Annotated in this window: 54 protein-coding genes (2 of these 54 cut by a window edge); 43 read left to right on the top strand and 11 right to left on the bottom strand. The window is 73.3% G+C overall.

Annotated elements, in window-relative coordinates; all coding sequences use genetic code 11:
• The 4 genes from GGG17_RS09230 to GGG17_RS09215 form a co-directional block, all read right to left on the bottom strand.
• Positions 1-734, bottom strand: partial view of a metallophosphoesterase family protein gene (locus GGG17_RS09230; RefSeq protein ID WP_154593427.1) — the 5' portion only. It extends 340 nt beyond the left edge of the window; only the first 734 of its 1,074 coding nucleotides appear in the window; it begins with the start codon at positions 732-734; its stop codon lies off the left edge, out of view.
• 122 nt (positions 735-856) lie between these two features.
• A complete protein-coding gene (locus GGG17_RS09225; RefSeq protein WP_154593426.1) occupies positions 857-1,825 on the bottom strand; it encodes a cation diffusion facilitator family transporter in 969 nt (322 codons plus the stop codon).
• A gap of 21 nt (positions 1,826-1,846) precedes the next feature.
• Entirely contained in the window at positions 1,847-2,320 is a 474-nt protein-coding gene (locus GGG17_RS09220) for a DUF3515 family protein (protein ID WP_288798267.1), read from the bottom strand.
• Between the two features lie 10 nt (positions 2,321-2,330).
• Positions 2,331-2,564 carry an Lrp/AsnC family transcriptional regulator gene (locus GGG17_RS09215; RefSeq protein ID WP_154593425.1) on the bottom strand — a complete coding sequence of 78 codons (234 nt, stop codon included), beginning with the start codon at positions 2,562-2,564 and terminating at the stop codon, positions 2,331-2,333.
• A 120-nt stretch (positions 2,565-2,684) separates the two neighbouring features.
• Between GGG17_RS09215 and thiL the strand changes: the two genes are divergently transcribed.
• On the top strand, positions 2,685-3,701 hold the full coding sequence (gene thiL, locus GGG17_RS09210; RefSeq protein ID WP_154593424.1) for a thiamine-phosphate kinase: 1,017 nt from the start codon (positions 2,685-2,687) through the stop codon (positions 3,699-3,701).
• Here the strand turns inward: thiL and GGG17_RS09205 are convergent.
• Together GGG17_RS09205 and rpmB are read right to left on the bottom strand one after the other, a co-directional pair.
• Positions 3,646-4,797 carry a DUF418 domain-containing protein gene (locus GGG17_RS09205; RefSeq protein ID WP_154593423.1) on the bottom strand — a complete coding sequence of 384 codons (1,152 nt, stop codon included), beginning with the start codon at positions 4,795-4,797 and terminating at the stop codon, positions 3,646-3,648. The genes thiL and GGG17_RS09205 overlap by 56 nt on opposite strands.
• An 88-nt stretch (positions 4,798-4,885) precedes the next feature.
• Entirely contained in the window at positions 4,886-5,080 is a 195-nt protein-coding gene (gene rpmB, locus GGG17_RS09200; protein WP_019287942.1) for a 50S ribosomal protein L28, read from the bottom strand.
• Between the two features lie 270 nt (positions 5,081-5,350).
• Here rpmB and GGG17_RS09195 point away from each other — a divergent pair, with 270 nt between their 5' ends.
• From GGG17_RS09195 to ffh, 20 genes are all read left to right on the top strand, one after another.
• A complete protein-coding gene (locus tag GGG17_RS09195) occupies positions 5,351-7,072 on the top strand; it encodes a fatty acid kinase ATP-binding subunit FakA (RefSeq protein ID WP_154593422.1) in 1,722 nt (573 codons plus the stop codon).
• Complete coding sequence (locus GGG17_RS09190) at positions 7,073-9,385, top strand: ATP-dependent DNA helicase RecG (RefSeq protein ID WP_311966557.1); 2,313 nt, start codon at positions 7,073-7,075, stop codon at positions 9,383-9,385.
• A 15-nt stretch (positions 9,386-9,400) separates the two neighbouring features.
• Positions 9,401-9,976 carry a 16S rRNA (guanine(966)-N(2))-methyltransferase RsmD gene (rsmD, locus tag GGG17_RS09185; protein ID WP_311966556.1) on the top strand — a complete coding sequence of 192 codons (576 nt, stop codon included), beginning with the start codon at positions 9,401-9,403 and terminating at the stop codon, positions 9,974-9,976.
• The gene (coaD, locus tag GGG17_RS09180; RefSeq protein ID WP_154593421.1) at positions 9,973-10,464 is read left to right on the top strand and encodes a pantetheine-phosphate adenylyltransferase; all 492 of its coding nucleotides are present in this window, start codon (positions 9,973-9,975) and stop codon (positions 10,462-10,464) included. The genes rsmD and coaD overlap by 4 nt, the downstream gene beginning before the upstream one ends.
• 189 nt (positions 10,465-10,653) lie before the next feature.
• Positions 10,654-11,223: a YceD family protein gene (locus tag GGG17_RS09175; protein WP_154593420.1), complete on the top strand. Its 570-nt coding sequence runs from the start codon at positions 10,654-10,656 to the stop codon at positions 11,221-11,223.
• 1 nt (position 11,224) lies between these two features.
• The gene (gene rpmF / locus GGG17_RS09170) at positions 11,225-11,419 is read left to right on the top strand and encodes a 50S ribosomal protein L32 (RefSeq protein WP_288798879.1); all 195 of its coding nucleotides are present in this window, start codon (positions 11,225-11,227) and stop codon (positions 11,417-11,419) included.
• A 17-nt stretch (positions 11,420-11,436) separates the two neighbouring features.
• Entirely contained in the window at positions 11,437-12,252 is an 816-nt protein-coding gene (rnc, locus tag GGG17_RS09165; protein WP_154593419.1) for a ribonuclease III, read from the top strand.
• A gap of 9 nt (positions 12,253-12,261) precedes the next feature.
• On the top strand, positions 12,262-13,140 hold the full coding sequence (gene mutM / locus GGG17_RS09160) for a bifunctional DNA-formamidopyrimidine glycosylase/DNA-(apurinic or apyrimidinic site) lyase (protein ID WP_154593418.1): 879 nt from the start codon (positions 12,262-12,264) through the stop codon (positions 13,138-13,140).
• A gap of 98 nt (positions 13,141-13,238) precedes the next feature.
• Positions 13,239-13,415 carry a hypothetical protein gene (locus GGG17_RS09155; RefSeq protein WP_230082849.1) on the top strand — a complete coding sequence of 59 codons (177 nt, stop codon included), beginning with the start codon at positions 13,239-13,241 and terminating at the stop codon, positions 13,413-13,415.
• A gap of 199 nt (positions 13,416-13,614) precedes the next feature.
• Positions 13,615-15,348, top strand: coding sequence for a PHP domain-containing protein (locus GGG17_RS09150; RefSeq protein WP_154593417.1), 1,734 nt, complete (start codon positions 13,615-13,617; stop codon positions 15,346-15,348).
• Positions 15,345-16,055: a hypothetical protein gene (locus GGG17_RS09145; RefSeq protein ID WP_154593416.1), complete on the top strand. Its 711-nt coding sequence runs from the start codon at positions 15,345-15,347 to the stop codon at positions 16,053-16,055. The genes GGG17_RS09150 and GGG17_RS09145 overlap by 4 nt, the downstream gene beginning before the upstream one ends.
• A 380-nt stretch (positions 16,056-16,435) precedes the next feature.
• Positions 16,436-16,738: an acylphosphatase gene (locus GGG17_RS09140; protein WP_154593415.1), complete on the top strand. Its 303-nt coding sequence runs from the start codon at positions 16,436-16,438 to the stop codon at positions 16,736-16,738.
• 113 nt (positions 16,739-16,851) lie between these two features.
• Positions 16,852-20,523, top strand: a complete 3,672-nt coding sequence (smc, locus tag GGG17_RS09135; RefSeq protein WP_311966555.1) for a chromosome segregation protein SMC — start codon at positions 16,852-16,854, stop codon at positions 20,521-20,523.
• A 67-nt stretch (positions 20,524-20,590) separates the two neighbouring features.
• Positions 20,591-20,761, top strand: a complete 171-nt coding sequence (locus GGG17_RS09130) for a hypothetical protein (protein ID WP_154593414.1) — start codon at positions 20,591-20,593, stop codon at positions 20,759-20,761.
• A 124-nt stretch (positions 20,762-20,885) separates the two neighbouring features.
• Positions 20,886-22,283 (top strand): signal recognition particle-docking protein FtsY, encoded by a 1,398-nt coding sequence (gene ftsY / locus GGG17_RS09125; RefSeq protein ID WP_311966554.1) that lies wholly within the window; start codon positions 20,886-20,888, stop codon positions 22,281-22,283.
• Positions 22,283-22,957 (top strand): mismatch-specific DNA-glycosylase, encoded by a 675-nt coding sequence (locus GGG17_RS09120; RefSeq protein WP_311966553.1) that lies wholly within the window; start codon positions 22,283-22,285, stop codon positions 22,955-22,957. Before ftsY ends, GGG17_RS09120 begins: the two co-directional genes overlap by 1 nt.
• A gap of 78 nt (positions 22,958-23,035) precedes the next feature.
• The gene (locus tag GGG17_RS09115) at positions 23,036-24,400 is read left to right on the top strand and encodes an ammonium transporter (RefSeq protein ID WP_154593413.1); all 1,365 of its coding nucleotides are present in this window, start codon (positions 23,036-23,038) and stop codon (positions 24,398-24,400) included.
• The gene (locus tag GGG17_RS09110) at positions 24,397-24,735 is read left to right on the top strand and encodes a P-II family nitrogen regulator (protein ID WP_154593412.1); all 339 of its coding nucleotides are present in this window, start codon (positions 24,397-24,399) and stop codon (positions 24,733-24,735) included. Before GGG17_RS09115 ends, GGG17_RS09110 begins: the two co-directional genes overlap by 4 nt.
• A gap of 77 nt (positions 24,736-24,812) precedes the next feature.
• Positions 24,813-27,233 (top strand): [protein-PII] uridylyltransferase, encoded by a 2,421-nt coding sequence (locus tag GGG17_RS09105; protein ID WP_154593411.1) that lies wholly within the window; start codon positions 24,813-24,815, stop codon positions 27,231-27,233.
• A 92-nt stretch (positions 27,234-27,325) separates the two neighbouring features.
• On the top strand, positions 27,326-28,927 hold the full coding sequence (gene ffh / locus GGG17_RS09100; protein WP_311966552.1) for a signal recognition particle protein: 1,602 nt from the start codon (positions 27,326-27,328) through the stop codon (positions 28,925-28,927).
• Positions 28,928-28,963: 36 nt separating this feature from the next.
• Here the strand turns inward: ffh and GGG17_RS09095 are convergent, their stop codons facing one another.
• The 3 genes from GGG17_RS09095 to GGG17_RS09085 all read right to left on the bottom strand — a co-directional run bounded on the left by GGG17_RS09095 (position 28,964) and on the right by GGG17_RS09085 (position 31,517).
• On the bottom strand, positions 28,964-30,043 hold the full coding sequence (locus GGG17_RS09095; RefSeq protein WP_195849181.1) for a glycoside hydrolase family 26 protein: 1,080 nt from the start codon (positions 30,041-30,043) through the stop codon (positions 28,964-28,966).
• Between the two features lie 61 nt (positions 30,044-30,104).
• Positions 30,105-30,302, bottom strand: coding sequence for a hypothetical protein (locus GGG17_RS09090; RefSeq protein ID WP_154593408.1), 198 nt, complete (start codon positions 30,300-30,302; stop codon positions 30,105-30,107).
• Positions 30,303-30,305: 3 nt separating this feature from the next.
• Complete coding sequence (locus GGG17_RS09085) at positions 30,306-31,517, bottom strand: glycosyltransferase family 2 protein (RefSeq protein WP_154593407.1); 1,212 nt, start codon at positions 31,515-31,517, stop codon at positions 30,306-30,308.
• Positions 31,518-31,774: 257 nt separating this feature from the next.
• Between GGG17_RS09085 and GGG17_RS09080 the strand changes: the two genes are divergently transcribed.
• The 19 genes from GGG17_RS09080 to GGG17_RS08990 all read left to right on the top strand — a co-directional run bounded on the left by GGG17_RS09080 (position 31,775) and on the right by GGG17_RS08990 (position 51,510).
• Positions 31,775-32,872: an amidohydrolase family protein gene (locus GGG17_RS09080; RefSeq protein ID WP_154593406.1), complete on the top strand. Its 1,098-nt coding sequence runs from the start codon at positions 31,775-31,777 to the stop codon at positions 32,870-32,872.
• Positions 32,873-32,963: 91 nt separating this feature from the next.
• Positions 32,964-34,157, top strand: a complete 1,194-nt coding sequence (locus GGG17_RS09075) for an ROK family transcriptional regulator (RefSeq protein WP_154593405.1) — start codon at positions 32,964-32,966, stop codon at positions 34,155-34,157.
• Between the two features lie 114 nt (positions 34,158-34,271).
• Entirely contained in the window at positions 34,272-35,834 is a 1,563-nt protein-coding gene (gene mmsA, locus GGG17_RS09070) for a multiple monosaccharide ABC transporter ATP-binding protein (RefSeq protein ID WP_154593404.1), read from the top strand.
• Between the two features lie 15 nt (positions 35,835-35,849).
• The gene (mmsB, locus tag GGG17_RS09065; protein WP_154593403.1) at positions 35,850-37,115 is read left to right on the top strand and encodes a multiple monosaccharide ABC transporter permease; all 1,266 of its coding nucleotides are present in this window, start codon (positions 35,850-35,852) and stop codon (positions 37,113-37,115) included.
• A 45-nt stretch (positions 37,116-37,160) separates the two neighbouring features.
• Positions 37,161-38,264 (top strand): substrate-binding domain-containing protein, encoded by a 1,104-nt coding sequence (locus GGG17_RS09060; protein WP_154593402.1) that lies wholly within the window; start codon positions 37,161-37,163, stop codon positions 38,262-38,264.
• A gap of 238 nt (positions 38,265-38,502) precedes the next feature.
• Entirely contained in the window at positions 38,503-41,076 is a 2,574-nt protein-coding gene (locus tag GGG17_RS17165; RefSeq protein WP_154593401.1) for a bifunctional diguanylate cyclase/phosphodiesterase, read from the top strand.
• Between the two features lie 168 nt (positions 41,077-41,244).
• The gene (gene rpsP / locus GGG17_RS09050) at positions 41,245-41,781 is read left to right on the top strand and encodes a 30S ribosomal protein S16 (protein ID WP_311966551.1); all 537 of its coding nucleotides are present in this window, start codon (positions 41,245-41,247) and stop codon (positions 41,779-41,781) included.
• 2 nt (positions 41,782-41,783) lie between these two features.
• The gene (locus GGG17_RS09045; protein ID WP_019287908.1) at positions 41,784-42,026 is read left to right on the top strand and encodes an RNA-binding protein; all 243 of its coding nucleotides are present in this window, start codon (positions 41,784-41,786) and stop codon (positions 42,024-42,026) included.
• A gap of 116 nt (positions 42,027-42,142) precedes the next feature.
• Complete coding sequence (rimM, locus tag GGG17_RS16460) at positions 42,143-42,679, top strand: ribosome maturation factor RimM (RefSeq protein ID WP_154593398.1); 537 nt, start codon at positions 42,143-42,145, stop codon at positions 42,677-42,679.
• Positions 42,680-42,681: 2 nt separating this feature from the next.
• Positions 42,682-43,905, top strand: coding sequence for a tRNA (guanosine(37)-N1)-methyltransferase TrmD (gene trmD, locus GGG17_RS09035; protein WP_311966550.1), 1,224 nt, complete (start codon positions 42,682-42,684; stop codon positions 43,903-43,905).
• A 239-nt stretch (positions 43,906-44,144) separates the two neighbouring features.
• The gene (gene rplS, locus GGG17_RS09030; protein WP_154593397.1) at positions 44,145-44,504 is read left to right on the top strand and encodes a 50S ribosomal protein L19; all 360 of its coding nucleotides are present in this window, start codon (positions 44,145-44,147) and stop codon (positions 44,502-44,504) included.
• 57 nt (positions 44,505-44,561) lie between these two features.
• Complete coding sequence (lepB, locus tag GGG17_RS09025; protein WP_311966549.1) at positions 44,562-45,242, top strand: signal peptidase I; 681 nt, start codon at positions 44,562-44,564, stop codon at positions 45,240-45,242.
• Entirely contained in the window at positions 45,239-46,078 is an 840-nt protein-coding gene (gene lepB / locus GGG17_RS09020; RefSeq protein WP_154593396.1) for a signal peptidase I, read from the top strand. Before lepB (GGG17_RS09025) ends, lepB (GGG17_RS09020) begins: the two co-directional genes overlap by 4 nt.
• Positions 46,075-46,854, top strand: coding sequence for a ribonuclease HII (gene rnhB / locus GGG17_RS09015; protein WP_154593395.1), 780 nt, complete (start codon positions 46,075-46,077; stop codon positions 46,852-46,854). The genes lepB (GGG17_RS09020) and rnhB overlap by 4 nt, the downstream gene beginning before the upstream one ends.
• Positions 46,851-47,174, top strand: a complete 324-nt coding sequence (locus tag GGG17_RS09010; protein ID WP_154593394.1) for a DUF2469 domain-containing protein — start codon at positions 46,851-46,853, stop codon at positions 47,172-47,174. The genes rnhB and GGG17_RS09010 overlap by 4 nt, the downstream gene beginning before the upstream one ends.
• A gap of 159 nt (positions 47,175-47,333) precedes the next feature.
• Positions 47,334-47,723 carry a YraN family protein gene (locus GGG17_RS09005; RefSeq protein WP_154593393.1) on the top strand — a complete coding sequence of 130 codons (390 nt, stop codon included), beginning with the start codon at positions 47,334-47,336 and terminating at the stop codon, positions 47,721-47,723.
• On the top strand, positions 47,720-49,243 hold the full coding sequence (locus GGG17_RS09000) for a YifB family Mg chelatase-like AAA ATPase (protein WP_311966548.1): 1,524 nt from the start codon (positions 47,720-47,722) through the stop codon (positions 49,241-49,243). The genes GGG17_RS09005 and GGG17_RS09000 overlap by 4 nt, the downstream gene beginning before the upstream one ends.
• Entirely contained in the window at positions 49,240-50,379 is a 1,140-nt protein-coding gene (gene dprA / locus GGG17_RS08995) for a DNA-processing protein DprA (protein WP_154593392.1), read from the top strand. The genes GGG17_RS09000 and dprA overlap by 4 nt, the downstream gene beginning before the upstream one ends.
• Before the next feature lie 102 nt (positions 50,380-50,481).
• Positions 50,482-51,510 (top strand): tyrosine recombinase XerC, encoded by a 1,029-nt coding sequence (locus GGG17_RS08990; protein WP_311966547.1) that lies wholly within the window; start codon positions 50,482-50,484, stop codon positions 51,508-51,510.
• A gap of 163 nt (positions 51,511-51,673) precedes the next feature.
• Here GGG17_RS08990 and GGG17_RS08985 read toward each other — a convergent pair whose 3' ends face one another.
• Complete coding sequence (locus GGG17_RS08985) at positions 51,674-52,372, bottom strand: murein hydrolase activator EnvC family protein (RefSeq protein ID WP_230082848.1); 699 nt, start codon at positions 52,370-52,372, stop codon at positions 51,674-51,676.
• Between the two features lie 158 nt (positions 52,373-52,530).
• The gene (locus GGG17_RS08980; protein WP_154593391.1) at positions 52,531-53,688 is read right to left on the bottom strand and encodes a pyridoxal phosphate-dependent aminotransferase; all 1,158 of its coding nucleotides are present in this window, start codon (positions 53,686-53,688) and stop codon (positions 52,531-52,533) included.
• A 325-nt stretch (positions 53,689-54,013) separates the two neighbouring features.
• Here GGG17_RS08980 and rpsB point away from each other — a divergent pair, with 325 nt between their 5' ends.
• From rpsB to pyrH, 3 genes are all read left to right on the top strand, one after another.
• The gene (gene rpsB, locus GGG17_RS08975; protein ID WP_154593390.1) at positions 54,014-54,943 is read left to right on the top strand and encodes a 30S ribosomal protein S2; all 930 of its coding nucleotides are present in this window, start codon (positions 54,014-54,016) and stop codon (positions 54,941-54,943) included.
• A 63-nt stretch (positions 54,944-55,006) separates the two neighbouring features.
• Entirely contained in the window at positions 55,007-55,834 is an 828-nt protein-coding gene (gene tsf / locus GGG17_RS08970; RefSeq protein WP_154593389.1) for a translation elongation factor Ts, read from the top strand.
• Between the two features lie 203 nt (positions 55,835-56,037).
• A protein-coding gene (gene pyrH / locus GGG17_RS08965; RefSeq protein ID WP_154593388.1) for a UMP kinase crosses the window boundary here: on the top strand, positions 56,038-56,645 show its 5' portion. 121 nt of this gene lie beyond the right edge of the window; the window shows 608 of its 729 coding nt (coding positions 1-608); its start codon is at positions 56,038-56,040; its stop codon lies beyond the right edge, outside the window.

Genomic DNA, 56,645 nt, shown 5'->3' with positions numbered 1-56,645 from the left:
ATGGCGATGACGACGGCCTTGGCGCGGGTGCGGCGCGCCTCGGCGTAGGCCTCGCGGATCTGGGTCACCGCGGCGGCGGTGCGGTCCACGGCCTCCGCCAGCTGCTGCGGGGTGGCCGCGGTCTTGCCGGTCCAGGGGGCGAAGCCGTTGTTGGAGCCGACCACGTGGGCAGTGGCGAACTCCACGCCCGCGCGAGACCACGAGACGTTCTCGGGGAAGCCGATCTCGGTCTGCGGGTTGACGACGAGGGGGTGCTTGCCCAACGTGCGGCCGGGCTGGGGGTAGAAGGTGGCGCGCACGGCGGCGAGCCGCTCGAGCGGGTCGTAGGCGCCGTTGTTGGGGCGGTGGCAGTCGGTCCACTCGTTGTCGCCGGGGGTGTAGACGAGGGGGTCCTCGAACCGGTCGAGCTGGCCGCGGACGAAGTGGAAGTACTCGTCGGAGCAGACGGTCGAGCCGTTCTTGATGTCACCGACGTGGATCACCAGCCGGACGTCGGGGTCGGCGTTGATCGTGTCCACGTCGTGTGGGAAGCGCGCGATCTTGGCTGCGCCGTAAGGGGTGTCGCCGATGACGGCGAAGGTGTAGGCCTTGTCGCTGCCCTGGCCCCTGCCCCTGCCGGGGCCGTCGTGGCCCGGGCCGCGGCCGTCGGTGCCCTGCCCGGCGAGGGCGGGGGCGCTCGCGGACAGGCACAGGGCGAGGGCGCCGAGACCGGCGAGGGCGTGACGGGTGCGCATGGCGGACCTCCGGGGGAGTCGGGTCGAGACCCCGCATGCTCCTCCCCTCAAATGACGGTCGGGCGTCCCGGGGACGACCGCCAGGCCAACACGGGGAGGCGTCGGTCCAACAGGGGGAGGCGTCAGTCCAGCACGATCGAGGGCCGGTCCGGCGTGGCGAGGGTGAGGACGGCCTCCTCGACCATCTCGTGGGTCCGCAGCTCGTCGCCCAGCCGGTCCAGGGTCACGGCGAGGTCGTGCTCGGGGGCATCGCCCGTGAGGTCGACCGCCGCCACCATGAAGACCTTGTCCGGGCCCACCCACTCGAGGTGGAGATAGGTCACCCGCTCGATCTCGGCGTGGCCCAGCAGCGCGGCGAGCGCCTTGCGACGGAGGTCCGGCGACACCGCCTGGCCGGTGAGGAAGTCGCGGTTGCGGTCGATCAGGAAGCAGGCGACGATCCCGAGCAGGATGCCGACGAGGATCGAGCCGACCGCGTCCCACACGGGGTCGCCGGTGAGCTCGTGCAGCACGATCCCGAGCGTGGCCAGCACGATGCCGATCAGCGCGGCGCTGTCCTCCGCCACCACGGCCCGCAGCGTCGGGTTGGACGTGCGCCATACGTAGCGCGCCGGCGACAGGCCGCGTTCGCGGGCCTCGCGCCGCGTCTGGCGCATGGCCTGCAGCCAGGAGATGCCCTCCAGCACGAAGGCGACGGCCAGCACGGCATACGCGAGGAGGTAGTCGGTCTCGGCCTCCTCGGAGGTCAGGGACGTGATGCCGTGCCAGATGGAGACGATCGAGCCGGCGGTGAACAGGCCGAACGCCGCGAACATCGACCAGACGTAGGCCTCGCGGCCGTAGCCGAGCGGGTGCGAGCGGTCCCGGGGGCGTCCCGACTTGCGCTCGGCGAGCAGGAGGAAGATCTCGTTGCCCGCGTCGGCCCACGAGTGCGCGGCCTCGGCCACCATCGACGCCGACCCGGTGATCACGGCGACGACGGTCTTGGCGACGGCGATCAGCGCGTTGGCGCCCAGGGCGACGAGGACGGTGAGCAGGCTCTCGCCGCCCTTGTGCTCTGCCGGAGCGGCGGTGCCTGGAGAGTCGGTCATGCGACCCAGTGTGCCCCTGGTTCAGGTGCAGCGTCGGCCGGTCGAGGGGAGAGATCTCACGGCGTCGGCGAAGGCGCCGACCCGCAGGGGCGCGGGGGCGTAGCGCTCGGGCACGAGCACCTCGATGGCGGGGTCGGTGCCGTATGACGTCAGCCGCGTCCCGTCCGTCAGCCGCTGCACGACCCAGTCGGTCCCGCTGACGTCGATGCACTGGTCGGTGCTGGGCGGCTGGGGCGCCAGGCCGCAGCGCGCGATGATCGCCGGGGACCCCCAGGCCGCCGCGCTCTCGGCGCCGACCAGGTCGTCCCGTCGCGGCTCGCCCGCGACGGAGGTGGGCCAGTGCGCCCTTGCCGCCACGCAGGCGCTCGAGGTGTCGGCGGGGCCGGCGGCCACCTCGACCGGACGCGGACGGAGCAGGAGCAGCGTCACGGCCACCGCCGCGAGTGCGCAGACGGTGGCCGTGACGAGGATGCGCCGGTCGAGCAGACCCTGCACGGTCTCCTGCTCAGCCGTGGACGACGGTGCAGGTCAGCGTGCGGGTGATGCCCTGGATGTCCTGGATCTTGGCGATGACGAGCTGGCCCAGCTCGTTGACGTTGTCCGCCTCCACGCGGGCGATCACGTCGTAGGGTCCGGTGACCTCCTCGGCCTTGACGACCCCGTCGATCGCACCGACGGACTCGGACACCTGGGACGACTTGCCGACCTCGGACTGGATCAGGATGTAGGCCTGGACCATCGAATCCTCCACTCGTTCTGGGCTGCCGCCGCGTCGCTGCGGCGGGTGCGGGACCAAGGGCGGTGCCGCGTCGCGACCACGGTAGCGTGTCGCTCCCGAAGGCTCGCACTGGAGGTCCGCATGTCACAAGCCCACGCCGGGGACGGGCCGCGCCTGCGGGACCTGTCGGAGGAGGAGCTGCTCGCGCGGATCTTCCCGCACTTCGCCCAGGGCGAGGACGTGCTGGTCCCGCCCGGGGACGACGCGGCCGTGGTGCGGGCCGCGTCGGGGTCGGTGGTGGCGACGACGGACACGATGGTGCTGGGCCACGACTGGCGCGACGAGTGGTCCGCACCGGCCGAGGTCGGCGCCAAGCTCGTGACGCAGAACGTCGCCGACCTCGCCGCCATGGGCGCCCGCCCCACCGGTCTGCTGGTCACGCTCGCGGCGCACCGCGACCTGCCCGAGTCGTGGGCGGTCGAGTTCGCCCGGGGGGTCGGCTCCCAGGCCGAGCGGTATGCCGTGAGCGTCGTCGGTGGTGACCTCTCGGGCGCGCCCGACGGCGTGGTGATGGTCTCGATCACGGCGCTCGGCGACCTGGAGGGCCGTGACCCCGTGCTGAGGTCGGGCGCCCGGGTCGGCGACGTGCTGGCCGTCCACGGCAGCCTCGGACGCTCCGGAGCGGGGTGGTGGCTGCTCGAGCAGGGGGAGGGCCTTGAGCCGGGGACCGGGGCGTCGAGGCTCGTCCGGGACCACCTCGTGCCCACGACCGACGTCGGGGCCGGGCGCGACGCCGCCGCTGCCGGGGCCACGGCCATGATGGACGTCTCCGACGGGCTGGTGCGCGACGCCGGGCGGATCGCGCGCGCCTCAGGGGTGCGCATCGACCTGGGCCGCGCCGGGCTGCTCGACGTGGTCGCGGGCCTCGCGGCGAGCATCCCGCTCGACGTGGCGTGGCAGCAGGTCCTCACCGGGGGGGAGGAACACTCGTTGATCGCGACCTTCCCGCCCGGCGCGGCCGCCGTGTCGCCCGACGAGGCGGGGCCGGTGCGGTGGCGGCCGATCGGGCGGGTCGTCGAGGCGGACGATGCCCTGCCGCGGGTCACGCTGGACGGCGTGGCGGTCCAGGGGCAGGGCTTCGACCACTTCGCGGGGTGACGGCGGCGACCGCCCGTCGGGTGGCCCACTCCAGCGGCCCGGACGACAGGGGGCTCGGCAGGGTGCGCCGCCAGGTGAGCAGCACGACCGCGATGATCGTCACGTGCGCCGCCCACAGCCACCACGGTCCCAGCCCCGGGTGGGCCTCCAGCACGCGCTCGGTGCCGGGCAGCAGCAGGACGTGCAGGGTGTAGGCCGACAGGGTCATGGATCCGAGGTCCGCGGCACCGCGCACAAGGGCCGACTCCCGGACCCGGGGCCGCCGGCACAGGGCGATGACGCCGGCGAGCACCAGGAGCGCGAGGCCACCGCTGACGAGCAGGCTGGGTGTCGACGGCAGATAGGCCCCGACGAGGGTGAGCCGGTCGACGTCGTCGGGCAGGCTCGACGCCTCGACCGCGGCCCGCCGCTCCGCCTCCAGCAGGGCCGTGCGACGGGTCAGGACGAGAGCGAGGATGCTGCCGACCCGTCCGACGAGCACCAGGCTGAGCCCGGCCAGGGCCAGCGCGGCGGGCCGTGCCGGGCGATTGCCGTCGGGCAGGCTGGCCCGTGCGGCGAGGACGCCGAGCAAGCCATAGGCCGTCCAGAGCACCGCGGGGTAGGACGTCGCGAACGCCGCGGTGGACAGGGCGTGCGAGGGGTCGAGCAGGTCGCTCCACCCCACGTCGGGGAGCCACCGACCGGCCAGGCCCCGGCGCCCGAGGTGGGCGACGAGGGGTGCCAGCAGAGCGACGGAGGCCGTCACGCCGAGCAGGACGCGGGTGGTGCGCCGAACGGCCCAGGTGACGACGACGGTGACGACCGCGAGGGGCACCAGCACGATCGCGGCCCGGGTCCCGAGGTCGGCGAGGGTCAGCCCCACGACGGCGAGGGCGCCCGCGCGCACGAGACCGGCCCGAGCCGTCGACCCGCGCCGGTGCGCGGACCACCCGAGCTGAGCCCCGACCCCGACGAGCACCGCGAACAGCACGGCGTGCACGTCCCACAGGACGGCGCTCGCGAGCCCGCCGACCAGGTGGTTCACCAGGATCCCCAGCAGGGCCAGGCAGCGGGCCACGTCGACCGCCGCGACCCGGGAGGGGGAGGCGGACGTCATACGGCCTCCTGCCCGGTGGACGGCCCCGACGACACCGAGGGCGGCCCTCCCGTGGAGAGCCGCCCTCGGCGGTGTTGCGGTGCTGGTGTCAGCGCTTGACCTTGCCCGCCTTGAGGCAGGAGGTGCAGACGTTGAGACGCTTGGGGGTCACACCCGCGTCGCCGACCAGAGCCTTGACACGCTGGATGTTGGGGGTCCAGGTGCGCTTGGTGCGACGGTGCGAGTGCGAGATGCTGTGACCGAAGGACGGTCCCTTGCCGCAGACATCGCAGTTGGCAGCCACGGTGATCTCCTACATTCGTTGACAGTCGGGGTGCGCCCCGACGAGCACGCCGACGGCGCGGAGGTGGTGGGGCAACCGCTCTAGCGTAGCCGACGGGGGCAGTGGGATCCAAACCTGGCGTAGCTGACCTCGGCCGAGCAGCTCTCGCAGCTCTCGCAGCTCGCGGGTCTGGCAGCCCTCACGGGTCTGGCAGGTGTGTCGGTGCCCTCGCGTAGGCTCGACGCGAGCCGAGCGTGAGTCGAGCCGGAGTCGAGCCGGAGGGAGGCGCGGATGGGTGAGCAGCAGCGCGGTGAGCCAGGTGCTCCGCGTGGCCCGCGTGGCCCGCTGAGCGTGCTCGACCGCCACGCCCTGCGGCTGTGGGCCGTCCGGTCGCGAGCGGCGCTGGCCGAGCGGCGCGAGGAGATCGACGCGCTCAACGTCTTTCCCGTCCCCGACGGGGACACCGGCACCAACATGTTCCTGACGCTGGACTCCGCCGTCGAGCGGTCGGTCGCGGCCGAGCCCGAGGAAGAGCTCACGGCCTTCGCCCGCGCAGCCGTCCTCGGCGCGCGCGGCAACTCCGGCGTCATCGTCAGCCAGCTCGTCCGGGGCCTGCTCGACGTCGTCGAGCGCCCCGCGCATGACGGCGGCGCCGACGCCGGCATCGTGGCCCAGGCCTTCCGCCGGGCCTCGGACCTGGCCTACGCCTGCGTCGGGGACCCCGCCGAGGGCACGATCCTGACCGTCGCCCGCAGCGCCGCCGAGGCGGCCGAGGCGCGGGCCCGTCAGGCGCAGGCCAGCCTCAGCGCCGTGGTCGACGCGGCCGTGGCCGCGGCGCGGGCGGCGCTGGACCGCACCCCCACCCAGCTCGCCGCCCTGAGGACCGCCGGGGTCGTCGACGCCGGCGCCTCCGGCCTCGTCACGGTCCTCGACGCGCTCAAGCGGGTGGTCGACGGCGGTGGGAGCGACGTGGACGACCCGCGCGACGGCGACCAGGCAGACCCCGCGGCGGAGGCGGACCGGCTGGCCGCGCTCGCCCGCGAGGCCCACGACGGGCCCGAGGTGGGGGAGGACTACCGCGGTCCCCAGCACGAGGTGATGCTGGTGCTCCACCTGTCCACGACCGCGGCCGTGGACCACCTGCGCTCCGCGCTCGGTGCCCTCGGCGACAGCGTCGTGGTGGCGGTCGACGGCGACCTGGCGCGCGTGCACGTGCACGCCGACGACCCCGACGCCGTGCTGCGGGCCGCAGACCAGGCGGGTGCCGTCTCGGGGGTCACCGTGACCGACCTGCACGCCCAGGCCGCGACCGTGCGAGAGAGCCGGGAGGCCACCGGTGCCCTGGCCGCCCAGGACGGCCCCCTCGTCGTGGTCTGCACCGACGGGCGCGGGTTGCGCGAGCTCTTCGTCGACGAGGGCGCGCTCGTCGTGCCGAGCAGCCCCGGCGCTCGGGCCAGCGTCGGCGCCATCGTGGACGTGGTCGAGCACCACCCCGACCGTCCCGTGCTGCTGCTGCCCAACGACCCCGACGTCCTGCTCACCGCCACGAGCGCGGCCGACGAGCTGACCACCGCCGGTCGCGAGGTGCACGTCGTGCCCTCCCGGTCCGACGTCGCCGGCCTCGCGTGCCTGGCGGTCCTCGACCGGGGGGCGCCCGCGCACGAGGCGGCCGAGGCGATGCGGACCGCCGTGGAGGAGGTCCGCAGCGGAGCGATCGCCCGCGCGGCCCGGGACGCGTCGACGGCGGCAGGACCCTGTCGGACCGGGGACCTGCTCGGCATCGTCGAGGGTGACATCGTCCTGGTGGGGCAGTCCGCGGCGGCGGTCGGGACCGAGCTGCTGGACCGTCTGCTGGAGCAGGGTGGAGAGCTGGTCACCCTCGTGACCGCGGGGCTGCCCGACGCGGACGTCGCGGCCGTGCGCGAGCACCTCACGCGCCGGTGGCCCGACGTGGAGGTGGGCGTCCACAGGGGCGGGCAGGCGGCATACCTGCTGATGGTGGGGGTCGAGTAGGTGCCGGGGGAGACGACCTGGGTGGACCGGGAGGGCGCGGACCGCGCCGGGCCGGGCAGTTCCCTGCGCTCCCTGCTGGGCAAGCGCACCGCTGACGTGCTGGCCAAGGCCGGTCTGGTCACGGCCGGTGACCTGCTGGAGTGGTACCCCCGGGACTATCTCGAGGCCCGGCTCTCGACTGCTCGGCTGCGCGAGGGGGAGCACCTCGTCGTGGTGGCCGAGGTGCTCAAGGCCGTCGTCGCGCCGGTCCGCTCCAACCCGCGCAAGAAGCTGCTGCGGGCCACGGTGACGGACGGTACGACCGAGATCGACCTCACCTTCTTCAGCCACTGGGGACCGGCCAAGGACCTCACCCCCGGCACGCTCGCGGTGTTCTCCGGGCGAGCCGGCACCTTCAACGGACGCTGGCAGCTGTCGCACCCCGACTACCAGGTCATCCAGGACTCGGTGCGCCACCAGCAGATCCTGCCCGTCTACCGGAGCGTCGACCGGCTGACCTCTTGGCAGATCGGGACGGCGATGGGCATCGTGCTCGACGCGGTCGGCGAGCTCGAGGACCCCGTCCCGGACGAGCTGGTCCGCCGCCACGGGCTCTGCGACCGGACGACGGCGGTGCGCCTGATCCACCAGCCCCGCGCCTGGGGCGACCTCACGACCGCCCGCTCCCGGCTGCGCTACGACGAGGCCCTGGTGCTGCAGACGGCCCTCGTCCAGCGGCGCCTCACGGCAGCCCGGGACGAGGGCACCGCCCGTCCCGGCCGGCGCGGTGGCCTGCTCGACGCGTTCGACGCGGCCCTGCCTTTCCCCCTCACCGAGGGGCAGCGGGTCGTCGGCGAGGAGCTCGCCCACGACCTGGCCTCGCCCGTCCCCATGCACCGCCTCCTGCAGGGAGACGTGGGCTCCGGCAAGACGGTCGTGGCGCTGCGCGCCATGCTGCAGGTCGTCGACTCCGGCGGCCAGGCCGCCCTGCTCGCCCCGACCGAGGTGCTCGCCGCCCAGCACGAGCGCTCGGTCCGCGCGATCATGGGCCCGCTCGCCGAGGGTGGCCTGCTCGGCGGGGCGGACGAGGCGACCCGGGTGGTGCTGCTCACCGGGTCGATGAGCGCCGACGCGCGCCGCCGAGCCCTGTCCGAGGCGGCCTCCGGGCAGGCCGGCATCGTCATCGGCACGCACGCGCTGATCCAGGAGCACGTGCAGCTGGCCGACCTCGGGCTCGTGGTCGTGGACGAGCAGCACCGATTCGGCGTCGAGCAACGAGATGCCCTGCGGGCCAAGGCATCCCGGCCACCGCACGTGCTGGTCATGACGGCGACGCCGATCCCGCGCTCGGTCGCCATGACGGTCTTCGGTGACATGGAGACCGCGATCCTGCGCGAGCTGCCGGCGGGCCGGTCGCCGATCACGACCCACGTGGTCCATCAGGGCTCCGGCACCTGGATGGCCCGCATGTGGCAGGTCGTGGCCGAGGCCGTGGCCGCCGGGCGGCAGGCCTATGTCGTGTGCGGACGGATCGGTGACAACGACAGCCCGAGCGGCGAGGAGACCGAGGACGGCTTCGTCGAGGCCCCGCCCGAGGGGGTCGAGGGTGCGGCGGGTGCGGCGGGTGCCGAGGACGACCTGGGCGCTCGGGGCCACGAGGGCTCCGACGCCCGCGCGGGGGCCCGGCGACCGGACGCCATGAGCCTCCTGCAGGCCTACGACCTGCTCGTGCACGCCACCCCCCAGCTCGAAGGGGTGCGGCTCGGGCTCCTGCACGGGCGGCTCGCGGGCGACGACAAGGACGCGGTCATGCGGAGGTTCGCCGCGGGCGAGATCGACGTGCTCGTCGCGACCACGGTCATCGAGGTGGGGGTCGACGTGCCCAACGCGACCGTCATGGTGGTCCTCGACGCCGACCGCTTCGGGATCAGCCAGCTCCACCAGCTGCGCGGCCGGGTCGGTCGCGGTGAGCACGCGGGCACCTGCTTCCTCGCGAGCACGGTCGAGCCCACCGGCGACGACGGGGACGTGCCCGTCGCCTGGCAGCGGCTGCAGGCCGTCGCTGGCACCACCGACGGATTCGCGCTCGCCGAGCATGACCTCGAACTGCGCGGCGAGGGCGACGTCCTGGGGGCGAGCCAGAGCGGGCGTCGACGCCGCATCCGGATGCTGCGCCTGGCCGACCCCCGCGACGTCGAGCTGATCGCCGAGGCCCGGGAGGACGCCCAGGACCTGCTGCGGGACGACGTGGGCCTCGCGGCGCACCCGCGGCTCGCGGCGTGGCTCGCCGACACGCTCGACGACGAGAGCGCTGCCTACCTCGAGCGGGGGTGACCGTAGGCTGCCCGCGTGACCAGGATCATCGCCGGCAGCGTCGGCGGCCGGCGCCTCAGCACCCCCACCGGCCGTGGCACCCGCCCCACGAGCGACCGCGTGCGCGAGGCGGTCTACTCCCGCCTGGCCCACCTCGACGTCCTGGCCGGCGCTCACGTCGCCGACCTGTATGCCGGGTCCGGCGCGCTCGGGCTCGAGGCCGCCTCGCGGGGGGCCGCGAGCGTGCTGCTGGTCGAGCACGACCGGTCTGCGGCGCAGGTGGCGACCCGCAACGCCAGGGAGCTCGGCCTCCGCGAGGTGACCGTGCGCCGCGACACGGTCGAGCGCGTGCTCGCGGGTCCGCGAGCCGGGGAGCCGTTGGACGTGGTGCTGGTCGACCCGCCATACGACCTCTCCGAGGAGGCCCTGGCGGCCGTCCTCGGCCGCCTCGTCGACGGGGACTGGCTCGCCCCGGAGGCCGTCGTCGTCGTCGAGCGGTCCTCCCGGTCGCCCGAGCCGCGCTGGCCGCAGGGGCTGTCCGTCGTGGACCACAAGCGCTACGGCGAGACCTCCGTGTGGTACGCCGAGCACGCGGTAGGTTTCACGCCATGAGCGAGGTCCGCCGCTGCATCTGCCCGGGCTCCTACGACCCCATGACCCTGGGCCACCTCGACATCGTCGAGCGCGCCACGCGTCTCTACGACGAGGTGGTGGTCGGGGTGCTCTACAACCCGGCCAAGGCCGACTCGGGGATGTTCGGCATCGACGAGCGGGTCCGCCTCATCGAGGAGTCGGTCGCTCACCTGCAGGGGGTGTCCGTGGGGGCCTACGCCGACGGCCTGCTGGTGGACCTCTGCACGAGGCTCGGGATCGGCGCCATCGTCAAGGGCCTGCGGTCGGGCACCGACTTCGCCTACGAGCTGCCCATGGCCCTGATGAACAAGCACCTCACCGGGGTCGAGACGGTCTTCCTGCCCGGCAACCCGGCCTTCGAGCACGTGTCCAGCTCGCTGGTCAAGGAGGTATGGCGCCTCGGCGGCTACGGCCTCGACCTCGTCCCGGAGCCGGTGGCGCAGGCGCTGCGGGCGCGAGGCGCCTGAGCCCTGGACGATCGCCCGGACGACCGCCCGGGCGGCCCGTGGTGCATTTGGGGCAGCCCGCCACGTCCGGTAGTCTTGTGCGTCGGTCTGTGTGCCGGCGCCCGGGGCGCCGACGACGGGCCGGCAGCACCGACCTGCACGATCTCGACGACCGTGCGTTCACCATCCTCGACCGCTCGGACTGGAGCCATGTCCCGACTCGACCCCCGCTCGCCCCTGGTGTTCGACACCCGGGAGCTCGGTCGTCGCCCCGGGTCCATGCACGCCGAGCAGCGCGTCGTGGACGCCCCGGAGGACCTCGGGACCGACGTCATCGCGGTGGCGCCCGACACCCCCGTGACGATCGACGTGCGCTACGAGTCCGTGCTCGAGGGCGTGCTCGTGACCGGCACCATCACCACCACGGCGACCGGCGCCTGCGTGCGGTGCCTGGACCCGGTGACCCTCCCCGTGGAGGCCACCTTCCAGGAGCTGTTCGCCTACGCCGAGCGTGCTGCTCGGCACGAGCAGGTGGCGACGGACGACGAGGACGACGACGTGCGTGAGCTCGAGGGAGACCTGCTCGACCTCGAGCCGGTGCTGCGGGACGCAGTGGTGCCCACCCTGCCGTTCCAGCCGGTGTGCCGGGACGACTGCCCAGGGCTGTGCTCCGAGTGCGGAGCGCACCTGGCGGACGATCCGGACCACCACCACGAGGTGCTCGACCCCCGGTGGTCGGCCCTGCAAGCTCTGACCAGCAACGAAGAGAAGAGGAACTGACGTGGCTGTCCCGAAGCGGAAGATGTCGCGCTCCAACACCCGTTCGCGTCGCGCGAACTGGCGCACCACGGCGACCGCCCTCATGGCGTGCCCGCAGTGCCGCTCGATGAAGCAGCCGCACATGGCCTGCCCGTCCTGCGGTTCCTACAACGGCCGTCACTACGCGGCCGCGGAGCGCACCGAGCTCCAGGGCTGACCGGGGTCGCCGAGCGCATGAGCACCACGTCACGCGCCGGGACCGGTCCGGAGGGTTCGCAGCAGCGGCCCGTCGGCGCCCTCGTCGACCACCTCGCGCAGGTGGTCGGAGAGCGCGTCGACGAGTCGCTGCTGTCGCGCGCCCTGACCCACCGGTCCTACGCCTACGAGCACGGCGGCCTGCCGCACAACGAGCGCCTGGAGTTCCTGGGCGACTCCGTGCTGGGGCTCGTCGTCACCGATACGCTCTATCGCACCCACCCCGACGAGGCGGAGGGGCAGCTCGCCAAGCTGCGGGCCGCCGTGGTCAACATGCGCGCCCTCGCCGACGTCGCGCGCGGGCTCGACCTCGGGGCCTACCTCCTGCTCGGTCGCGGTGAGGAGAGCACAGGAGGTCGCGACAAGACGTCCATCCTTGCCGACACGACCGAGGCCGTGATCGGCGCCGTCTACCTGTCGTGCGGCGCGGCGGCGGCCTCGACGCTCGTCCACCACCTCCTCGACCCCCTCATGGCGTCCTCCGCGCGCATGGGCGCGGCCCTGGACTGGAAGACCTCCTTGCAGGAGCTCACGTCCACCCTCGGGATCGGCGTCCCGGAGTACGCCATCACCGACGAAGGACCCGATCACCTCAAGGTCTTCACGGCCCAGGCCGTGGTGGGCACCGAGGTGCTCGGCGAGGGCGTGGGGCGCTCCAAGAAGGAGGCCGAGCAGAAGGCTGCCGAGGTCGCCTGGACCGAGCTCAGCGCCCGAGGCACCTCGCCGACCGCCGACGACTCCGTCGCCACGGACCTCGACGGGACCCCGTCGGGGGAGATCCTCGAGCGCGGCTGATCGAGCCGTATGCCGGAGCTGCCCGAGGTCGAGGTGGTCCGCCGCGGGCTCGCCGAGCACGTGGTCGGGCGACGCGTCGCCGAGGTCAGCCTGCGTGGCGCTCGGGTCGCCCGCCGGCACGCGCCCGGACCTCGCGACCTGGAGGACCGCCTCCGGGGTCGCCTGGTCCGGGCCGCCGAGCGCCGCGGCAAGTACCTCTGGCTCGTCGTCGAGGACGAGACGGGGCAGGCGGACGCGCTGATCCTGCACCTGGGCATGAGTGGCCAGCTGCTCGTCGAGCCGCCCGACGCGCCCGCCGAGAAGCACCTGCACGCCACGTTCGACCTCGTCGAGACGTCGGGCGAGCCGGCCCCGCAGCTCCGCTTCGTGGACCAACGGACCTTCGGCGGGCTCGCCTGGTCCGAGCTCGTCGCGGGAGGGCGGGCGTTCGGCATACCGGAGTCCATCGCCCACATCGCCCCGGACCCCCTCGAGCCGGCCTATGACCAGGCGGACGTGGTCCGTCGGATGAAGGCCCGGCACGTGGCGGTCAAGCGGGCGCTGCTGGACCAGCGGCTGGTCAGCGGCATCGGCAACATCTACGCCGACGAGGCGCTGTGGCGGGCGCGGGTCAACGGCGTCCGCGACACGGACTCGCTGACCAGGCCGACGCTCGCGCGGGTCCTGGACCACGCCGCCGAGGTGATGCGCGAGGCGCTGGAGCAGGGCGGGACGAGCTTCGACGCCCTGTACGTCAACGTCAACGGGGCGAGCGGCTACTTCGACCGCTCCCTCGCGGTCTACGGCCAGCAGGGTCGTCCGTGCCCACGCTGCGGGACGCCGGTCCGGCGCGAGGCGTTCATGAACCGCTCCAGCCACTACTGCCCCCGCTGCCAGCGGAGACGTTAGCCGAAGCTCTGGTCCAGGTCGGCCCGGTCAACGGGGAACCTCGTCCGCCCCGGCGGACGCCGATCGGTCTCGGCGGCCTCTTTCGCCACAACGTCCGCATGGCGGGCGGGCCAGCTCCCGTGCGGGCCCATATCGACGAGCTGCTGCCGACCATCCTCGACGGGTCCGTCGAGCCGGGCAGGGTCTTCGACGCCGTGACTGACCTCGCCGGTGTGCCCGCCGGCTACCGCGACAGGGATGAGCGGAGGAGCCTCGAGGTGCTCGTCCGCCCCTGATCCGCCGGACATAGGGGCCGTCGTGTCGTCGTGCTGGCCCCGCCTCCTCACCAGACGTTCACGGATCGTTCAGCGGGGACCTGCTGGACGGTTGCCCGGCGGGAGGACGCTGAGGGCGCCCGCCCGGGACGCAGGCCCCCGGACGACCCACCTCGTCGGAGCGACGAGATGGTCCTGACCACGCCGCGAAGGACGCCTCATGGGTCACCACCACGACCACCCCCACGGTCACGCGCACAGCCACAGCCACAGCCACAGACACGACCTCGACCTGCCCGTCGGCCCCGCCGAGGACCTGCGGGTGCCGGACGCCGAGCTCGCCCCGTCCGACCTCGGGCGGCGCAACTTCCTGCGGGCGGCCGGGCTGCTGGGCGCCGGCGTGGCCGCGGCCGGCTTCGTCACCGAGCAGGGGACCGGCACCGCCGCCGCGTCCGAGCAGGAGGCGTGGCACCGCAGCCGCCGGCACGGCAAGGGCCAGCGCTGGCTCGCCGGCGACCACCACATCCACACGCAGTTCTCCTCCGACGGCAAGTACCGCGTGATCGACCACGTCCAGCACGCCAGCGCCTACGGCCTCGACTGGATGGTCATCACCGACCACGGCTCGGACCAGCACGCCAAGATCGGCGTCGACACGGTCAACCCGCTGATCCGGGCGGCCCGCCAGGAGTTCGACGACATGCTCGTCTTCCAGGGCCTGGAGTGGAACATCCCCGCAGCCGAGCACGGCACGGTCTTCGTGCACCCCGGCGCCAACGAGGTCGCGGTGCTCAAGACCTTCGAGAGCTCCTTCGACGGGTCGGTCAAGAAGGCCACCGGCTCCACCCCGGCCAACGAGGCGCTTGCGCTGCAGGGCCTGGCCTACCTCGCGTCGGCCGTCGGGTCCCGCGAGGTCAAGGACGCCCTCATGCTGGCCAACCACCCGGCGCGCAAGGGCATCGACTCGCCCCACGAGATCCGCGGCTGGCGCGACGCGCCCGGACGGATCGCCGTCGGCATGGAGGGCGCCCCCGGTCACCAGGCGGCCGGCCTGCCCAAGCCGCTCGGCCCGGGCAGCGGGCGCGGCTACTACGACAACGCGCCCGGCAAGGACAGCTTCGCGGGCTACCCGCTGGAGAGCTACCGCACCTTCGGCGGGTTCGACTGGATGACCGCCACCGTCGGCGGCCTGTGGGACAGCCTCCTCGCCGAGGGCAAGCCCTGGTGGATCACCGCCAACTCCGACAGCCACAGCGTCTACCTGGACACCGCGGTGCGCGGCGGACCCGACAGCGACTTCGCCAAGCAGGGCTACTACGCCGACCCGGTCAACGGCCCGACGCCGGACACCGGCAGCGGCGACTACTGGCCCGGCTACTACAGCCGCACCCACGTCGGCGCCGACCACCGCGACTACGCCGCGGTGATGCAGGGCCTGCGCGACGGCCGCGTCTGGGTCGACCACGGCCGCCTCGTGCAGGACCTGGACGTGCGGGTCCGCGCCGGCGGCCGCGAGGTCGGCCTCGGTGGGGTGCTCACCGTCAAACGGGGCACCCAGGCCCAGCTGGTCGTGCGCATCCGCAAGCAGTCCCTGCCCAACTGGGCTCAGTTCGTCCCGCAGCTCGCCAAGGTGGACGCCATCGGCGGCACGGTGACCGGCCCGGTCGCCGACCGGGACACCTTCGCCGCGCCGCAGACGCGCGTCCTGCGCAGCTGGGACGTCAGCACCGCCGCCGCCGGTGAGTGGGTCGAGCTCAGCTATGGGCCGGTGACCGTCGGCGACGCCGGCGTCTACGTCCGGCTGCGTGGATCGGACGGCAAGCGCACCGCCCCCGGCCTGCGCGGCGCCGCGGTCGACCCTGCCGGTCCGGCCATCGATGTCGAGGGCAACGCCAACCCGTGGGACGACCTGTGGTTCTACACCAACCCGATCTGGGTGCTCCCGCGCGCGTGAGCGCCCGGACCGACGCGGCCGACGCGCTCGACCCGACCGACGCGCTGACGCGCCCGGTCGAGCCCGACCCCACAACGGTGGCGGCCGGGCTCGACCCCGTCGCCGCGACGATCACGGAGGCCGACCACCTGGCGGAGCACCTCGGCGAGGCGCTGGCCGAGCACGGGCACGTCACCATCGTGTCCACGCACCTGGTGCCGGGGCCCGGCGGTGCGTCGTCGCACCTGGCCCTGTCGATCCGGTGGTGCTCCCCGCCGCCGGGGGAGCGCGACCTGGTGGCGGTCGTCGACCGGCTCTGCGAACGTCTCGTCCCCGAGACCGCCGCGGCAGCCGCGCACGAGATCGGCGCGGCCACGGGCGGATCGCAGCAGCTCCGCCGCGGCTATGCCGACCTCGCGGACAGCGCGGCCGAGGTGGCCCTGCTGGCGCGGGACGGCACGAGCGGCCGCGCCGTCGTCTACCCGGGCCGACAGCGGCTCGTCGGCGAGCTCACGGTCGCCGAGCTGGTCGACCGCTGCGCCATCGACGCCGTGGAGGGCATCGCCGGGACGGTGGTCACCCACGCGACCGTGGTGCGCACCCGGGACTTCGTCCGGCCCGTATGGCGCGACGGCAGGCTCGTGCTGCTCGTCCAGCCGGCCGCCGACGACACCGTCGTCCCCTTCGAGAATCCGGCACCGACACCCTGCTGCGCCGACCACGCGTGAGGGCGGGCGCGACGGCATACGGCCCGGGGGGCCAAGCACGGCTGATGCTCCTGCCGGGGGCGGGATCATCAGCCTGGGGGACGAAGCCCGGTCGATGCCCCTGCCCCCGGCGGGGCTTGAGCCTGGTCACCGGCGGCAGGCCCGGCTGGGGACGCTGCTCGCTGGTCGAGCCGTCCCCGATCGGGGCCCCGAGCCCGGCGCCGGGGCTCGGGGTCGCCGCCGGGCTGGTCGACGTGGCTCCGGGACTCGCCGGATGGGTGCTCGAGGCGGTGTCCGCCGGCTTGGTTGACGTCCTGCAGCACAGCCTCTGCCCAAGATGACGTCCCGGGGCGCCTGCGGTTGGAGGTGCGGCAGGCCGAGCGCGGCGTAGGGTGAGGCGCATGACCGGGAGCACCGTGAGGACGACCTACTTCGTGCGGGGGACGGTGCAGGGCGTGGGATTTCGCTGGTGGACCCGCGCCCAGGCGCTCGAGCTGGGACTGACCGGCCATGCTCGCAACATGAGCGACGGCCGGGTCGAGATCGTCGCCGAGGGGCCGCAGGAGGCCGTGGAGGAGATGGGTCGGCGGCTGTCCCCGACGGCCGCGCCTCCGTCGGGTCGGCGCCGGCCGGGGCACGTGGAGTCCTGCACAGCCGTCCCTGGGGAGCCCCGCGGGCAGGCCTCCGGGTTCGTCGAGAAGTAGCGGCTCGTCATAGGACATCACCGTGCGTGAGCCGGCGGTGAGCCGGCCGGGGGCCGGCCGGCCGCTAGAGTGACGACCTGACCGCGTCCCCGCCGAGGAAGTCGCCGCCGACCGTGTACGTCAAGCAGCTGACGATGAAGGGCTTCAAGTCCTTCGCGTCCGCGACGACCTTCAAGCTCGAGCCCGGGATCACCTGCGTCGTCGGCCCCAACGGGTCCGGCAAGTCCAACGTCGTCGACGCCCTCGCCTGGGTCATGGGCGAGCAGGGCGCCAAGAGCCTGCGCGGCGGCAAGATGGAGGACGTCATCTTTGCCGGCACGGCCGGACGGCCACCGCTGGGACGGGCCGAGGTCGCGCTCACGATCGACAACACCGACGGGGCGCTGCCGATCGACTACACCGAGGTGACGATCCGGCGGACGATGTTCCGCAACGGCGGGTCGGACTACGCCATCAACGGCACGGCCTGCCGCCTGCTCGACATCCAGGAGCTGCTGTCCGACTCCGGCATCGGTCGCGAGATGCACGTCATCGTCGGGCAGGGCCAGCTCGACACCGTGCTGCGGGCCACCCCGGAGGAGCGCCGCGGCTTCGTCGAGGAGGCTGCCGGGGTCCTCAAGCACCGCAAGCGCAAGGAACGCGCGCTGCGCAAGCTCGAGCAGATGGAGGGCAACCTCCGACGCGTCCAGGACCTCACGGGGGAGATCCGGCGGCAGCTGGGACCGCTCGGACGCCAGGCCGAGACGGCCCGTCGCGCCGCCACCATCCAGGCCGACGCGCGCGACGCGCGGCTGCGGCTGCTGGCCGACGATCTCGTGCAGCTGACCAGCACGCTGGAGCAGGAGGTGGCCGACGAGACGGCTCTGCTGGCCCGCCGCGGCGAGGTCGAGGCCTCCCTGCGCGCCGCGCAGGCCGAGCTGGCCACCCTGGAAGCGGCGCTCGCCGAGATCACGCCGCAGGTGGCGCGGGCGCAGGAGCAGTGGTTCGCGCTGTCGTCGTTGCGCGACCGCATCGCCGGCACCGGCAACCTCGCCGCCGAGCGCGCCCGGCTCCTCGCCGAGGACGACGTCCACCCGCCGACCCAGGCCCCCCGGGATCCCGAGGCCCTGCGCGGCGAGGCCGCCCAGGTGCGGGCGCAGGAGCAGGCGCTGGCCGGGGAGGTCGAGCAGGTCAAGGCCCAGCTGGCCGAGACCGTGACGCGTCGCGGAGAGCTGGAGCAGGCCCACCAGGACGAGGTCGAGCGGCTGGCCCGGCTCGCGAGGGCCGCGGCCGACCGGCGCGAGGGGCTCGCGCGGCTCGCGGGCCAGGTGGCGGCACGGCGGTCGCGGATCGAGGCGGCCGAGGCCGAGCTCGGACGACTCGACGAGGTCGTCGCCGCGTCCGGCGAGCGAGCAGCGGCTGCCGACAGGGAGTTCCACGCCCTCGAGATGTCCATCGCCGACCACGAGCAGGGCGAGGAGGACCTCGACGGGACGTACGAGCGGGCGGAGGCCGAGCGCGAGGCCGCGCAGGCCGAGGTCGACCGCCTGCAGGAGGTCGTGCGCGCCGCCGACCGCGACCGGTCGTCCTCCGCGGCCCGCCTCGAGGCCCTGCAGCTCGGGCTGCGGCGCAAGGACGGCGCGGGTGCGCTGCTGGAGGGAGCCGACGGCGTCGGCCCGACCGGCGTGCTCGGTTCCCTGGCCTCGCTGGTGCAGGTGCGCGGCGGCTACGAGGGCAGGGTGGCCGCGGCCCTCGGCTGGGCCTCCGACGCGGTGGCGGTCGCCGGCCGCGCCGACGCGGTCGGCGCCCTGCAGCTTCTGCGTGACGAGGACGCCGGCCAGGCGTCGCTGGTCGTGGCCGGGGCGTCCGAGCCGTCGGGACCGCCGTGGCCGCAGCTGCCCGCCGGGGCCGTCTGGGCCATCGACACGGTCGAGGCCGCCCCCGACGAGGTGCGGCCGGCCCTGGTGCGGCTCCTCGAGCAGGTGGCCCTGGTCGAGGACGTCGCGTCCGTGGAGGCGGTCGTGGCCCTGGGGGCGACGGCGGTCACTCCCGAGGGGGACGTGCACGCACCGGGGTTTGCGCGGGGCGGGTCCGCCTCCGCGCCCAGCCTGCTGGAGGTGCAGGCCGCGGTCGAAGAGGCCCAGGCGGCGGTCGACGCCGCCACGAGGGCGGGGGAGCGGGCGACCTTCGAGCTGCAGGGGGCCGCCCGACAGCTCGAGCAGGCAGGCGCGGCGCTCGACGCGGCGCTGGACCGGCTCAACGACAACGACGCCCAGCTCTCGGCCGTGGCCGAGAAGCTCGGCTCGCTCGCCGCCACCGCCCGCTCGGCCCGGGCCGAGGCCGAGCGCACGGAGCGGCGGCGCACCGAGATCACCGCGGGGCTCGACCGGGACCGGTCCGACCTGGCCGAGCTCGAGCAGCGGCTCGAGGACGCCCAGGCCGAGGACGACCCGGGCGAGAGCGAGCCGTCCACCGAGCAGCGCGACGAGCTCGCCGCCGCCGCGTCGGCCACGCGGCACCAGGAGACCGAGCTGCGCCTCACCCTTCGGACCCGTGAGGAGCGCGTGCGCGGGCTCGGTGGCCGTGCTGCCGGGCTGGAGCGCGCCGCTCAGCAGGAGGAGCTCGCCCGCCAGCAGGCCGCCCAGCGCCTGGCCCGTCGCCGCCGGGAGGCGCAGGTCGCCCGCGCGGTCCGGGCGGGCGCCGAGCAGGCCGTCACCGTCGTGGGCCGGCTGGTCGAGCAGGCCGCCGACCGGCGTGCCCGGGCCGAGGCCGAGCGGGCGACCCGCGAGGCCGGGCTTGTCGACATACGACGCACGGTCACCACGCTGGCCGACGAGCTCCGCGAGCTCACCGACTCCGTCCACAAGGACGAGGTCGCCCGCGCGCAGCAGCGGCTGCGGATCGAGCAGCTGCAGACCCGCGCGCTCGACGAGCTCGGGATCGAGCCGGACGTCCTGGTCGAGGAGTACGGGCCGCACCAGCCCGTGCCCGTCCTGGACCAGCCGGCTGCGGCCGGGCCGATCGGCGACGAGGCGCCCACGCCGGGCGACCGGCACGAGCACCACAGCGTCCCCTACGTCAGGGACGAGCAGGAGAAGCGCCTGCGCAAGGCCGAGCGTGGGCTGGCCGCCCTCGGTCGGGTGAACCCGCTGGCGCTCGAGGAGTTCGCCGCCCTCGAGGAGCGCCACACCTTCTTGACCGAGCAGCTCGACGACCTCAAGCGCTCCAAGCGCGACCTGCTGGACATCGTCAAGGAGGTCGACGACCGGGTCCAGCGCGTCTTCGCGGAGGCCTTCGAGGACACCGCCCGGGAGTTCGTCGGGGTCTTCTCGCGCCTCTTCCCCGGCGGCGAGGGGCGGCTGCTGCTGACCGACCCCGACGACATGCTCACGACCGGCATCGAGGTCGAGGCCCGCCCTCCCGGCAAGAAGATCAAGCGGCTCTCGCTGCTGTCCGGCGGCGAGCGCTCCCTGGTCGCCGTGGCCCTGCTCGTCGCGATCTTCAAGGCCAGGCCGAGCCCGTTCTACATCATGGACGAGGTCGAGGCGGCGCTGGACGACGCCAACCTCGGTCGGCTCATCGGACTGTTCGAGGAGCTGCGGGACTCCAGCCAGCTGATCGTCATCACGCACCAGAAGCGGACGATGGAGGTCGCCGATGCCTTGTATGGCGTGACCATGCGCGGCGACGGCGTCACGACGGTGGTGTCCCAGCGGATCCGCGACCTGGACGACGATGCCGGCTCTGCTGACAGTGCTGGCGCCGACGACTCCGGTGGGGATGCTCACTCGGATGGCGCAGCCTGATCACAGTCCGGACGCGATGCAGCGATTCCTGGACGGGCGCCCAGGTGGGCACGCCACACTGGGTGCCATGGTCGTCGTCATCCTTGGCATGCTCCTCGCCCTCGCCCTCGCCCTCGTCGTGGTGGCGCTCGTCGCCATCCCCGCCGCCCGGGAGGGCGACACCCTGCTGACCGCCGAGGGGCAGGAGCGTGTCGCCGACACGATGACCGCAGCCCGGGACAAGGTCACCAGCCGCTGATCGGCGCACGACCCGCCGCCCGGGTCGCCAGGACTCCCTCGCGCACCACCTGCTGCCCGCCCGGCGTCACGTCGGACGGGCGGCGCGTTGTGTCGCGGGCGCCGACCTTTGCGAGGATGGCGGCGTGGACACCCTCCAGGACTACCTGCTCCTCATCGTCGGCATCCTCGTCGTGGCCGTCGTCGCGGTCGTCGGCCTCGTGCGCGGCCGCGGTGGCCGGACCAGGCACGCACCCCCGCCCCCGTCGACCCGGCCCGAGTCCCGCCGGGACGCCCCCGCCCCGACCTGGGGGGACGTCCTCGAGCCCAAGGCCCCCCGTCGCGACGCCGGCGAGCCCGACGCCGCTGGCGATTCCGGCGCCACGACCGACCCCGCGAGGTCCGGGGGCGCCACCAGCGCGTCGGCGACGGATGCCGGCCTCGTCGACGAGGCCAGGGCGGCCTCGACGGCCTCGACCTCCTCGACGGTCGGCGCGCCCGCGCCGGACCGGGACCCCGAGGGGCTGACCTCCCGCACCTCCACGCTTCACCCCGGGGACCGCGACGGCGGGTCCGCCGCAGCCGCGTCCACGGCACCCGCGCCCTCCACCGAGCGCCCCGAGTCGGCCCGCGGCCGGATGCACAAGCTGCGCTCCCGCCTCGCCCGGTCCAACACGGCCTTCGGTCGCGCCTTGCTGACGCTGCTGTCGAGCGGCCGGCTCGACGAGGAGGCGTGGGAGGAGGTCGAGGACACCCTGCTGGCCTCCGACCTCGGCGTCCAGGCCACCTCCGAGCTCGTCGAGACGCTGCGCACGCACGTGCGGGTCGACGGCACCACGGACGAGGCCGAGGCCCGGGAGTGGCTTCGCGAGGACCTGCTGACCCTGGTCGATCCCACGATGGACCGCCGCATCGCCTCCACGCGGCGCGGTGATCGCCCCGCCGTGATCATGGTCGTCGGCGTCAACGGCACCGGCAAGACCACGACGGTCGGCAAGCTCGCCCGCGTGCTCGTCGCCGAGGACCGCGACGTGATCCTGGGCGCCGCCGACACCTTCCGCGCCGCCGCGGCGGACCAGCTCGAGACCTGGGGCGAGCGCGTCGGCGTGCCCACCGTGCGCTCCCACCGCGACGGCGCCGACCCGGCATCCGTGGCCTTCGACGCCGTCAAGGCCGGCATCGAGCAGGAGGTCGACGTCGTCATCCTCGACACCGCCGGTCGCCTGCACAACAAGGTCGGCCTGATGGACGAGCTCGGCAAGATCAAGCGGGTGGTGGAAAAGACCTCCGAGGTCGACGAGGTCATCCTCGTCCTCGACGCCACCACCGGGCAGAACGGCCTCAAGCAGGCCGAGGCCTTCGCCAAGGAGGTCGACATCACCGGCATCGCCCTGACCAAGCTCGACGGCACCGCCAAGGGTGGCATCGTCGTCGCCATCCAGCGCGCCCTCGGCGTCCCGGTCAAGCTGGTCGGCCTGGGCGAGGGCCCGGACGACCTCGCGCCGTTCGACGCGGTGGCCTTCGTCGATGCGATCGTCGAGTAGTGGTCTCGCAGCACCCGAGCGGGAGCCCGTCGCCTCAAGAGGCGGCGGGCTCCTCGGCATACGTCGTCGGTCGTCGCCCCACGGCCGCGGAGCTCGAGCTGGCCCGGGGGCGGGCCATCGCCGACCTGCTGCCGGACCCCCTGCGCCTCCTGGTCGTCGGCATCAACCCGTCCCTGTGGTCGGGGGCCGTGGACGCGCACTACGCCCGGCCGGGCAACCGGTTCTGGCCGGCGCTGCACCGGGCCGGGTTGGTCCCGCGGGTCATCGACCCGAGCGCGGGGCTGGCGGCCCACGACCGGGTCGCCCTGTGCGACAGGGGGATCGGTATGACGAACCTGGTCGCCCGGGCCACGGCGCGCGCCGACGAGGTGAGCCCGGACGAGCTGCGTGCCGGCCTCGAGCGGCTCGCGACGCTGGTGGGGGAGCGGGGTCCTGCGGTCGTGGCGTTCGCCGGGATCTCGACCTACCGCATCGCCTTCGGGGTCCGGCAGGTCGAGCGCGGACGACAGCCGCAGCGCTGGCGCGGGGCGATCGTGCACGTCGTCCCCAACCCCAGCGGGCTCAACGCCCACGACACGGTGGACTCGATCGGGCTGGCGCTGCGGGCGGCCGGGGCGGACGCGGGCCTGGTGCCGCCGATGGGCGGGCACTGGGGCGGCGAAACCCGAGGTTAACCGGGGAGTCGTCGGGTTAACGTCGCGGAAACACGCTGGCGACGCGTCACGAAACGCGGCCCCACCAGGGTGGAGCCCATGGACGCGATCAACACCGGCGACACCGCCTGGGTCCTCGTCAGCGCCGCGTTGGTGCTGCTCATGACCCCCGGTCTCGCCTTCTTCTACGGCGGCATGGTGCGCTCCAAGAGCGTGCTCAACATGATGATGATGAGCTTCGCGGCGATGGGGATCGTCGGCGTGCTCTGGATCCTGGTCGGCTACTCGATGGCCTTCGGCGACAGCATCGGCGGGGTGCTCGGCAACCCCCTCGAGTTCGCCGGGCTCAACCACATGCTCAACCCCGACTCGGTCGTCGGCACCGTGCCCTCGACGGTCTTCGCCGGCTTCCAGGCGGCGTTCGCGATCATCGCGGTCGCGCTGATCTCCGGCGCCATCGCGGACCGCGCACGGTTCGGCGCCTGGTGCGCCTTCGCGGCCGTGTGGTCGCTGCTCGTCTACTTCCCGGCCGCGCACTGGGTGTTCTCCTTCGACGGCGTCGTCTCCGAGCGCGGCGGCTGGATCGCCAACACGGTCAAGGCGATCGACTTCGCGGGGGGCACGGCGATCCACATCAACGCCGGCGCGGCGGCCCTCGCCCTGGCGCTGGTCCTCGGCAGGCGTCGCGGCTTCGGCAAGGACCCGATGCGGCCGCACAACCTGACGCTGGTCATGCTCGGCGTGGGCCTGCTGTGGTTCGGCTGGTTCGGCTTCAACGCGGGCTCCGCCCTCGGCGCCGGCCCCCTCGCCGGCATCGCCTGGATCAACACCCTCGGCGCCACCGCCGCCGGCATGTGCGGCTGGCTGCTCACCGAGCGGCTGCGTGACGGTCACGCGACCTCCCTCGGTGCGGCCTCGGGCGTCGTCGCGGGCCTGGTGGCCATCACCCCCGCGTGCTCCACCGTCAGCCCGGTCGGCGGGATCGTCATCGGCCTCGTGGCCGGCATCGTTTGCGCCTACGCGGTCGGGCTGAAGTTCCGTCTCGGCTTCGACGACTCGCTCGACGTCGTCGGCGTCCACCTCGTCGGCGGGCTCGTCGGCACCCTCGCGGTCGGCTTCCTCGCCACCGACGCGGCGCCGGTCAACACCGTCAACGGCCTCTTCTACGGCGGCGGGGTCGACCAGCTGTGGCGCCAGGCCGTCGGCGCGGTCGCGGTGATGCTCTACTCCTTCGTGGTCAGCTGGGTCATCGCCAAGGTCATCGATGTCACGATGGGCTTCCGGGCCAGCGACGAGGACGAGCTGCAGGGCGTCGACCAGACGCAGCACGCCGAGACGGGCTACGACCTGACCCCCATCGCCATCGGTCGTCGCCCCGGCACGGCCGCCCCGCTCGCCGACGCCATCGGTGCCAGCTCGCACTGGGGCCAGGGCACCCGCACCACGGAGGACGTGAACTCATGAAGCTGATCACCGCCATCATCAAGCCCCACATGCTCGACCCGGTCAAGGAGGCCCTGGAGGCCTTCGGGCTGGCCGGGATGACGGTCAGCGAGGCCTCGGGCTACGGCCGGCAGCGCGGCCACAGCGAGGTCTACCGCGGTGCCGAGTACACCGTGGACTTCGTCCCCAAGCTGCGCCTGGAGCTGCTGGTCGACGACCGCGACGCCCAGGACGTCATGGACCTGGTCGTGCGGCAGGCGTCCACCGGACGCATCGGCGACGGCAAGGTCTGGTCCGTGCCGGTCGAGGACGTCGTCCGGGTCCGCACCGGCGAGCGCGGGGTCGACGCGCTGTGACCTCGCCCGTCGGTCCGGGGCGCGGGGAGACCGGTGTGGCACCAGCGCCAGCACCAGCAGGAGCAGATGGAGCAGGTATGACGACCGCCACCGCGTCCACCGCCGCTGCCGGCCCGGCTGCCCCCGCCACCCTGCGCGACCGACGCCTGAGCCTGGCCGGCACCCGCGAGCACTCCGCTCGCGGGGCCGGCCGGGCCCGTCGGGAGGCCGTGACGGCGCTCACCGACGTGACCCTGCGACGGCTGTGGGCCGAGGCGACGTCCGGTCGTCTGCTGCCCGGCGTCGCCCTCGCCGCGACGGGCAGCCTCGCGCGCGGCGACGGGGGACCCCTGTCGGACCTCGACCTGGTCCTGCTCCACGAGGGGCGTGTCCCGCAGGGGGAGCTCGCCGCCCTCGCCGACCGCCTCTGGTATCCCCTCTGGGACAGCGGGCTCGGCCTCGACCACTCCGTGCGGTCGCTGGCGCAGTGCCGCAGGGCCGCGACCGACGACCTCACCGCGGCGGTGGGCCTGCTCGACCTGCGCCTGCTCGCCGGGGACGAGGAGATCGTCACCGCGGTGCGAGCGGCCCTCGCCCACGACTGGCGCGCCAACGCCCGCACGCGGCTGCCGGAGCTCGTCGAGTCCGCCCGGGCGAGGCACGCGCGGTTCGGCGACCTGGCGCAGAGCCTGGACCCCGACCTCAAGGAGGCCAGGGGCGGGCTGCGGGACATGACGATCCTGCGCGCCCTCGCGGTGGCCTGGCTCGCGGAGCGGCCACGCGGGGAGGTGCTCGCGGCCTACGACCGGCTCCTCGACGTCCGCGATGCCCTGCACGTGGTCACCGGCCGCGGGCGGACGCGGCTCAACCTGGCGGACCAGGATGCCGTGGCGGCGCTGACCTCCGAGCCCGACAGCGACACGATGCTCGCCGGCGTGACCACCGCCGCTCGAGCCGTCGCGCACGACCTCGACGCCGCGCTGCGCAGCGCCGGGCAGGCGCAACGGGCCCGGACCCTCCGGGTGCGCACGCGCCGCCCCGTCCTGACCCCCCTCGGCCATGGCCTGCACGCCCACGACGGAGAGGTCGTCCTCGGGCCGCGGGTCGACCCCGCGCGGGACGCCCTCCTGCCCCTGCGGGCTGCGGTCGCGTCGGCAAGAGCCGGTATGCCGCTGGCCCCCGCCACCGCGGCCAACCTCGCGAGCCGCTGCCCCGACCTGCCGGTGCCGTGGCCCCAGGACGCCCGTGACCTGCTCGGCGACCTGCTCGCGGCCGGCCCCGGGCTCGTCGCCACCTGGGAGGACCTCGACCAGGCCGGGTTGGTCAGCCGCTGGCTCCCCGAGTGGGACGACGTGCGGAGCCGCCCGCAGCGCAACGGGATCCACCGTCACACCGTCGACCGCCACTGCGTCGAGACCGCTGTCGAGGCGTCCCGGTTCGCCCGCGAGGTGGCCCGCCCCGACCTGCTGGGTGTGGCCGCCCTCCTGCACGACCTCGGCAAGGTGGCCGGGGCCGGGGACCACAGCGAGGAGGGCGCGACCCGGGCGCGCCCGGTGCTCGAGCGGTGGGGCTACCCGCCGGACGAGGTCGACACCGTGGTGGCGCTGGTGCGCCACCACCTGACCCTCATCGAGCTGGCCACCCGGCGCAACCCGGACGACCCGGCTACCGTCACGGCCGCCGTCGAGGCGGTCGCCGGCGATCCCGAGCGCCTCGCCCTGCTGCGGGCCCTCACCGAGGCCGACGCCCGGGCGGCGGGGGAGCAGGCCTGGTCCGGCTGGCGGGAGTCGCTGCTCGCCCGGCTCGTCGCCGGCACCCGCGCACGCCTCGACGGCACCTCGGCGCCCACCCCCGACATCGCCGAGTCGGACCCGGCCCAGGTCGTGGTCCCCTCGGCCGCCGCCGCGGAGGTCGAGGCCGGCCGACCTTGGGTGGGCGTCGAGCGCGAGGGGTCGGTGGACCGGGTCAGCGTGGTCTGCCCGGACCGCCCAGGCCTGTTCGCCGACCTGGCCGGGCTCCTCGCCGTGCACGGCCTCGAGGTCCGCAGCGCCGCCATCCGCACCGTCGGCGCACTGGCGGTCGACGACTGGCACGTCGTGTCGCCCTCGCAGGACCCGGTCGACGTCGCCGTCCTCCGACGCGCGCTCACGCGGCTGGCCGCCGGGGACCGCGCCCCGCTCGCGGCGCTGGACCGGCGCACGCATCGCCGCGCCCTCACCGCCAGCTCCCGCGCCGCCTCGGCCGCGCCCGGCCAGACCCGCGTGCTCGTCGTGCCGGCCGGCGGCACGGACGCCACGGTGCTCGAGGTCCGGGCCGGCGACGCCTTCGGCCTGCTGCACGACCTGGGGCGGGCCCTGACCGCCGTGGGGGTCTCGGTGCGCAGCGCCCACGTGGCGACCTACGCCGGGCAGACGCTCGACACCTTCTACCTCACCGACGCCGCCGGCGAGCCCCTGTCGCCGGGCCTCGTGGGGCGGACGGTCTCCGCCCTCATCGACGCCTGCGACGGCGGCTCGTGAGGGGCCCCGGGCGGGCGGCATACGGCCCGGGGCCGAGGTTCGGCCGCCGTCGCCTGGTCGGCAGCCGACCCGTCACCCGTTAGCCTTGTCTGGTGTTCACGAGCCTTTCCGACCGCCTGACAGACACCTTCCGCCACCTGCGCAGCAAGGGCCGGATCACGGAGTCCGACGTCAACTCGACGATCCGCGACATCCGGGTCGCCCTGCTCGACGCCGACGTGGCGCTGCCCGTGGTGCGGCACTTCACCGGGGCGGTGCGGGAGCGGGCGCTCGGGGCCGAGGTGCACGAGGCCCTCAACCCCGCCCAGCAGGTCGTCAAGATCGTCAACGACGAGCTCGTCACCATCCTGGGCGGCGAGACCCGGCGCATCGCCTTCGCCAAGCAGCCGCCGACCGTGATCATGCTCGCCGGCCTGCAGGGCTCCGGCAAGACGACGCTGGCGGGCAAGCTCGCCTACTGGCTCAAGGACCAGGGGCACACCCCGATGCTGGTCGCCGCCGACCTCCAGCGTCCCAACGCGGTGACCCAGCTCCAGGTCGTGGGGGAGCGCGCCGGCGTGCCGGTCTACGCGCCCGAGCGCGGCAACGTCTCCGGCTACGACGCGGCGATCGAGAGCCGCTCGGGCACGCAGGGCTTCGGCGACCCCATCGCGGTCGCGCGCCAGGGCGTCGAGGAGGCCCGTCGCCAGCAGCGCGACGTCGTGATCGTCGACACCGCCGGTCGCCTGGCGATCGACGAGGCCCTCATGCGGCAGGCCTCCGACATCCGGACCGCGATCGACCCCGACGAGGTGCTCTTCGTCATCGACGCCATGATCGGCCAGGCCGCGGTGGAGACCGCCGACGCCTTCCAGCGCGGGGTGGACTTCACCGGCGTCGTGCTCACCAAGCTCGACGGCGACGCCCGCGGCGGCGCGGCCCTCTCGGTCGCCCAGACCACCGGGCGACCGATCATGTTCGCCTCGACGGGTGAGGGCGTCAAGGAGTTCGAGGTCTTTCACCCCGACCGCATGGCGAGCCGCATCCTCGACATGGGCGACGTCCTCACCCTGATCGAGCAGGCCGAGCGGGCGTTCGACCGCCGCCAGGCCGACGAGATGGCCCGCAAGTTCATGGCGGAGGAGGACTTCACCTTCGACGACTTCCTCCAGCAGATGGCCGCCATCAAGAAGATGGGCAACCTCAAGTCCATGCTCGGCATGATGCCGGGGATGAACCAGATGCGGGACGCCATCAACGCCCTCGACGAGCGGGAGTTCGACCGGGTCGAGGCGATGGTCCGCTCGATGACGCCGTTCGAGCGCACGCACCCCAAGCAGATCAACGGCTCCCGGCGCGCCCGCATCGCCCGCGGCTCCGGAGTGCAGGTGTCCGAGGTCAACGCCCTGCTGGAGCGCTTCACCGAGGCGCAGAAGATGATGCGTCAGATGCGTCGCGGCGGCGGCATGCCGGGCATGCCCGGGCTGCCCGGCGGCAGCAAGAAGGGCAAGCAGGCCCCCCAGCGCAAGAAGGGGAAGTCGGGCAACCCGGCCAAGCGCGCGGAGCAGGAGCGCGCGGCGGCGGACAAGGCCAAGGCGGCCAAGGGGAACGCGTTCGGGTCCGCGTTCGGTGCGGACGGCGCAGGCGGGGCGGACGGCGCCGGGTTCGACGCCTCCCAGCTGCCCAAGGGCTTCGACTCGTTCCTCGGCCGCTGACGCCCGCCGCCCGGCCTCAGGGCTGGCCGCCCGGCCTCAGGGCTGGCGCGGCTTGAGGATCGGGGTCGCTACCGCCGAGCGCAGCCCCGCGGTGGCGCCGGACGAGCTCGTGACGCGCCAGTTGCGCTCCTTGTCCACGTCAAAGATCACCACGGCCTGCACGTTGCGGTAGCCCGTGCGCATCCGCGCGAAGGCGTCCAGCCACCAGGCGGCTTTGCTCTGGCCACGCGGGGCGCTGACGGCGACGCTGGACACCCCCGCCGAGGCGGGGTCGGCGGACGAGATCTCGCAGATCCAGACCGGCTTGCGCGGTGCCAGCGCCACGAGCCGCTGGTACTGCACCGCATAGACGTCGTCGAAACTGCGCCACCCGAGGTTGCGGGCCCGGGTCGTGCCCCAGTTGTAGCCGTCGAGCCCGAGGATGTCGACGACGTCGTTGCCGGGATAGATCGTGCGGACGTCCGTGGTCCCGGCATACGTGTCGGTGGTGGGGTTGAAGGCCCAGCGGACGTTGGTGGCCCGCTCCTGACGAAAGATCGTGACCGCGCGGCGCCAGGCGGCCTTGAACTGGGCCGGGGTGCCGCCGCGGCTCTTGGCCGCGCCGGTGGTGGGCTGGTGGGCGACCCAGTCAGCGTTCATCTCGGCCCACGGCCGCAGCACCACGGGGCGCCCGTAGGCCCGCAGGGTGCGGGCCTTGGCGCGGAGCACGGCGTCGCCCCGGCCGCTGGACCAGTACGCGAAGCTGCCGTAGTCCTCGAGGGACCAGGCGACGAGCAGGGTGCGGGTCGCACCCATGGCCCGGTCGCTCGGGTAGGGCCAGTAGGGGTCGTCCCCGCGTCCGCGAAAGACGGAAGCGATGGCCATCGGTCGTCCGACGGCCGAGGCCGTGCGGTCGAGCACGCGGGGGTCACGGTCCATCCCCTGGCTGTAGGCGCCGAAGGCCAGCGGGATGGTCGAGGTGACGGCCGTCGGCTGCGCCGCGGAGGTGGCCGCGGAGGCCTGGGGCTCCGGGGTGCCGGGCAGCAGTGCGGGTGCGCTCACGACGGCTCCCGTCGCCAGGGCGACGGCGGCGAGGAGGGCGCGGCGGGGGGCGGCAGGGTGACGGACGGTGACCATGCACATATGCTACGCACAGTCACCATCCATCACGCTCCGTATGTCATGTGTCCCGTCTCGATCAGGCGGACTGGTCGAGCATCGCCGCACGGGCCCGGGCAGCCCTGCCGCGGTAGACCGGGGCCATGCGCTTGACGGCCGACGCGGCCGCCACGAGCGCGAAGGCTCCCATGGCGAGGTAGAGGCTCTCGAAGCCCGCGTAGGTCAGACCTCCGCCGACACCGGCGGCGAAGACGGGGGTGGCTGGGTTGTTGTACATGGGTCACCATGTCCTTTCGGTTCGTGCGATGGCATCTGCATAGGCCTTGGCGTGGGTCGCCTGGAGGAAGAAGTCGAACGGCAGCTCGTACATCGTGGCGGACAGCAGCTGTTGGCGAAGTCCCTTGTCGCGCACCGTGACGAAGCGCTCGACGCAGAAGATCGCGGTGATCCCCAGCCAGATCGGCTGAAGCATGAAGTGCCCGAGCGCGAGCGTCAGGGCGACGTCGGCGAGGTACAGGGCGGTGATGACGACGCCGAGCATCGTCAGGAGCTGACGACCCCAGTAGGGGCGCGTCACGCGCGTCACGCCGTACTGCACGCAGTTCTCGACCGCGCCGCGCTTCCACCTCAGGCGCTGCTGCCACAGCTCGCGCCAGGTGGACATGGCCTCGGTCGTCAGCAGGCAGTTCGGGGGCGCCAGCAGCTCGTAGCCGAGGTGCATTATCGCGAAGGACAGCTCGTTGTCCTCGGTCAGGACGCGGGGGTCGTAGATGCCGCCGCGGCCGTCGCCCTGCGGCAGCCGCCCCTCGAGGCGCGCCCTGCTCAGGTCCTGCAGCATCGTGGCGCGGAACATCGCGGCGGTGCCCGTGACGACCAGGCACTTGCCGTCGAGGCGGCGCACGTCCCGGGCGTAGCGAGCGTACTCGTTGTCCTGGAGGTGCTGCAGGAACCGGGAGTTGGCGTTCCACGCGACGCGGCTCCACCGCTCCGCGAGCGGCTCGCTGCGTCGGGTGCGCTCGTGCTGAACGGCCGGCTGCGCCCGGAAGGTCCCCCCGACGGCCCCGAGGTGGTCGTGCCGGGTGAGGAAGCCCGCGGCGTTCTCGAGGAAGTGCGGGTCGAGGGCCGAGTCGGCGTCCTGGACGAAGACGAGGTCGCCCTCGCCGAGGGTCGGCAGGAGGGTGTCGAGGACCTGGTTGAGGGCGCCGGCCTTCTTGTCCGTGTTGCCGACGGTCTCCACGACCGTGACTCCCATCGCGCGGGCGATCTGCACGGTCGCGTCCGAGCAGTTGTCGGCGATGACCGTCACGGTGTGGGGCTGGTAGGTCTGGTCCTGCAGGGCCAGGAGGGTCGTCCTGATCCCGGCCTCCTCGTCGTGGGCGGGGATCAGCACGTGGACACGACCGAGGCGGGGCTCGCCCACCGTCGCCTGGGCGCGCTGCGCGCCGGCGGGGGCGTCGACCTCGGAGCTCCAGGGGGCGAGGGTGGGGGACATGATGACCGCTTCTCACGTGGGGGCTGGGCCCCACCTGGGTGGCGGGGCCTCATCAGGTTCCAGTGGCGAGGACAGCGGGGTTGGGGCATCGTGTCGGGCTCTACCGGCTCGGGCGGCAACTACTTCGGAGGGTCGAAGCGTGCAGTCTCTGCGTAATCTGACCAGCGACTTCGCCGGTACGCCCGGTGAGGTCAGTACTGTGTTCAGGTGGCTGGGCCGCGATGCTCCAGGCGGCCGTGCCCGGTAGGGTCGCCCGCATGAGCATTGCACCGCTGCACCTCACCGGCCCGGTCCTGGTCGGCCCCGACGACGTGCGTGACGAGCTGTGGGTGGTGGACGGCCGGGTGACCTTCGTCCGGCCGACGGCGCAGTGCCAGACGGTCCGGGGCTGGGTGCTCCCCGGGCTGGTCGACGCGCACTGCCACGTCGGTCTGGGCCAGCACGGGCCGGTCGACGCCGAGACCGCCGAGCGGCAGATCACCGCGGATCGCGCGGCCGGCACGCTGCTGATCCGCGACGCCGGGTCGCCCGCGGACACCCACTGGATCGACGACCGTGAGGACCTGCCCGTGGTGGTCCGCGCCGGCCGGCACATCGCCCGCACCCGGCGGTACATCCGCAACTACGCCGACGAGGTCGAGCCGGACGGTCTCGTGGCCGCGGTCCGCACCCAGGCGCGACGCGGGGACGGCTGGGTCAAGCTCGTGGGGGACTGGATCGACCGCGCGACCGGTGACCTGGCACCCTGCTGGCCGCAGGAGGCGGTGACGGCCGCGATCGCCGTCGCGCACGAGGAGGGCGCCCGGGTCACCGCGCACTGCTTCGGGGAGGAGGTGCTGCCCCAGCTCGCCGCCGCCGGCATCGACTGCGTGGAGCACGCCACCGGCCTGCGCGGCGCCGTCGTGGACGACTTCGCTCGTCAGGGCATCGCCATCGTGCCGACCCTGGTCAACATCGCCACCTTCCCACAGATCGCCGAGCCGGCCCGGGCGAAGTTCCCCGACTACCACCGCCACATGCTCGACCTGTACGCCCGGCGCCACGACACCGTCCGCGAGGCGTGGGAGGCCGGCGTCCCGATCTACGTCGGCACCGACGGCGGCGGCTCGCTGCCCCACGGCCTCGTGGGGTCCGAGGCGCGCGAGCTGCGCCAGGCCGGTATGCCGGCCACCGCCGTCCTGGACGCGATCACCTGGGGCGCGCGCCGCTGGCTCGGACGTCCCGGCCTGGAGGAGGGCGCCCAGGCCGACCTGTGCGTGTATGCCGCGGACCCGCGCGTGGACCTGGACATCCTGTCGTTCCCGTCCGTCGTGGTGCTGCGAGGCGCCGTCGTCGCGGGTGGGGGACCCGCCTGATCCTGGATGACGCCGCCACGCGAGACGTAACGCGGGTCACACCTTGCTTTCATATCTTGACGGCATACGGTCTGACAGGGACAGTGGGCGCATGGTCGTCGAGGACGCCTCCCGTCGGGCTGCCCGCCGCGGGTCCGGGTCACCCAGCGCGCTGCGGCGCGCCAACACCGAGCGTCTCGTGGCCGTCCTGCGCTACCGCGGCCCCAGCACCCAGGCCAGCCTGGCCCGCGCCACCGGGCTGTCCCCGGCCACCGTGTCCAACCTGGTCCGGATGCTCGCCGAGGACGGCCAGGTCGTCACCGGCACCACCACCGCCAACGGTCGCCGCGCGGTCGAGGTCTCGTTGGCCGAGCAGCACCGCTCCGTGGCCGCCGGCATCGACGTGGGGCGCCGGCACGTGCGGCTGCTCCTCGTCGCCGAGGACGGCGAGGTGCTGGCCGAGAGCTTCGAGGGGTTGCCGGTCGGGCACTCGCTGCAGGCCTGCTTCGCGCTGGTGGAGGAGCTGCTCGACCGCGCCCTAGCCGAGGTCAGCCTGGAGCGCGCCGACCTGGTGGGCGCGGGGGTCGGCATCCCCGGGCCCATCGACGCGCGGACCGGGCTGGTCGGCCATGCCGCCCTGCTGCCCGAGTGGGTCGGCCTCCACGTGCGGCAGGCCCTGGAGGACCACCTGCAGCTGCCCGTCACCGTGGACAACGACGCCAACCTCGGGGCGCTCGCCGAGGCGCGCTGGGGGGCGCACGCCGGCGTCCCCGACCTGGCGTACGTCAAGGTGGCGAGCGGCATCGGGGCGGGGCTGATCCTCGGCGGCCAGCTCCACCGCGGCCACATCGGCATCACCGGCGAGATCGGTCACCTGCAGGTCTCGTCCTTCGGCCAGGTGTGCCGGTGCGGCAACCGTGGCTGCCTGGAGACCGTCGCGGCCGTGCCGACGCTGCTCGCCGGGCTCGAGGCGTCGGTGGGGCGCACCCCGCGCACCTCCGAGCTGCTGCAGCTGGTCCAGAGCGGGGACCTCGCCGCGCTGCGCGTGCTGGAGGACGCCGGGCTCGTTCTCGGTCAGGTCCTGGGTGGCCTGTGCAACCTGCTCAACCCTGCCGTCATCGTGCTCGGCGGGCCGTTGATGCCGGTGGGGGACCTGCTCCTCGCGGCGGTGCGCCGCGGCCTGGAGCGGGCCACGACCCCCGTGGTGGCCGCGGCCACCACGGTGACGCTGGAGTCGTTCGGAGCCCGGGCCGAGGCGCTCGGTGCCGCTGCCGTGGCGCATGCCGCCGAGCGGGTGAGGCGTTAGTCACGATCGCGCAACTCGCCGCGTTCCGGAGTTGACGGGAGCAGGTCGCGGCGACTTCACTTCTTAAACGAGTGATGGTGTCGATGCCATCAGGTCGCGAGGAAGGGACCCCCAATGGCGAGCACGGCGACGACGCCGTACCTGCTGGAGATGGTGGACATCACCAAGCAGTTCCCGGGCGTGAAGGCGCTCGACCAGGTCAACCTGCGCGTGCGCACCGGCGAGGTCCACGCGATCTGCGGCGAGAACGGTGCCGGCAAGTCGACCCTGATGAAGGTGCTGTCCGGGGTCTACCCGCACGGGAGCTACAGCGGGAGCATCCTGCTGGACGGCCGCGAGGTGGAGTTCAAGGACATCCGCGCCAGCGAGCACGCCGGCATCGTGATCATCCACCAGGAGCTCGCGCTGATCCCCGAGCTGTCGATCGCGGAGAACATCTTCCTCGGCAACGAGGCCTCCCGCGGTGGTGTCATCGACTGGGTCGGCACCAACCGCCGTGCGCGGGACCTGCTCGACATGGTCGGGCTGCGCGACGACCCCGAGACGCCCATCAAGAACGTCGGCGTCGGCAAGCAGCAGCTCGTCGAGATCGCCAAGGCGCTCAACAAGGACGTGCGGCTGCTCATCCTGGACGAGCCCACCGCCGCCCTCAACGAGGAGGACTCCCAGCACCTGCTGGACCTGCTGCGCGGCCTGCGCGAGCGCGGCATCACCTGCATCATGATCAGCCACAAGCTCGGCGAGATCGCCGCCATCGCCGACTCGATCACGATCATCCGCGACGGCCGCTCCATCGAGACCCTCGACGTCGCCGCGGGCGGGGTCGACGAGGACCGGATCATCCGCGGCATGGTCGGGCGCCCGCTGGACTCACGCTTCCCGGACTACACGCCCCAGATCGGGGAGACCCTCCTGGAGGTGCGCGACTGGACCGTCGAGCACCCGCAGATCCCCGGCCGCCTGGTCTGCAAGGGGTCGAGCTTCACCGTGCGCGCCGGGGAGATCGTCGGCTTCGCGGGCCTGATGGGAGCCGGTCGCACCGAGCTGATGCGCTCGTTGTTCGGCCACTCCTACGGTCAGTTCCTCGGCGGCGAGGCCTTGCTGCGCGGGCGCCGGCTCAGGCTGAGCTCGGTGCCGACCGCCATCAAGGAGGGTCTCGGCTACGTGACCGAGGACCGCAAGGTGCTCGGCCTCAACCTGCTCGACGACATCAAGGCCACCACCGTGTCCGCCAAGCTGGGCAAGATCTCGCCCAACGGCGTCGTGGACCGGCACAAGGAGTTCGACTTCGCCGAGCGCTACCGCACGTCGCTGCGCACCAAGACCCCGTCGGTCAACGAGGGCGTCAGCAAGCTCTCCGGCGGCAACCAGCAGAAGGTCGTCCTCGCCAAGTGGTTGTTCACCGACCCCGAGGTGCTGATCCTCGACGAGCCCACCCGCGGCATCGACGTCGGCGCCAAGTATGAGATCTACGGCATCATCCAGCAGCTCGCCCTGCAGGGGAAAGGCGTCATCGTGGTCTCCTCCGAGCTGCCCGAGCTCCTCGGCCTGTCCGACCGCATCTACACCATCTGCGAGGGCGCCATCACCGGCTGCCTCGACAAGTCCGAGGCCACCCAGGAGCAGCTGATGCGCCTGATGACCCTCACCTCGTCCACCCACGTGCCCACCGCCTGACCCGAAAGACGCCCGATGAACAAGCTCAAGCAGGTCTTCGGCGGTGACATCCGCCAGTTCGGCATGATCATGGCCCTCGTGGCCCTGATCGCCTTCTTCACGGTCCAGACGGACGGTCTGACCCTCAAGCCCGACAACGTCATCAACATCCTCCAGGGCAACGCCTACGTCCTCGTCCTCGCCATCGGGATGGTGCTCGTCATCATCGCCGGGCACATCGACCTGTCCGTCGGGTCGGTCGCCGCGGCCGTCGGGATCATGGTCGCCATCGCCATGCGCGACTGGCACCTCGCCTGGCCGCTCGCCATCCTCCTCGGCCTGGCGCTGGGCGCGCTCATCGGCGCCTGGCAGGGTTTCTGGGTCGCGTATGTCGGCATCCCCGCCTTCATCGTGACGCTCGCCGGCATGCTGATCTTTCGCGGGGTCAACCAGTTCATCGGCAAGTCCCTGACCGTGCCGGTGCCCGAGGGCTTCCAGAAGATCGGCTCTGGATACCTTCCCGAGGTCGGACCCGCGACCGGCTACAACAACCTCACCGTGGTGCTCGGCCTCGTCGCCTGCCTCGCGATCGTGGTCGGCGCGCTGCGCAACCGCGCCAACCAGAAGCGGATCGGCCTCCCGCTCGAGGACGGCGTCGTCCTCGGCCTCCGGCTCGGCCTGATCTGCGCGGCCATCCTCGGGGTCACGCTCCTCATGGCCTCGGGCCCCACCGGCACCTCCTTCCCGATCTCCGGGCTGATCCTCGCGGCGCTGGTGCTGATCTACGGCTTCGTGTCGAGCCGCACCGTCATCGGCCGGCACGTCTACGCGGTGGGCGGCAACAAGCACGCCGCCGAGCTGTCCGGCGTCAAGGCCAAGAAGGTCAACTTCCTGGTCATGATGAACATGTCGATCCTCGCCGCCCTCGCCGGCATGATGTTCGTCGCGCGCTCGACCGCCTCGGGCCCCTTCGACGGCGTGGGCTGGGAGCTTGACGCCATCGCCGCCGTCTTCATCGGTGGCGCTGCGGTCTCCGGCGGCGTCGGCACCGTGGTCGGCTCGATCATCGGTGGCCTGGTCATGGCGGTTCTCAACAACGGCCTGCAGCTCATGGGCGTGGGCGCCGACGCCCAGTCCATGATCAAGGGTCTGGTGCTGCTGCTGGCAGTGGCCTTCGACGTCTTCAACAAGATGCAGGGGCGGCCGTCCATCATCGGCCACCTCACCCGCAAGGCCGGCCCGCGCACCCCAGCCACGGCCTCGCCTGCCGACGCCTCGGCCGCCACCCGGCCCGAGGCCTGAGCCCCACCCACCTCACCACACCAGAACGAACGACAAGGAAGTCACATGCGCAAGCTCACCACCACCGTGGTGGCCGCCTCCGCGGTCGCCCTCGCCCTGTCCGCCTGCGGCCGCGCCGAGCAGACCACCACCTCGACCCAGAGCAGCGGCGGCAGCGCGGCGGCCAAGGGCTTCGACCAGGGCGCCCTGATCGGCGTCTCGCTGCCCCAGAAGACCTCCGAGAACTGGGTCCTCGCCGAGAACCTCTTCAAGACCGATCTCGCGGGTGCGGGCTACAAGGCCGACGTGCAGTTCGCCAACAACGGCGTCTCCGAGCAGCAGAACCAGATCCAGTCGATGGTCACCAAGGGCGCCAAGCTCATCGTCGTCGGCGCCATCGACGGCTCCCAGCTGGGCACCCAGCTCAAGGCGGCCAAGGACTCCGGCGCGACCGTCGTGGCCTACGACCGGCTCCTGACCAACACCCCCAACGTCGACTACTACGTCGCTTTCGACAACTTCAAGGTCGGCGTGCTGCAGGGCAACGCGCTGCTCGAGGGTCTCAAGGCCAAGAAGCCGAGCGGCCCCTACAACATCGAGCTCTTCGCGGGCTCGCCGGACGACGCGAACGCCAAGGTCTTCTTCGACGGGGCGATGAGCGTCCTCGAGCCCAAGATCAAGGACGGCACCCTCAAGGTCGTGTCCGGTCAGACCTCCTTCAACCAGGCCGTGACCCAGGGCTGGAAGGCCGAGAACGCCCAGAAGCGCATGGACACCCTGATCGCCGGGTCCTACGGCTCCGCGCAGCTGGACGGCGTCCTGTCGCCCAACGACACCCTGGCCCGCGCCATCCTCACGTCGGCGAAGCAGGCCGGCAAGCCGACCCCGGTCGTCACCGGGCAGGACTCCGAGGTCGAGTCGGTCAAGTCGATCATGGCGGGGGAGCAGTACTCCACCATCAACAAGGACACCCGCAAGCTCGTCGCGGCGGCCATCGACATGACCAAGCAGATCCAGAAGGGCGAGAAGGTCACCGTCAACGACGAGAAGTCCTACAACAACGGCGTCAAGGTCGTCCCGGCCAACCTGCTCGAGCCGGTCATCGTGACCAAGGCCAACGCCAAGGAGGCCTACGCCAACGACCCGACCCTGTCGGCCCTGGTCAAGTGACCCCGAGGCCCGTATGACGGCGGGCCGCCGTCATCCGGGCCGAGGGTCCGACCCGGGAGCAGGGCGCCCCGCGGCCGAGTCGGTCGCGGGGCGCCCTGCTGCCGTCGTGGGGCCGGTCGATCGCCGAGACCGGAGGGACCGCAGAGGCCGCGGAGACCGGAAAGGCGCATAAGACCAAGAAGTAGCAATCTGTGGCGTTGCCGTAACTCTGCGTTGAATTTCGGGGCAAGATAGGCCAGTGAGCCTTCGTGGATCCGGCGTCCGCGGTGTCCGCGGTGTCCGCGACGACACGGCGCTGCTCCGCGTGGGGCTGGCCGCCGGCGAGGCGGCCCTGCGCATCAAGCGCGCCGCCCGCGCGTGCCAGCGGCTGGCGCGCCTCGCCGAGACCGACCCCGACATCACCCTTGACACCACCGTGCAGTGCGCGGCCGACCTGGCGAGCGAGCTGGGGTACCTCGGCGAGAACGACCCCGGTGCCGCGCTGCAGGTCGCCGGGGGCGCGCTGCAGGTGATCACGCACCTGCCGCCCGGCCCGTGGTCCCTCGTCGTGGAGATCCAGGCGGAGCTGACCCGCGGCGAGGCGCTCCTGGCGCTCGGGGACCTCGACGGCGCAGCCGGGTGCGCCGCCTCCGCCCGCCGTTCCGCCACCCTGCCGCTGCCGGAGGACGACCTCGGCCTGCGGGTGCGCGCCGGGCTCCTCGCGCTCGATGGGCAGGTGGCGGTCGTGGAGGGCGACCTCGAGCGGGCCGTGACGCACTTCCGCGCGGCCCTGGACGCCGACGCCGACGGGGTGCTCGGTCTGCGGCCGCTCGTGCTGGCGCGGCTCGCGCAGGTCATGCAGGCGCTCGGCGACACCGAGCTCGGCCTCACCTACGTCGACCGGGCGCTCGCCTGCACGACCGTCCCCCAGTCGGACGCGGCCGTGGCCCGGCTGCACGGCATCCGGGCCGAGCTGCTCCTCGACGCGGATGACCTCGAGGGCGCCCTTGCCGAGAGCGAGCGCGGGGCCGAGCTGGTCGTCCACGCCGGGCTCGACCCCGCCGAGCACGTCCGCCGCGTCGCCGACGTCCGAGCCCGCCTCGGTGACCCGAGCGCCCCCGACACGCTGCGTCGGCTCGCGGACGACGAGCGGCGGGCGACCGGGGCACCGAGCCTGACGACCCTGCTCGCCCTCGCCACGGCCCACCTGCGCTCCGGCGATGCAGAGTCGGCGGTGCGGGCCCTGGCGCCCTACCACCACGCCAGCTCCCTGCCACGGCCCCAGCGCGACGCCGTCTACGACCTGCTGACCGAGGCCGCCGAGCGCACCGGTGACGAGGCCGGTGCGCTGGCGCTGATGAAGGAGCAGCGCGAGGCGGCCCGCAGCGACGCCCGCGTCGGTTCAGCCTCACGGGTGCGGGACCTCGCCGACCGGCTCCGCATGGATCTGCTCCAGGCTGACCTCAAGGAGGCCCGCCGACGCGAGCAGCAGCTCACCCTGCTGGTGCGACAGCGCACGGCCGAGCTCACCTGGAGGGCCGCCCACGACGAGCTGACCGGGCTCTACAGCCGGGACGCGGTGCTCAGCCGGCTGCGCGAGCCGGCCGGGCCGGACACCTGGCGCACCGTGCTGTACCTCGACCTGGATCGCTTCAAGGTGGTGAACGACGCCCACGGCCACGAGGTGGGGGACGCCCTGCTCTCCGTCGTCGGACGACGCCTGGAGACCGCCGTGCTCGTCCTCTCCGGGCGCACGTGCGTCGCCCGCCTCGGCGGTGACGAGTTCTGCGTGCTCATCGACACCGAGGGGCCGCTGGACGGGGTGGCCACCGCCCAGCAGCTCGTGCAGGAGCTGTGCACGCCCGTCGACCTGCCGAGCCTCGGGCCGGTGCGGCCCCAGGTCAGCATCGGCGTCGCCCAGGCCGCGCCCGGCATGCCCCGGCCCGTCGGGGACACCGACCTCGACCTGCTGCGGGACGCCGACGTCGCGCTCAACCGGTCCAAGTCGCAGGGCGGCGGGGGGATCTATGTCTTCGGCCATACGGACCGGGAGCAGGCGGTGCGCCGCTTCGAGGTGGAGCACCGCGTGCGCCGCGCCATCGAGGAGGGGCGCATCCTCCCGGCATACGACCCCATCGTCGACCTGCGCACCGGCACGGTCGTGGGGGTGGAGGCCCTGTGCCGGATGGACGAGGACGGGCGGCTCGTGCGGGCCGCCGAGTTCATCGAGATCGCCGAGGAGTCCGGCCTGATCGACGCGCTGGGGCGGGTGGTGCTCGCCAAGTCCATCCGCGACCTCGCGGCGTCGGGCTCCCCGAGCTTCGTCGCGATCAACCTGGGCCCGCGCGAGCTGCGCCGCCCCGGCCTGCTGGACGACCTGCGGCGACGGACCACGGCGGCCGGCCTGGGCCTGGACCGGCTGGTGGTCGAGGTCACCGAGCGGTCCTTCGTCGACGTGGCCTCCCAGGAGGCGCAGGTGCTGCGAGACCTGTCGGACGCCGGGGTGCGGCTGGCGATCGACGACTTCAGCACGGGGCACAGCTCGATGGTCCACCTGTCGTGGATGCCGGTGCAGCTGCTCAAGATCGACCGGTCCCTGGTCGTGCGCGCGGCGCGCAGCCCCTGCGACCGCACGCTGGTCGCGGCGGTCATCTCGATGGCCCAGACCCTTGGGCTGTCGGTCGTCGCCGAGGGCATCGAGACCCCCGGGGCCGCGCGGGTGCTGCGCGACCTGGGCTGCGACCTCGCGCAGGGACACCTGTTCGAGGAGTACTCCCGGATCGCGGACATCCCAAGGACCTTCGACCTGGGTCGGCTGCTGTCCGACGACTGAGCCGGGATGTCGTCAGCATGCCGGGCGATCTGGCATCATGGACTCCCGTATGCGCCGTGGGCGGACCCTCTCACCGGTCTCGACGCGTCCATCGAGCCCGTCCAGCGCCTGTCCCCACGGTGTCGTGACGCGGGCTCACCCACACCACACCAAGGAGACACCACACTCGTGGCCGTCAAGATTCGTCTGAAGCGCATGGGCAAGATCCGTGCACCGTACTACCGCGTCGTCGTGATGGACTCGCGCACCAAGCGCGATGGCCGTGCGATCGAGGAGATCGGCATCTACCACCCGACGGAGCAGCCGTCGCGCATCGAGATCACCTCCGACCGCGTGCAGTACTGGCTGGGCGTCGGCGCCCAGCCCACCGAGCAGGTCCTGGCCCTGCTCAAGATCACCGGCGACTGGCAGAAGCACAAGGGCCTGCCGGGCGCCGAGGGCACCCTGCAGGTCAAGGAGCCCAAGAAGTCCAAGCAGGACCTCTACAACGAGGCCCTCCAGAAGGCTGAGCTCGAGCCCAAGGAGACGCCGCGCAAGAAGGCCACCAAGAACGAGGCTCCCTCCGAGCCGGCCCCCGAGGCCCCCGCGACCACCGACCCGGCAGAGGCGGCCGAGGCTGCGGGCTCCGCCGAGGCCGAGGAGGTCCCCGCGACCGAGTCCGTCGAGGCGGCTGCTCCGGAGTCCGACGAGAAGTCCGAGGCCTGATCGTGCTCGAGGAGGCGCTCGAGCACCTCGTCAAGGGGATCGTGGACCACGACGAGGACGTGGTGGTGCGCCACAAGGAGCTCCGCCGCGGTGAGGTGCTCGAGGTGCGCGTCCACCCGGACGACCTCGGGCGCGTCATCGGCCGCTCGGGCCGCACCGCCAGCGCCCTGCGCACCGTGATGGGCGCCCTGGCCGGTGGCAAGCAGGTCCGCGTCGACATCGTCGACACGGACCGGGTGCGCTGAGCGCCCGGCATCACGCTCGAACGACCAGAGGCGTGCGCGGGACACCCCGTCGCACGCCTCTCGTCGTCTGCGGGGCTGCCCCGCACGAGCTCCACGAGGAGACGAGGAGAGAGTGCATGGACGTGGTCGTCGCCAGGATCGGCAAGGCACATGCGCTGCGCGGGGAGGTCACGGTGGAGCTGCGCACCGACGACCCTCAGGCACGGCTCGCGCCGGGCGCCCGGTTGGCGACGCAGGCGCGCCGCGGCTCCGGGGTGCCCCGCGAGCTCACCGTGCGGACGGCTCGCGTCCACAACGGTATCTGGCTCCTGGCCTTCGAGGAGATCCCGGACCGCACCGGGGCCGAGTCCCTGCGCAACACCCTGCTGACCCTCGACGTGGACGCCTCCGGGTCGGCGTCCCAGGACGACGACGAGGGGTGGTACGCGTCCGACCTGGTCGGCCTGCGCGCCGAGGACCCTGCCGGCGTCGTCGTGGGGGAGGTGGTGGCGCTGCACACCCGTCCCGTCCAGGACCTGCTCGAGGTGCGCCTCGCCGACGGTCGCACGGGGCTGGTGCCCTTCGTCGAGGCGCTGGTCCCCACCGTGGACGTCCCCGGGGGGCGGGTGGTCGTCGACGCCCCCGACGGGTTGTTCGACCTCGACGGGGAGTGACCGTGCGCATCGACGTCGTCTCGATCTTCCCGGAGTACCTCGCGCCCCTCGACCTCTCGCTCATCGGCAGGGCCCGGCGCGAGGGGCTGCTCGACCTCCACGTCCACGACCTGCGGTCCTGGACGACGGACCGGCACCGCACCGTCGACGACACTCCCTACGGCGGGGGCGCCGGCATGGTCATGACGCCCGAGCCCTGGGCCCAGGCGGTCGACCACCTCGCGTCGGTCGGTGACCGGTCGTACGCCGGAGCGCGGCCCCTGCTCGTCGTGCCGGGCCCCGGCGGGCGACGGTTCGACCAGGCGATGGCCCACGAGCTGGCCGCCGAGCCGTGGCTGGCGTTCGCCTGCGGGCGCTACGAGGGGATAGACGAGCGCGTCTACGACTACGCGGCCGAGGCGCTCGACGGTCGGGTGCGGGTCGTCTCGCTCGGCGACTACGTGCTCAACGGGGGCGAGGTGGCCGTGCTCGCCATCACCGAGGCCGTGGCCCGGCTGCTCCCCGGGGTGGTGGGCAATGCCGCGTCCCTCGTCGAGGAGTCCCACGAGGACGGGCTGCTGGAGTACCCCGTCTACACCAAGCCCGCCTCCTGGCGGGGCCGCGGGGTGCCGCCGGTGCTGCTGTCCGGCGACCACGGCGCCATCGCGACCTGGCGTCACCGGCAGCGTCTGGAGCGGACCGCGGCCCGGCGGCCCGACCTGCTGGAGGCATCGGCGGCCGTCAACGGCGACGACCCCCTCCCGATCCGCCTCGCCACCCCCGCGGACGTGCCCGAGCTGTGGACCCTCACCCGGGCCTGCTGGGTGGACGAGGGGCGGCTCAACCACGCCCCCGACATCCCACCGCTGGTGGAGACGCTGGAGCACGCCCAGGCCGAGCTCGAGCGATGGCGCACCTGGGTGGTCCGGGAGGGGTCCGGATCCGGCGCCGGTCAGGCGGGTCGGCTCGTCGCGTCCGTGCGCGCCCGGCTCGTCGACGGCGACACCTGGGAGGTGGGCCGGCTCATGGTCGCCCCCGACCTCGTCGGGCGTGGGATCGGCCGGCAGCTGCTCGCGCACGCGGAGGAGCAGGCGCCCCGCGAGGCCGTGCGAGCCTGGCTCGTCACCGGGGCCCTCAGCGAACGCAACCAGCGCCTCTACCGCAAGGCCGGGTACCGCCCCGTGCGGCGGCCGCGGCAGGGCATCCCGGGCACGGTCGAGCTGGACAAGGGGCTGCGCCGCTCCTGAGCGCGTCGCCCGGGGTCCGGCCGCGGAGCCCGTCGCCCGAGTTGGGGTCGGGGCCGCGGATCTGGCAGAATCGTGCCTTGCGTCTCGCGGCGATCATCCATGCCCCTGCCACAGGGGGAGGACCTGTCTGATGACAGGGACGCGGCAGCCGGGGGCGTCATACGACACCAGTCCGCGCCCACCAGGGCGCGGCCGACGGTGGGACGACCTGTGGCGGCCCCACGAGAAAGCGACATCGCATGAAGAAGCTGGCTGAGTTCGACGCCGCGAGCCTGCGCGACGACGTCCCCGAGTTCCGCGCCGGAGACACCCTCAAGGTCCACGTCAAGGTCATCGAGGGCACCCGCTCCCGCGTCCAGGTCTTCCAGGGCGTCGTGATCCGTCGCTCCGGCGGCGGCATCGGCGAGACCTTCACCGTCCGCAAGGTCTCCTTCGGCGTCGGCGTGGAGCGCACCTTCCCGCTGCACACCCCGGTGATCGACAAGATCGAGGTCATGACGCGCGGCGACGTGCGACGCGCCAAGCTGTACTACCTGCGGGACCTGCGCGGCAAGGCCGCCAAGATCAAGGAGAAGCGCGACACCACGGGCAAGCGCTGACCCTTGGCTCACGAGGCCGGGGAGGCGCGCACAGCGGGGGCCAGTAGGCTGCCGCGGGTGCACCCCCGGACGACGATGCCGACCCCGACCGACACCTCGGTCGCGGTCGGCATCTCTCGTCGGAGCCGGCACCTGCTGGTGGTGGTGGTCCTCGCCTGGGTGGCGCTCGTCGCCGTCCGGACCTGGGTCGTCGACTGGTTCGTCGTGCCGAGCGGGTCCATGGAGCCGCTGCTGCGGCCCGGCGAGCGGATCCTCGTCGACAAGACGACGCAGGGCGTGCGACGCGGCGAGGTGGTCGTCTTCGACGGCACCGGCACCTTCGACACCGGGGACGGGCCGCCGCTCCCCGTCCGGCTCCTCGGCCGGGCGTTCGGGGCCTCGCCCGGCCACCACCTCGTCAAGCGCGTGGTGGGCGTCGGTGGCGACCACGTGCGCTGCTGCGACGACCAGGGGCGCCTCACCGTCGACGGCCGCCCCCTCGACGAGCCCTACCTCCACGCGGGCGACACACCCAGCGAGGTGCGCTTCGACGTGGAGGTCCCGCCAGGCAGACTGTGGGTGCTGGGAGACCACCGCAGCCGATCGGCCGACTCGCGGTCGCGGCTGGGCTCCCCGGGAGGCGGGCTCCTGCCCGAGCGCGACGTCACCGGTCGGGTGATCCGCGTGCTGTGGCCCCCCGGCCACTGGCGCGCCGTGGCCGCCCGACCTGACCCGACGACCCCTGGAGGATCCCGATGACCGACGCGCGTGACGTGCACGAGGACCCGACGCCCGGTGGTGAGGCGGCGGGGTCCCGCAAGGGGGCCGCGTCGGCGGAGCGCGGCGGCGGGGCCGTGTCGTCCGGGCAGGACGCGGCAGGATCGCGCTCAGGCGCCTCGCGCTCCTCCGGCACGGGGTCCCACCTGATGCATGCGGTGCGCGAGTTCGTCATCGTCGTCGGGCTCGCACTCGTCCTGTCGCTCGCCGTCAAGACCTGGCTGATGCAGGCCTTCTACATCCCCTCCGGGTCCATGGAGGACACCCTTGTCGAGGGGGACCGGGTGGTCGTGTCCAAACTGACCCCGAGGCCGTTCGAGCTGGAGCGGGGCGACGTCGTCGTGTTCGAGGACACCGGCCGGTGGCTGGTGCGGGCGCCAACGGCCGAGCGCTCGGGGATCGCCAACGTCCTGCACGAGACCTTCGTCTTCGTCGGTCTGCTGCCCAACGACTCGGACAGCCACCTGATCAAGCGTGTGGTCGGGCTGCCGGGGGACAAGGTGACCTGCTGCACCCAGTCCGGCAAGCTGACCGTCAACGGCGCCGAGATCACCGAGAGCTACCTCAAGCCGGGTGACGCGCCGAGCGTCGAGCCATTCGACATCACCGTGCCCCAGGGACGACTGTGGGTGATGGGCGACCACCGCAGCGACTCGGGTGACTCCCGCTACCACGATCCCAGCCGCGACGGCAGCACGGGATCGGTCCCCATCGACGACGTCGTCGGACGTGCCGTCGCCGTCGTGTGGCCCTTCTCCGAGATGACCTGGCTCGGTCAGCCCTCGACGGTGTTCTCGGCCGTGCCCGACGCCAGATGACACCCCCCGCCACGTCGGCCTCGCGCAGGCCCAGCCTGAGGATCGAGCGGACCCTCCAGCGCGGCCTGCCCGAGGGCCGGCAGGTCCTGGCGGCGATGGACGAGGTCGGCCGCGGTGCCCTGGCCGGGCCCGTGTCGGTGGGGGTCGTGCTGATCGACCTGTCCGTCGGGTCCGCACCCTCCGGCGTGCGCGACTCCAAGCTGCTGACGCCGGCCGCCCGCGAGAGGCTGGTGCCCCGCCTACGACGGTGGGCGCCGGCATACGGCGTGGGGCACGCGTCGCCGCTCGAGATCGACGAGGTCGGCATCATGGGTGCGCTGCGCCTCGCGGGGAGGCGGGCCATGGCCGCCGCCTGCGCCGGCGGGCTCGCCCCCTCCCTGGTGCTGCTCGACGGCAACCACGACTGGTTCACCGAGCCCGACCGGCTCGGTCTGCTGGGGGCCGTGGACGAGGACGTGATCCCGGTGCACACCATGATCAAGGCCGACCTGCGGTGCTCGTCGGTCGCGGCCGCGAGCGTGCTCGCCAAGGTCGAGCGCGACGGCCTCATGGTGCGTCTGGCCGAGCAGGACGACGTGAACGACGCCTACGGCTTCGCCGCCAACAAGGGGTATGCCGCCCCGGGGCACCTCGACGCGCTGTCCCGCCTCGGACCCTGCCGCCACCACCGCCGCTCGTGGCGGCTGCCTCGGCAAGGGGCCGTGGGTGATGATGGGACGAGGACCGCGGTGGCCGACGGCGCCGCAGCAGCCGAGCAGGGAGTGCAGGAGCGATGAGCGCAGAGGACCTCGAGCGGTACGAGACCGAGATGGAGCTCGCGCTCTACCGGGAGTACCGCGACGTCGTGGGGCTGTTCTCCCACGTCGTCGAGACCGAGCGTCGCTTCTACCTCTGCAACTCCGTCGACGTGCGGGTGCGCAGCGACGGGGGCGAGGTGTACTTCGACGTCACCATGGCGGACGCGTGGGTCTGGGACGTCTACCGCCCGGCCCGATTCGTCAAGAACGTCCGGGTCGTGACCTTCAAGGACGTCAACGTCGAGGAGCTGGCCAAGTCCGACCTGGACCTGGCCAAGGACCCCGGCTTCCCGTCCTGACGGCACCGGACCTCGCGATCCCGGGGGTTTGTCCACAGCTCGTCGCGTCCCCGCCGCGGTCGTCCACAGGGCGCAGGTCGCCGGGTCGCCGTGCGCCGGGGGCGGCCAGGGTTGACCCCGTGCGGTCACGGTGGTCGCACGGGAGCGTGAGGTGTGGCCATGGCATGTGGATCCGGCCCGGCACGGCATCGGGCCGTCGGGGACTACGGCGAGCGGGTGGCGGCGCGCCACCTCGAGGCCCTCGGGATGACGGTGGTCGACCGCAACTGGCGGTGCGACCAGGGGGAGATCGACGTCGTGGCCGTGGCCCCGACCTCACCCCCCACCCTCGTGGTGTGCGAGGTCAAGACCCGCACGAGCGTGTCCTACGGCAGCCCGGTCGAGCAGGTGACGCAGCGCAAGGCGATGCGGCTGCGGCGCCTCGCCGTGCGGTGGCTGCAGGAGCACCCGGAGGTCACGTCCCCGCACGTCCGCGTCGACGTCGTGGGGGTCCTCGTGCCCCGCGCCGGCGCGCCGGAGGTCGAGCACCTCGAGGGGGTGCTGTCGTGAGCACCGGGCTGACCCGCGGCGTGACCCTGTCGGGGCTCGAGGGGGCCGTCGTCGATGTCGAGGCGGATGTCAGTCTCGGGCTGCCGGCCTTCACCGTGACGGGGCTCGCGGACACGACCGTCGGCGAGGCGCGCGACCGGATCCGGGCGGCGGCGAGCAACGCGGGCGTGCCCCTGCCGTCGCGTCGTCTCACGGTGAACCTGTCGCCGGCGTGGATGCCCAAGTCCGGCAGCGCCTTCGACCTGCCCATGGTCGTGGCTCTGCTGGCGGCCGCGCAGGAGGTGCCACCGAGCGTGCGCGGCGTGGTCCACCTCGGAGAGCTGTCGCTCGACGGGGCGGTCAAGGGGGTCCGCGGTGTCCTCCCGTGCGTCCGCGCCGCTGTGGAGGCGGGGCACCGTCGGATCATCGTGCCCGCCGTCAACGTCCGCGAGGCGCGGCTGGTCGAGGGCGCCCAGGTGCTCGGGGTGCACCACCTCGCGGAGGTGGTGGCCTTCCACCGGGGCGAGCTGCTCCTGCAGCCCGAGAGCGAAGGCCCGGGTGACCAGCCCGTCCGCGACGAGCTCGACCTCGTCGACGTCGCCGGTCAGGGCGAGGGGCGCTTCGCACTGGAGGTGGCGGCCGCCGGCGGACACCACCTCTTCCTCAGTGGTCCGCCCGGCGCGGGCAAGACCATGCTGGCCGAGCGGTTGCCGGGCCTGCTCCCTCCGCTGCCGGACGACCAGGCGCTCGAGGTCACCTCCATCGCCTCGGTCATGAGCAGCGAGGCGGCGCCCCTGGGGCTGCTGCGGCGACCCCCCTACGTCGCCATGCACCACGGCGTGACGATGGCGGCCATGGTGGGTGGCGGGTCCGGCCGTCCCTCACCCGGTGCGGTGACGGCTGCGCACCGTGGTGTGCTCTTCCTCGACGAGGCTCCTGAGTTCGCCTCCCACGTCCTCAACTCCCTGCGCCAGCCGCTCGAGTCGGGGACGGTGACGATCGGTCGGACCGATCGGATGCTGACCTTCCCCGCCCGCTTCCAGCTGGTCCTCGCCGCCAACCCGTGCCCGTGCGGCCGGGCCGTGGGCAAGGGCCTCGGCTGCACCTGCACCGTCAACCAGCGTCGTGGCTACCTCGGTCGGCTGGCGGGCCCGTTGCTCGACCGCATCGACCTGCAGCTGTCGGTGCCGGCGGTCTCCCGGCTCGAGCTCGTCGAGGCCGACCCGGAGCCCACGGCGGTGGTGGCCGCACGCGTGGCGCAGGCGCGCGCCGTCGCGGCGGAACGCTATGCGGGCGAACGCTGGTCGCTCAACGGCGAGGTGCCCCCCGGCCGGTTGCGCCGTGGCCCGCTGCGGCCCTCGCGCAGAGCCACCCGGCTGCTCGACCGCACGCTGGACCGGGGAGGGGTCACCTTGCGTGGCTACGACCGGGTGACCCGGGTGGCGTGGACGCTGGCCGATCTCGCCGGCCACGCGAGCCCGACCAGTGACGACGTCGATCAGGCACTGACCCTGCGCGGCGCGGCGGAGGTGGCGGCATGAGACCCGACGAGCTGCCCCGCGACGAGCGGACGGCCCGCGCCCTGTGGAGCAGGATCGCCGAGCCCGCCGACACCCGGGTCGCCGCGATGCTCGACGGTGTCGACCCCGTCACCGCCCTGCAGGGCCTGCTGCACGACGGCGAGGCCCGTCACGACGCGCTGCGCGACCGGCTCGCGGCCGCCGAGCCTGGACGCGACCTGGCCCTGGCAAGACGGTGCGGAGCGAGGCTGCTCGTCCCCGGCGACGACGAGTGGCCGCCTGGCCTGGACGACCTCCCGGTGGTCAGACGCCCCTACTGCCTGTGGGTCCGCGGGCCCGCGCCGCTCGCCGAGGCCATGGAGCGCAGCGTCTCGGTCGTGGGCTCCCGGGCTGCCACGGAGTACGGCCAGCGCGTGGCCGCCGACCTCGGCGCCGGCCTCGCGCAGCGGGGCTTCACCGTCGTGTCGGGAGCGGCCTTCGGGATCGACGCGGCCGCGCACCGAGGCGCGCTCGCGGAGGACGGGGAGACCGTCGCCGTGCTCGCCGGGGGCGTCGAGCGTCCCTATCCCGCAGCGCACGAGCGTCTGATCACCCGCATCGCCGAGACGGGGTCCGTGGTCAGCGAGGTGGCGCCCGGGTGCGCGCCCACGCGATCACGCTTCCTGCTGCGCAACCGACTCATCGCGGCGCTCAGCCAGGGCACCGTGGTCGTGGAGGCGGGCTATCGCAGCGGGGCGCTCAGCACGATGCGCGCCGCCGTCGAGCTCGTCCGGCCCGTGGCGGTGGTGCCCGGCCCCGTGACGAGCATGACGAGCGCGGGGTGCCACCAGGCCGTCCGCGATGGGATGGCCGAGCTGGTGACCGATGCGGCCGAGGTCGCCGAGCTGTGCGGGCGGATGGGCGTCGACCTGGCACCGGAGCGCAGGGCCCCGGTGCAGGAGCTGGACCTGCTGGGCCCCGTCGACGCCGCCGTGCGCGCCGCCCTGCCTGTCCGCAACCTCGCCCGCCTCGAGTCGACCGCGCTGGCCGCGGGCGTCACGGTGCCCGAGGCTCGGGCCGCGCTCGGCCGGCTCGTGACGCTGGGCCTGGCGGAGACTCGGGATGGGGGATACCGCCTGGGACCCGACGCACGCCGCCGCAGCACCGCGGGGCGGTGACAGCCGGCCGGTCGTGCCGGGACGTGTCAGCCGGACCGGAGATCCCGGCGCGTCTGCTCGGCGGTCCTTGCTCCCGATCACGCGGTTTGCGACCGTGAGCGGGTGGCCGAGGACCTGATCGAGCAGTTCGCGCAGCACCTGCGGGTGGAGCGTGGACGCTCTGAGCACACGGTGCGGGCCTATCTCGGTGACCTGCGGGCCCTGCGGGCGTACGCGCGGGAGGAGGGTGCCGAGGACCTGACCGACCTCGGGCTGACCGACCTGCGCTCGTGGCTGGCGCGTCAGGGGACGCAGGGGGCGGCCCGCGCCACGGTGGCACGCCGGGCGGCGGCGGTGCGGGCGTTCTATGCCTGGGCGACCCGCCGCGGGCACCTGCCGAGCGACCCGGCCGCCAGGCTGGCGTCGCCGCGGCGGACCCGCACCCTGCCGGGGGTGCTCGACCACGTGCAGGCAGACGCTTTGTTGCAGTCTGCGGCCGACGCTGCTGCGAGGCCCGGTCGACACGTCGATGCTGCGGCGGAGACCGACCAGCACGTCGACGCGCAGGGGGAGCCCGACCTCGGGCCCGGCGCCACGGGGGAGCCTGCCGGTGAGGGCCCCGCGGACCCGCCGGGTGAGGTCGACCCCCTGTCGTTGCGGGACGCCGCGATGGTGGAGCTCATGTACGCCAGCGGGATTCGCGTCAGCGAGCTCGTCGGGCTCGACCTGGACGACCTCGACCCGTCGACGCGGACGCTGCGGGTGCTCGGGAAGGGAGACAAGGAGCGCACGGTGCCGTACGGCGTGCCCGCGCAGCGCGCGCTGGACACCTGGCTGTCGCGGGGTCGACCGCAGCTCGTGACCCCGGCCAGCGGCCCGGCCCTGCTCCTCGGACGCCGTGGTCGGCGGGTCGACCCCCGTCAGGTGCGCGAGGTGGTCCACCGCCTGCTGGCGCGCGTCCCGGACGCGCCCGACCTCGGACCGCACGGGCTGCGGCACAGCGCCGCCACGCACCTGCTCGACGGCGGGGCGGACCTGCGCGTCGTGCAGGAGCTGCTGGGCCACTCGAGCCTGGCGACGACCCAGATCTACACGCACGTGTCGGTGGATCGGTTGCGGGCGGCCTATCGCCAGGCCCACCCGCGCGCCTGAGCGGGTCCCCGAGGCGGTTGGTGAGCCACGAGCTCGGTGTGGGTCGTCCAGAGGGCGTGCGGGCGGCGGTTTGTGGGCTGGGGGCTGGGGGCTCGGCGTGGGTCGTGTGAGGGTGGGTCGGGCGGCGTTGTGGGAGCGGGGGACTCAGTCTGCGACGGTGCACTCAGCGCAGCGGCAGCAGGACCAGGGGCCCGCGATCGATGAGCGTCATGGGGTCGATGTACGTCTCGCCCCGTCGTGCGCCCCAGTGCAGGCACGTGGTGGCGCAGTGGCTCGGCTCGGCGACCAGGACCGCGATTACCTGACCCCGCGCCACCCGGTCGCCGACCACGACGCGTGACGCGACGGGTTCGTAGGTGCTGCGGAGCCCTCCCGGGTGGTCGATGGACAGGACCGGGCGGCCGGCGACCATGCCGGCGAACGCCACCACGCCGTCGTCCGGGGCGAGGACCGGCGTCCCCGCGGCGGCGAGCAGGTCGACGCCCCGGTGACCCGGGGCCCACGGCTGCGGCGGTCCGACGAACCGTCCGACGACGCGGAGTGGTCGCAAGGGTGGGTCCCACCGGCCGCGCGTGGGGCGCCCCGAGCTCGCGGGCGGCGCGACCTCGACGGGCGACAGGCGTCCGGGTGCGCCCGAGGCGGGTGCCCGGGTCGCCCCCACGCGCGAGTCGGTCCCCGGCCCGAGCACGCCTCGGGCCGAGGCGGCGAGGTCGGACGCGGCCGGTCCGACGACCGGCGAGCGCCTCGACGCCTCCGCCTCGACGGTGGGGGAGGCACCGACGGAGGCGGCGGTCATCGAGGCGGCCACGGACGCGGCGGACAGCGCGACGAGGGCGGTGAGGAGGGGGCGGGCGATCGGCATACGGTCGAGGCTGGGGCGGGAGCAGGGCGGGGACAAGGCGCGGGGCAGCGCCTGTGGACGAGGGCGCGGATCGTCGCGTCCGCCGCCCGGCCTGTGGACGACGCGCTCGGGCCAAGGCCCCCGCCGGCCATGCAGCAGCCAGGCCGCACGACCCGGCGCTAGCGACCGGCGAGGCGGCGGGCGGCCTCGCGCAAGACGTCCTCCTGCTTGCAGAAGGCGAAGCGCACGAGCGACCTGGCGGCCTCGGGGTCGTCGTGGAAAGCCGACATGGGCACACCTGCCACACCCAGCTCCGCCGGCATCCGGCGACAGAAGTCCGTGGCGTCGACCCCGCCCAACGGAGCGACGTCGGCCACGGCGAAGTAGGTGCCCGCGGGGACGCTCACCTCCAGACCGGCGCAGCGCAACCCGTCGACGAGCAGGTCCCGCCGGGACTGGAGGGTCGACGCGAGCTCGGCATACCGGTCGGTGGGGAGGGCCAGGGCGGTCGCGACACCGACCTGGAAGGGGCCGGAGTGCGCGAAGGTCGTGAACTGCTTGACCTGCCGCACCGCAGCGACGGCCTCCGCAGGGCCGGTGAGCCAGCCGACCTTCCACCCGGTGGCGGAGAAGGTCTTGCCCGCCGAGGAGATCGTGATGGTGCGGTCGCTCATCCCGGGCAGGGTGGCCACGGGGACGTGCTCGACGCCGTCGAAGGTCAGGTGCTCGTAGACCTCGTCGCAGACGAGCCACGCGTCGTGCTCCCGGGCGAGCTCGGCGACCAGCTCGAGGTCGGCGCGGGACAGGACCCGACCGGTGGGGTTGTGCGGGCTGTTGAGCAGGACCACGCTGGTCCGCTCGGAGAAGGCGGCCCGCAGGGAGGCCTCGTCGACGGCGAAGTCGGGGAACCGCAGGACGCTGGTGCGCCGGACCCCTCCCGCCAGGGCGATGGTGGCGGCGTAGCTGTCGTAGTAGGGCTCCAGCACGACCACCTCGTCGCCGGGGCGGACGAGGGCCAGGATGGTCGACGCGATCGCCTCGGTGGCGCCGACGGTCACCTGCACCTCCGAGCCCGGGTCGACCCGCAGGCCGTAGAACCGCGACTGGTGCTCGGCGATCGCCTCGCGCAGCACGGGCAGACCGGGACCGGGAGGGTACTGGTTGACGCCGCCCCGGATGGCACGGCAGGCGGCCTCGAGCATCTCGGGCGGTCCGTCCGAGTCCGGGAAGCCCTGACCGAGGTTGACCGCGTCGTGCTGCTGGGCGAGCGCGGTCATCTCGGTGAAGACAGTGGTGCCGAAGGTCGTCAGCCCGGGGTGGCCAGGGGTGCGGGGCATGCGGCCGACGGTAGCCCAACGCCGGACGGGACCGGCGACGCGGGCACGGAGGGATTAGGTCGCGGTGGGCCCGCCACGTAGGATGGAAGGACGGGTGACGTGGGCCTGGCGGCTGCCAGGAGCACCGATCCCGAATTCGCGCGCCTTCTCGCCGGACGAGTCGATCTCGATGCAGTCCGGGGCGCACCACGGCAGTCCGGTCCAGGCTCGTGCTCCTCACGCGGCGCGGGTGACCGGCGGGGTGCGTTCGCAGGCGCCAGGCACGGCCGCGGCACCCGCCGCGCGATCGTGGGTAACTGACAACGACAGAGAGAGGGACCTCGGCATGGCCGTCGTCACCATGCGCCAGCTCCTCGAGAGCGGCGTGCACTTCGGGCACCAGACCCGTCGCTGGAACCCCAAGATGAAGCGCTTCATCCTCACCGAGCGCAACGGCATCTACATCATCGACCTGCAGCAGTCGCTGACCTACATCAACGACGCCTTCGAGTTCGTCAAGGCCACCGTCGCCCACGGCGGCAGCGTGCTCTTCGTCGGCACCAAGAAGCAGGCGCAGGAGCCCGTCGCCGAGCAGGCGACCCGCGTGGGCATGCCCTACGTCAACCACCGCTGGCTCGGTGGGATGCTCACCAACTTCAACACCGTCTCCAAGCGCCTCTCGCGCCTCAAGGAGCTCGAGGAGATCGACTTCGACGACGTGGCCGGCTCCGGTCGCACCAAGAAGGAGCTCCTCGTCCTCAAGCGCGAGAAGGACAAGCTCGAGAAGACCCTCGGCGGCATCCGCAACATGGCCAAGGTCCCCTCGGCCGTGTGGATCGTCGACACCAAGAAGGAGCACCTCGCGGTGGACGAGGCCCGCAAGCTGGGCCTGCCCGTCATCGCGATCCTCGACACCAACTGCGACCCCGACGAGGTCGACTACAAGATCCCGGGCAACGACGACGCCATCCGCTCCGTCACCCTGCTGACCCGCGTGATCGCCGACGCCGTCGCCGAGGGCCTCGTGGCCCGCTCGTCCGGTCGCTCCTCCGAGGGCGCCACCGAGGCCGAGCCGCTCGCCGAGTGGGAGCGCGAGCTCTACGCCGAGGCCGCGAAGTCCGAGGCTCCCGCGGCGGACCAGGACCAGGCGCAGACCCCCGCTGCCGAGGGCACCCAGCCGGCCGACGTCACCGAGCAGGTCGCCTCGGCCCCCGAGGGTGTTGAGCAGGCCGCGCCCGCGACGGAGGGCGCTGCGCCCGCCGCCGAGCAGGCCTGAGCCGCGGCAGTCACCACCGCGTCAACCACCACTTCGAACACGCGTAGAAAGTAGCTACGACACATGGCTAACTACACCGCTGCCGACATCAAGGCGCTCCGCGAGAAGACCGGCGCCGGGATGCTCGACGTCAAGAAGGCCCTCGACGAGGCCGACGGCGACCAGGCCAAGGCCACCGAGATCCTGCGCGTCAAGGGTCTCAAGGGCGTCACCAAGCGTGAGGGCCGCGCCACCTCCAACGGTCTGGTCCGCGCCAAGGTCGACGGTGGCGTCGGCACCCTCGTCGAGGTCCTGTGCGAGACCGACTTCGTGGCCAAGGGCGACAAGTTCGGCCAGCTCGCCGACACCGTGCTCCAGGCGGCCGTCGACTCCCAGGCCGCCGACGCCGAGACGCTCCTCGCCCACCAGGTCGACGGCAAGTCCGTCAAGGAGCTGCTGGACGAGGCCAACGCCACGATCGGCGAGAAGATCGAGGTCAAGCGCGTGGCTCGCCTGCAGGGTGAGAAGGTCACGTCCTACCTGCACAAGACCAGCCCCGACCTGCCGGCGCAGATCGGTGTCCTGATCGCCACGGAGGGCGGCGACGACCAGGTCGCGCACGACGTCGCGCTGCACATCGCCGCGTTCGCACCGAGCGTCCTCACCCGGGACGAGATCGACGAGCAGACGGTCGCCAGCGAGCGTCGCATCGCCGAGGAGACGGCCAAGGAGGAGGGCAAGCCCGAGGCCGCCCTCCCCAAGATCGTCGAGGGTCGCGTCAACGGCTTCTTCAAGGAGCAGGTCCTGCTCGAGCAGCCGTTCGCCAAGGACGCCAAGAAGACCGTCGGCAAGGTGCTGGACGAGGGTGGCGCCAAGGCCACGGCTTTCGCCCGCTTCCGCGTCGGCAGCTGATCCCCGCCCGACTCCCGCGCCCCTGGGCGCACCCGCGACCGGGCCCGGTCCACCCCATGGGTGGGCCGGGCCCGGTCGCGCCCCGGGCACCGCACAGCCTCCCCGCAGGACGCCCGCCGGGGCGCCGTGAGGCCTCCGCCGTGTGACAGACTGTGCGGCGGTCGGCAGACCGATCACGCGTCCACCTGGCAAGGAGCTGCACGATGACCGAGACCCCCGACAACCGCGGCTACCAGCGCGTGCTGCTGAAGCTGTCCGGCGAGGTCTTCGGAGGGGGCAGGGTCGGTCTGGACCCGGAGGTCGTGCGCGGGATCGCGCGGCAGATCGCCGAGGCCGTCCAGAGCAAGGTCCAGGTGTGCGTGGTGATCGGCGGCGGCAACTTCTTTCGCGGGGCCCAGCTGCAGGACAAGGGCATGGACCGGGCTCGGGCCGACTACATCGGGATGCTGGGCACGGTCATGAACTGCCTGGCGCTGCAGGACTTCCTCGAGAAGGAAGGCGTCGAGACCCGGGTGCAGTCCGCCATAGAGATGACCCAGGTCGCGGAGCCCTACATCCCCCGCCGCGCGATGCGCCACATGGACAAGGGCCGCGTCGTGATCTTCGGTGCCGGCGCGGGCATGCCGTACTTCTCCACCGACACCGTCAGCGCCCAGCGCGCCCTCGAGACCAAGTGCGACGCGGTCCTGATCGCCAAGAACGGCGTCGACGGGGTCTACGACGCCGACCCCAAGACCAACCCCGCTGCGCGGCGCTACGACACCCTCACCTACGCCGAGGCCCTCGCGCGGGGCCTCAAGGTGGTCGACGC

This window comes from Arsenicicoccus cauae (assembly GCF_009707125.1).
Taxonomy (GTDB): domain Bacteria; phylum Actinomycetota; class Actinomycetes; order Actinomycetales; family Dermatophilaceae; genus Arsenicicoccus; species Arsenicicoccus cauae.
Note: the sequence above shows the minus strand (reverse complement) of the source record. Positions and strands in the feature narration are given on the sequence as shown.

Excerpts from the sequence above, each read along its gene's own strand:
- GGG17_RS09225 (WP_154593426.1), bottom strand. The coding sequence starts at position 1,825 with ATGACCGACTCTCCAGGCACCGCCGCTCCGGCAGAGCACAAGGGCGGC.
- GGG17_RS09215 (WP_154593425.1), bottom strand. The coding sequence starts at position 2,564 with ATGGTCCAGGCCTACATCCTGATCCAGTCCGAGGTCGGCAAGTCGTCC.
- thiL (WP_154593424.1), top strand. The coding sequence starts at position 2,685 with ATGTCACAAGCCCACGCCGGGGACGGGCCGCGCCTGCGGGACCTGTCG.
- GGG17_RS09205 (WP_154593423.1), bottom strand. The coding sequence starts at position 4,797 with ATGACGTCCGCCTCCCCCTCCCGGGTCGCGGCGGTCGACGTGGCCCGC.
- GGG17_RS09195 (WP_154593422.1), top strand. The coding sequence starts at position 5,351 with ATGGGTGAGCAGCAGCGCGGTGAGCCAGGTGCTCCGCGTGGCCCGCGT.
- coaD (WP_154593421.1), top strand. The coding sequence starts at position 9,973 with ATGAGCGAGGTCCGCCGCTGCATCTGCCCGGGCTCCTACGACCCCATG.
- GGG17_RS09175 (WP_154593420.1), top strand. The coding sequence starts at position 10,654 with ATGTCCCGACTCGACCCCCGCTCGCCCCTGGTGTTCGACACCCGGGAG.
- rnc (WP_154593419.1), top strand. The coding sequence starts at position 11,437 with ATGAGCACCACGTCACGCGCCGGGACCGGTCCGGAGGGTTCGCAGCAG.
- mutM (WP_154593418.1), top strand. The coding sequence starts at position 12,262 with ATGCCGGAGCTGCCCGAGGTCGAGGTGGTCCGCCGCGGGCTCGCCGAG.
- GGG17_RS09155 (WP_230082849.1), top strand. The coding sequence starts at position 13,239 with ATGGCGGGCGGGCCAGCTCCCGTGCGGGCCCATATCGACGAGCTGCTG.
- GGG17_RS09150 (WP_154593417.1), top strand. The coding sequence starts at position 13,615 with ATGGGTCACCACCACGACCACCCCCACGGTCACGCGCACAGCCACAGC.
- GGG17_RS09140 (WP_154593415.1), top strand. The coding sequence starts at position 16,436 with ATGACCGGGAGCACCGTGAGGACGACCTACTTCGTGCGGGGGACGGTG.
- GGG17_RS09130 (WP_154593414.1), top strand. The coding sequence starts at position 20,591 with ATGGTCGTCGTCATCCTTGGCATGCTCCTCGCCCTCGCCCTCGCCCTC.
- GGG17_RS09115 (WP_154593413.1), top strand. The coding sequence starts at position 23,036 with ATGGACGCGATCAACACCGGCGACACCGCCTGGGTCCTCGTCAGCGCC.
- GGG17_RS09110 (WP_154593412.1), top strand. The coding sequence starts at position 24,397 with ATGAAGCTGATCACCGCCATCATCAAGCCCCACATGCTCGACCCGGTC.
- GGG17_RS09105 (WP_154593411.1), top strand. The coding sequence starts at position 24,813 with ATGACGACCGCCACCGCGTCCACCGCCGCTGCCGGCCCGGCTGCCCCC.
- GGG17_RS09095 (WP_195849181.1), bottom strand. The coding sequence starts at position 30,043 with ATGGTCACCGTCCGTCACCCTGCCGCCCCCCGCCGCGCCCTCCTCGCC.
- GGG17_RS09090 (WP_154593408.1), bottom strand. The coding sequence starts at position 30,302 with ATGTACAACAACCCAGCCACCCCCGTCTTCGCCGCCGGTGTCGGCGGA.
- GGG17_RS09085 (WP_154593407.1), bottom strand. The coding sequence starts at position 31,517 with ATGTCCCCCACCCTCGCCCCCTGGAGCTCCGAGGTCGACGCCCCCGCC.
- GGG17_RS09080 (WP_154593406.1), top strand. The coding sequence starts at position 31,775 with ATGAGCATTGCACCGCTGCACCTCACCGGCCCGGTCCTGGTCGGCCCC.
- GGG17_RS09075 (WP_154593405.1), top strand. The coding sequence starts at position 32,964 with ATGGTCGTCGAGGACGCCTCCCGTCGGGCTGCCCGCCGCGGGTCCGGG.
- mmsA (WP_154593404.1), top strand. The coding sequence starts at position 34,272 with ATGGCGAGCACGGCGACGACGCCGTACCTGCTGGAGATGGTGGACATC.
- mmsB (WP_154593403.1), top strand. The coding sequence starts at position 35,850 with ATGAACAAGCTCAAGCAGGTCTTCGGCGGTGACATCCGCCAGTTCGGC.
- GGG17_RS09060 (WP_154593402.1), top strand. The coding sequence starts at position 37,161 with ATGCGCAAGCTCACCACCACCGTGGTGGCCGCCTCCGCGGTCGCCCTC.
- rimM (WP_154593398.1), top strand. The coding sequence starts at position 42,143 with ATGGACGTGGTCGTCGCCAGGATCGGCAAGGCACATGCGCTGCGCGGG.
- rplS (WP_154593397.1), top strand. The coding sequence starts at position 44,145 with ATGAAGAAGCTGGCTGAGTTCGACGCCGCGAGCCTGCGCGACGACGTC.
- lepB (WP_154593396.1), top strand. The coding sequence starts at position 45,239 with ATGACCGACGCGCGTGACGTGCACGAGGACCCGACGCCCGGTGGTGAG.
- rnhB (WP_154593395.1), top strand. The coding sequence starts at position 46,075 with ATGACACCCCCCGCCACGTCGGCCTCGCGCAGGCCCAGCCTGAGGATC.
- GGG17_RS09010 (WP_154593394.1), top strand. The coding sequence starts at position 46,851 with ATGAGCGCAGAGGACCTCGAGCGGTACGAGACCGAGATGGAGCTCGCG.
- GGG17_RS09005 (WP_154593393.1), top strand. The coding sequence starts at position 47,334 with ATGGCATGTGGATCCGGCCCGGCACGGCATCGGGCCGTCGGGGACTAC.
- dprA (WP_154593392.1), top strand. The coding sequence starts at position 49,240 with ATGAGACCCGACGAGCTGCCCCGCGACGAGCGGACGGCCCGCGCCCTG.
- GGG17_RS08985 (WP_230082848.1), bottom strand. The coding sequence starts at position 52,372 with ATGCCGATCGCCCGCCCCCTCCTCACCGCCCTCGTCGCGCTGTCCGCC.
- GGG17_RS08980 (WP_154593391.1), bottom strand. The coding sequence starts at position 53,688 with ATGCCCCGCACCCCTGGCCACCCCGGGCTGACGACCTTCGGCACCACT.
- rpsB (WP_154593390.1), top strand. The coding sequence starts at position 54,014 with ATGGCCGTCGTCACCATGCGCCAGCTCCTCGAGAGCGGCGTGCACTTC.
- tsf (WP_154593389.1), top strand. The coding sequence starts at position 55,007 with ATGGCTAACTACACCGCTGCCGACATCAAGGCGCTCCGCGAGAAGACC.